Source organism: Streptomyces sp. NPDC001902 (assembly GCF_042891295.1).
In the GTDB taxonomy this organism is placed as follows: Bacteria; Actinomycetota; Actinomycetes; order Streptomycetales; family Streptomycetaceae; genus Actinacidiphila.
Window position 1 is genome coordinate 316098 of sequence record NZ_JBIATA010000005.1, and the last position, 54775, is coordinate 370872.

55 protein-coding genes, 2 pseudogenes and 1 riboswitch (1 of these 58 running past the window's edge) are annotated in these 54775 nt (G+C 73.6%); of the genes and pseudogenes, 27 read left to right on the forward strand and 30 right to left on the reverse strand.

Translation table 11 applies throughout. The annotated features are described in order from the left end of the window. From ACFYYN_RS12325 to ACFYYN_RS12370, 10 genes and pseudogenes are all read right to left on the reverse strand, one after another. Window positions 1-384 (reverse strand): CbiX/SirB N-terminal domain-containing protein (locus tag ACFYYN_RS12325; protein ID WP_500545682.1); only part of this gene is annotated, 384 nt, incomplete at its 3' end. A gap of 68 nt (window positions 385-452) precedes the next feature. Then, a pseudogene (locus ACFYYN_RS12330) lies at window positions 453-860 on the reverse strand (cobalamin biosynthesis protein); the annotation flags it as partial. Then, on the reverse strand, window positions 830-2191 hold the full coding sequence (locus ACFYYN_RS12335) for a cobyrinic acid a,c-diamide synthase CobB (protein WP_500545683.1): 1362 nt from the start codon (window positions 2189-2191) through the stop codon (window positions 830-832). The gene ACFYYN_RS12335 and the pseudogene ACFYYN_RS12330, both read right to left, overlap by 31 nt. Continuing rightward, window positions 2185-2781 carry a cob(I)yrinic acid a,c-diamide adenosyltransferase gene (gene cobO / locus ACFYYN_RS12340; RefSeq protein WP_499511157.1) on the reverse strand — a complete coding sequence of 199 codons (597 nt, stop codon included), beginning with the start codon at window positions 2779-2781 and terminating at the stop codon, window positions 2185-2187. Before cobO ends, ACFYYN_RS12335 begins: the two co-directional genes overlap by 7 nt. Next, entirely contained in the window at window positions 2781-4808 is a 2028-nt protein-coding gene (locus tag ACFYYN_RS12345; protein ID WP_500327326.1) for a putative cobaltochelatase, read from the reverse strand. Before ACFYYN_RS12345 ends, cobO begins: the two co-directional genes overlap by 1 nt. A gap of 73 nt (window positions 4809-4881) precedes the next feature. Then, on the reverse strand, window positions 4882-6393 hold the full coding sequence (locus ACFYYN_RS12350) for a cobyric acid synthase (protein WP_500545684.1): 1512 nt from the start codon (window positions 6391-6393) through the stop codon (window positions 4882-4884). Then, window positions 6390-7376, reverse strand: a complete 987-nt coding sequence (locus ACFYYN_RS12355) for a cobalamin biosynthesis protein (protein ID WP_500545685.1) — start codon at window positions 7374-7376, stop codon at window positions 6390-6392. The genes ACFYYN_RS12350 and ACFYYN_RS12355 overlap by 4 nt, the downstream gene beginning before the upstream one ends. A gap of 54 nt (window positions 7377-7430) precedes the next feature. Beyond that, a riboswitch (cobalamin riboswitch) is annotated at window positions 7431-7556 on the reverse strand. Between the two features lie 166 nt (window positions 7557-7722). After that, complete coding sequence (locus ACFYYN_RS12360) at window positions 7723-7962, reverse strand: hypothetical protein (protein WP_500327331.1); 240 nt, start codon at window positions 7960-7962, stop codon at window positions 7723-7725. 37 nt (window positions 7963-7999) lie between these two features. Then, the gene (locus ACFYYN_RS12365) at window positions 8000-9217 is read right to left on the reverse strand and encodes an inorganic phosphate transporter (protein ID WP_499511152.1); all 1218 of its coding nucleotides are present in this window, start codon (window positions 9215-9217) and stop codon (window positions 8000-8002) included. A gap of 231 nt (window positions 9218-9448) precedes the next feature. Further along, window positions 9449-10840: an NAD(P)/FAD-dependent oxidoreductase gene (locus ACFYYN_RS12370; RefSeq protein ID WP_500545686.1), complete on the reverse strand. Its 1392-nt coding sequence runs from the start codon at window positions 10838-10840 to the stop codon at window positions 9449-9451. Window positions 10841-10957: 117 nt separating this feature from the next. Here ACFYYN_RS12370 and ACFYYN_RS12375 point away from each other — a divergent pair. From ACFYYN_RS12375 to ACFYYN_RS12385, 3 genes and pseudogenes are all read left to right on the forward strand, one after another. Beyond that, a pseudogene (locus ACFYYN_RS12375) lies at window positions 10958-11611 on the forward strand (class II aldolase/adducin family protein); the annotation flags it as partial. Between the two features lie 200 nt (window positions 11612-11811). Further along, window positions 11812-12924: an alpha/beta hydrolase family protein gene (locus ACFYYN_RS12380; protein ID WP_500545687.1), complete on the forward strand. Its 1113-nt coding sequence runs from the start codon at window positions 11812-11814 to the stop codon at window positions 12922-12924. A 125-nt stretch (window positions 12925-13049) separates the two neighbouring features. After that, complete coding sequence (locus ACFYYN_RS12385; RefSeq protein ID WP_499511149.1) at window positions 13050-14432, forward strand: hypothetical protein; 1383 nt, start codon at window positions 13050-13052, stop codon at window positions 14430-14432. A gap of 37 nt (window positions 14433-14469) precedes the next feature. On the opposite strand, the gene ACFYYN_RS12390 is transcribed toward ACFYYN_RS12385, so the two are convergent. After that, a complete protein-coding gene (locus tag ACFYYN_RS12390; protein ID WP_500545688.1) occupies window positions 14470-14883 on the reverse strand; it encodes a VOC family protein in 414 nt (137 codons plus the stop codon). A 102-nt stretch (window positions 14884-14985) separates the two neighbouring features. Next, window positions 14986-15888, reverse strand: coding sequence for a KPN_02809 family neutral zinc metallopeptidase (ypfJ, locus tag ACFYYN_RS12395; RefSeq protein WP_500545689.1), 903 nt, complete (start codon window positions 15886-15888; stop codon window positions 14986-14988). 242 nt (window positions 15889-16130) lie between these two features. On the opposite strand from ypfJ, the gene ACFYYN_RS12400 reads away from it, so the two are divergent. The 3 genes from ACFYYN_RS12400 (at window position 16131) to ACFYYN_RS12410 (ending at window position 19239) form a co-directional block, all read left to right on the forward strand. Beyond that, complete coding sequence (locus tag ACFYYN_RS12400; RefSeq protein ID WP_499511146.1) at window positions 16131-17729, forward strand: ABC-F family ATP-binding cassette domain-containing protein; 1599 nt, start codon at window positions 16131-16133, stop codon at window positions 17727-17729. 377 nt (window positions 17730-18106) lie between these two features. Continuing rightward, complete coding sequence (locus tag ACFYYN_RS12405) at window positions 18107-18328, forward strand: helix-turn-helix domain-containing protein (RefSeq protein ID WP_018560612.1); 222 nt, start codon at window positions 18107-18109, stop codon at window positions 18326-18328. A gap of 119 nt (window positions 18329-18447) precedes the next feature. Next, window positions 18448-19239 carry an enoyl-CoA hydratase/isomerase family protein gene (locus ACFYYN_RS12410; RefSeq protein ID WP_500545690.1) on the forward strand — a complete coding sequence of 264 codons (792 nt, stop codon included), beginning with the start codon at window positions 18448-18450 and terminating at the stop codon, window positions 19237-19239. Between the two features lie 95 nt (window positions 19240-19334). Here ACFYYN_RS12410 and ACFYYN_RS12415 read toward each other — a convergent pair whose 3' ends face one another. After that, window positions 19335-20048, reverse strand: a complete 714-nt coding sequence (locus ACFYYN_RS12415; RefSeq protein ID WP_500545691.1) for a hypothetical protein — start codon at window positions 20046-20048, stop codon at window positions 19335-19337. A 157-nt stretch (window positions 20049-20205) separates the two neighbouring features. Here ACFYYN_RS12415 and ACFYYN_RS12420 point away from each other — a divergent pair, with 157 nt between their 5' ends. Genes ACFYYN_RS12420 through ACFYYN_RS12440 form a run of 5 tightly spaced genes read left to right on the forward strand, consistent with a single transcriptional unit; the run spans window position 20206 to window position 22484 of the window. Next, on the forward strand, window positions 20206-20700 hold the full coding sequence (locus ACFYYN_RS12420) for an Asp23/Gls24 family envelope stress response protein (RefSeq protein WP_500327347.1): 495 nt from the start codon (window positions 20206-20208) through the stop codon (window positions 20698-20700). 31 nt (window positions 20701-20731) lie between these two features. Further along, window positions 20732-20914, forward strand: a complete 183-nt coding sequence (locus ACFYYN_RS12425; RefSeq protein ID WP_018560608.1) for a hypothetical protein — start codon at window positions 20732-20734, stop codon at window positions 20912-20914. An 8-nt stretch (window positions 20915-20922) separates the two neighbouring features. Then, window positions 20923-21315, forward strand: a complete 393-nt coding sequence (locus ACFYYN_RS12430; RefSeq protein ID WP_500545692.1) for an Asp23/Gls24 family envelope stress response protein — start codon at window positions 20923-20925, stop codon at window positions 21313-21315. Then, window positions 21312-21908 carry a DUF6286 domain-containing protein gene (locus ACFYYN_RS12435; protein ID WP_500545693.1) on the forward strand — a complete coding sequence of 199 codons (597 nt, stop codon included), beginning with the start codon at window positions 21312-21314 and terminating at the stop codon, window positions 21906-21908. The genes ACFYYN_RS12430 and ACFYYN_RS12435 overlap by 4 nt, the downstream gene beginning before the upstream one ends. 6 nt (window positions 21909-21914) lie before the next feature. Next, a complete protein-coding gene (locus ACFYYN_RS12440) occupies window positions 21915-22484 on the forward strand; it encodes an alkaline shock response membrane anchor protein AmaP (RefSeq protein WP_500545694.1) in 570 nt (189 codons plus the stop codon). A gap of 39 nt (window positions 22485-22523) precedes the next feature. Here the strand turns inward: ACFYYN_RS12440 and ACFYYN_RS12445 are convergent, their stop codons facing one another. From ACFYYN_RS12445 to ACFYYN_RS12465, 5 genes are all read right to left on the reverse strand, one after another. After that, window positions 22524-23285 (reverse strand): SDR family oxidoreductase, encoded by a 762-nt coding sequence (locus tag ACFYYN_RS12445; protein WP_500327353.1) that lies wholly within the window; start codon window positions 23283-23285, stop codon window positions 22524-22526. Between the two features lie 4 nt (window positions 23286-23289). Beyond that, window positions 23290-25083, reverse strand: a complete 1794-nt coding sequence (locus ACFYYN_RS12450) for a glycoside hydrolase family 15 protein (RefSeq protein WP_500545695.1) — start codon at window positions 25081-25083, stop codon at window positions 23290-23292. Between the two features lie 58 nt (window positions 25084-25141). Further along, window positions 25142-25969 carry an SURF1 family cytochrome oxidase biogenesis protein gene (locus ACFYYN_RS12455; protein WP_500545697.1) on the reverse strand — a complete coding sequence of 276 codons (828 nt, stop codon included), beginning with the start codon at window positions 25967-25969 and terminating at the stop codon, window positions 25142-25144. 86 nt (window positions 25970-26055) lie between these two features. Continuing rightward, on the reverse strand, window positions 26056-26310 hold the full coding sequence (locus tag ACFYYN_RS12460) for a metallothionein (RefSeq protein WP_431963558.1): 255 nt from the start codon (window positions 26308-26310) through the stop codon (window positions 26056-26058). Between the two features lie 80 nt (window positions 26311-26390). After that, window positions 26391-27377, reverse strand: a complete 987-nt coding sequence (locus ACFYYN_RS12465) for a DEDDh family exonuclease (protein ID WP_500545698.1) — start codon at window positions 27375-27377, stop codon at window positions 26391-26393. Between the two features lie 269 nt (window positions 27378-27646). On the opposite strand from ACFYYN_RS12465, the gene ACFYYN_RS12470 reads away from it, so the two are divergent. The 3 genes from ACFYYN_RS12470 to ACFYYN_RS12480 are packed head-to-tail and all read left to right on the forward strand — an operon-like array spanning window position 27647 to window position 30203. Next, complete coding sequence (locus tag ACFYYN_RS12470; RefSeq protein WP_500327362.1) at window positions 27647-28495, forward strand: sterol desaturase family protein; 849 nt, start codon at window positions 27647-27649, stop codon at window positions 28493-28495. Beyond that, on the forward strand, window positions 28492-29175 hold the full coding sequence (locus ACFYYN_RS12475) for a lysoplasmalogenase (RefSeq protein ID WP_500545699.1): 684 nt from the start codon (window positions 28492-28494) through the stop codon (window positions 29173-29175). The genes ACFYYN_RS12470 and ACFYYN_RS12475 overlap by 4 nt, the downstream gene beginning before the upstream one ends. Further along, window positions 29160-30203 (forward strand): zinc-dependent alcohol dehydrogenase family protein, encoded by a 1044-nt coding sequence (locus ACFYYN_RS12480; protein ID WP_500545700.1) that lies wholly within the window; start codon window positions 29160-29162, stop codon window positions 30201-30203. The genes ACFYYN_RS12475 and ACFYYN_RS12480 overlap by 16 nt, the downstream gene beginning before the upstream one ends. Before the next feature lie 85 nt (window positions 30204-30288). Here the strand turns inward: ACFYYN_RS12480 and ACFYYN_RS12485 are convergent, their stop codons facing one another. Continuing rightward, entirely contained in the window at window positions 30289-31821 is a 1533-nt protein-coding gene (locus ACFYYN_RS12485; protein ID WP_499511131.1) for a S8 family peptidase, read from the reverse strand. Between the two features lie 302 nt (window positions 31822-32123). On the opposite strand from ACFYYN_RS12485, the gene ACFYYN_RS12490 reads away from it, so the two are divergent. The 3 genes from ACFYYN_RS12490 to moaA all read left to right on the forward strand — a co-directional run bounded on the left by ACFYYN_RS12490 (window position 32124) and on the right by moaA (window position 35231). Then, entirely contained in the window at window positions 32124-32513 is a 390-nt protein-coding gene (locus tag ACFYYN_RS12490) for a DUF485 domain-containing protein (RefSeq protein ID WP_499511130.1), read from the forward strand. Beyond that, window positions 32510-34147, forward strand: coding sequence for a monocarboxylic acid transporter (locus ACFYYN_RS12495; RefSeq protein ID WP_499511129.1), 1638 nt, complete (start codon window positions 32510-32512; stop codon window positions 34145-34147). Before ACFYYN_RS12490 ends, ACFYYN_RS12495 begins: the two co-directional genes overlap by 4 nt. 94 nt (window positions 34148-34241) lie before the next feature. Beyond that, window positions 34242-35231 (forward strand): GTP 3',8-cyclase MoaA, encoded by a 990-nt coding sequence (gene moaA, locus ACFYYN_RS12500; RefSeq protein ID WP_500327366.1) that lies wholly within the window; start codon window positions 34242-34244, stop codon window positions 35229-35231. On the opposite strand, the gene ACFYYN_RS12505 is transcribed toward moaA, so the two are convergent. Beyond that, the gene (locus ACFYYN_RS12505) at window positions 35214-35438 is read right to left on the reverse strand and encodes a hypothetical protein (protein WP_499511127.1); all 225 of its coding nucleotides are present in this window, start codon (window positions 35436-35438) and stop codon (window positions 35214-35216) included. The genes moaA and ACFYYN_RS12505 overlap by 18 nt on opposite strands. Before the next feature lie 201 nt (window positions 35439-35639). Then, window positions 35640-36002, reverse strand: coding sequence for a DUF3099 domain-containing protein (locus tag ACFYYN_RS12510; protein ID WP_500327368.1), 363 nt, complete (start codon window positions 36000-36002; stop codon window positions 35640-35642). 178 nt (window positions 36003-36180) lie between these two features. On the opposite strand from ACFYYN_RS12510, the gene ACFYYN_RS12515 reads away from it, so the two are divergent. After that, a complete protein-coding gene (locus tag ACFYYN_RS12515; protein WP_499511125.1) occupies window positions 36181-36462 on the forward strand; it encodes a GlsB/YeaQ/YmgE family stress response membrane protein in 282 nt (93 codons plus the stop codon). Between the two features lie 21 nt (window positions 36463-36483). Here ACFYYN_RS12515 and ACFYYN_RS12520 read toward each other — a convergent pair whose 3' ends face one another. From ACFYYN_RS12520 to ACFYYN_RS12530, 3 genes are read right to left on the reverse strand one after another with little or no spacing between them, the layout of a single operon-like run. Next, complete coding sequence (locus tag ACFYYN_RS12520; RefSeq protein ID WP_500545701.1) at window positions 36484-37035, reverse strand: RNA 2'-phosphotransferase; 552 nt, start codon at window positions 37033-37035, stop codon at window positions 36484-36486. 20 nt (window positions 37036-37055) lie between these two features. After that, a complete protein-coding gene (locus ACFYYN_RS12525) occupies window positions 37056-38447 on the reverse strand; it encodes a metallopeptidase TldD-related protein (RefSeq protein ID WP_500327372.1) in 1392 nt (463 codons plus the stop codon). Next, window positions 38444-39967, reverse strand: a complete 1524-nt coding sequence (locus ACFYYN_RS12530; RefSeq protein WP_500327374.1) for a TldD/PmbA family protein — start codon at window positions 39965-39967, stop codon at window positions 38444-38446. Before ACFYYN_RS12530 ends, ACFYYN_RS12525 begins: the two co-directional genes overlap by 4 nt. 194 nt (window positions 39968-40161) lie before the next feature. On the opposite strand from ACFYYN_RS12530, the gene fabG reads away from it, so the two are divergent. The 3 genes from fabG (at window position 40162) to ACFYYN_RS12545 (ending at window position 42147) form a co-directional block, all read left to right on the forward strand. Continuing rightward, window positions 40162-40866 (forward strand): beta-ketoacyl-ACP reductase, encoded by a 705-nt coding sequence (gene fabG, locus ACFYYN_RS12535; RefSeq protein WP_499511121.1) that lies wholly within the window; start codon window positions 40162-40164, stop codon window positions 40864-40866. 5 nt (window positions 40867-40871) lie between these two features. Then, window positions 40872-41639 (forward strand): enoyl-ACP reductase FabI, encoded by a 768-nt coding sequence (fabI, locus tag ACFYYN_RS12540; protein ID WP_500327375.1) that lies wholly within the window; start codon window positions 40872-40874, stop codon window positions 41637-41639. Window positions 41640-41823: 184 nt separating this feature from the next. Further along, window positions 41824-42147 carry a hypothetical protein gene (locus ACFYYN_RS12545; protein WP_500545702.1) on the forward strand — a complete coding sequence of 108 codons (324 nt, stop codon included), beginning with the start codon at window positions 41824-41826 and terminating at the stop codon, window positions 42145-42147. Here ACFYYN_RS12545 and ACFYYN_RS12550 read toward each other — a convergent pair. Further along, the gene (locus ACFYYN_RS12550; protein WP_500327378.1) at window positions 42128-42808 is read right to left on the reverse strand and encodes a FadR/GntR family transcriptional regulator; all 681 of its coding nucleotides are present in this window, start codon (window positions 42806-42808) and stop codon (window positions 42128-42130) included. The two genes, ACFYYN_RS12545 and ACFYYN_RS12550, sit on opposite strands and share 20 nt — an antisense overlap. A gap of 43 nt (window positions 42809-42851) precedes the next feature. Between ACFYYN_RS12550 and ACFYYN_RS12555 the strand changes: the two genes are divergently transcribed. From ACFYYN_RS12555 to ACFYYN_RS12570, 4 genes are all read left to right on the forward strand, one after another. Next, window positions 42852-44132: a CynX/NimT family MFS transporter gene (locus tag ACFYYN_RS12555; RefSeq protein ID WP_500545703.1), complete on the forward strand. Its 1281-nt coding sequence runs from the start codon at window positions 42852-42854 to the stop codon at window positions 44130-44132. A gap of 46 nt (window positions 44133-44178) precedes the next feature. Next, window positions 44179-44301: an SGM_5486 family transporter-associated protein gene (locus tag ACFYYN_RS12560; protein ID WP_500327381.1), complete on the forward strand. Its 123-nt coding sequence runs from the start codon at window positions 44179-44181 to the stop codon at window positions 44299-44301. Between the two features lie 168 nt (window positions 44302-44469). Beyond that, window positions 44470-44712, forward strand: a complete 243-nt coding sequence (locus ACFYYN_RS12565; protein WP_500327383.1) for a hypothetical protein — start codon at window positions 44470-44472, stop codon at window positions 44710-44712. Window positions 44713-44784: 72 nt separating this feature from the next. Beyond that, window positions 44785-45306 (forward strand): SixA phosphatase family protein, encoded by a 522-nt coding sequence (locus ACFYYN_RS12570; protein WP_499511114.1) that lies wholly within the window; start codon window positions 44785-44787, stop codon window positions 45304-45306. A 107-nt stretch (window positions 45307-45413) separates the two neighbouring features. Here ACFYYN_RS12570 and serB read toward each other — a convergent pair whose 3' ends face one another. After that, entirely contained in the window at window positions 45414-46655 is a 1242-nt protein-coding gene (serB, locus tag ACFYYN_RS12575; protein WP_500545704.1) for a phosphoserine phosphatase SerB, read from the reverse strand. A 70-nt stretch (window positions 46656-46725) separates the two neighbouring features. Next, window positions 46726-48441 carry a streptophobe family protein gene (locus tag ACFYYN_RS12580; protein WP_500545732.1) on the reverse strand — a complete coding sequence of 572 codons (1716 nt, stop codon included), beginning with the start codon at window positions 48439-48441 and terminating at the stop codon, window positions 46726-46728. Window positions 48442-48702: 261 nt separating this feature from the next. Between ACFYYN_RS12580 and ACFYYN_RS12585 the strand changes: the two genes are divergently transcribed. Beyond that, the gene (locus ACFYYN_RS12585) at window positions 48703-51267 is read left to right on the forward strand and encodes an FHA domain-containing protein (RefSeq protein ID WP_500545705.1); all 2565 of its coding nucleotides are present in this window, start codon (window positions 48703-48705) and stop codon (window positions 51265-51267) included. 90 nt (window positions 51268-51357) lie between these two features. Here ACFYYN_RS12585 and ACFYYN_RS12590 read toward each other — a convergent pair whose 3' ends face one another. The 3 genes from ACFYYN_RS12590 to ACFYYN_RS12600 all read right to left on the reverse strand — a co-directional run bounded on the left by ACFYYN_RS12590 (window position 51358) and on the right by ACFYYN_RS12600 (window position 54168). After that, a complete protein-coding gene (locus ACFYYN_RS12590) occupies window positions 51358-52101 on the reverse strand; it encodes an aggregation-promoting factor C-terminal-like domain-containing protein (protein ID WP_500545706.1) in 744 nt (247 codons plus the stop codon). A gap of 313 nt (window positions 52102-52414) precedes the next feature. Beyond that, complete coding sequence (locus ACFYYN_RS12595; RefSeq protein WP_500545707.1) at window positions 52415-53473, reverse strand: S-adenosylmethionine:tRNA ribosyltransferase-isomerase; 1059 nt, start codon at window positions 53471-53473, stop codon at window positions 52415-52417. Further along, the gene (locus ACFYYN_RS12600) at window positions 53470-54168 is read right to left on the reverse strand and encodes an SDR family oxidoreductase (RefSeq protein WP_500545708.1); all 699 of its coding nucleotides are present in this window, start codon (window positions 54166-54168) and stop codon (window positions 53470-53472) included. The genes ACFYYN_RS12595 and ACFYYN_RS12600 overlap by 4 nt, the downstream gene beginning before the upstream one ends. 189 nt (window positions 54169-54357) lie before the next feature. On the opposite strand from ACFYYN_RS12600, the gene ACFYYN_RS12605 reads away from it, so the two are divergent. Beyond that, on the forward strand, window positions 54358-54775 hold the 5' end (the start) of the coding sequence (locus ACFYYN_RS12605; RefSeq protein ID WP_500545709.1) for a GAF domain-containing sensor histidine kinase. It continues 737 nt past the right edge of the window; only the first 418 of its 1155 coding nucleotides appear in the window; it begins with the start codon at window positions 54358-54360; its stop codon lies off the right edge, out of view.

Consider the following 54775-nt stretch of genomic DNA (forward strand, 5'->3'; position numbering starts at 1 on the left):
CGGCGCGTGCCGTACGTCGGCTTCGGGACGCGCCTCGGCCCAGCCCTCCGCCTGCTGCCGGACCCGCTCCTCCAGGGCCGCGTCCGCCGGGAAGCAGGTCAGCACGACGATCCGCCGGGCTCCGAGCCGTGCGCAGCGCTCCAGGCCCGCGGGCACGTCCGGCGCCGCCGTCGTCAGGAAGGCGGTCTCCACGCCCGCGTAGCCCCGGCCCTCCCACAGCAGCCGCGCGGTGCGGGCCACTTCGGCGTTGCCGGCGGCCTCGGGGGAGCCGGCGCCGACCAGCAGCACCATGGTCGCCGCCAGATCCAGCGGCGTACGGCGGCCGCCGCCCAGCGCGGCGTCCACGCGTCGCTCCAGCACGTCCTCGGGCGGGGGGTTGCTCACGGTGCCTTCTCCTCCGTCGTGCCGTGCGTGCCGTGCCTGCCGTCCGTGCCGGGATCGGGCGTACGGTGCCGCGCCACGGCCGCGGTCGCCCTCGCCGTACCGCTCCCGGGGGCGGACTTCCTCTTCGGCACCAGCAGTTCGCCGCCGGGCGCCGCGGCGAGCGCGGCCGCCTCCGCGACGGAGGGCGTGCCGACCGCGGCCAGCGGGGCGGCCGAGGGGCTCGGCACGTCGACCGCGGCCAGCGTACGCGCGTCGTACGTCACCAGGGGGACGCCCAGCCGCGCCGCCGCCGCGACGAGACCCGGCTCACCGGCCTTGCCGTCCACGGTCGCCAGCGCCGTGACGGACGGCTCCGGCACCCCGGCCTCGGCGAGCACGGACCGCACGAGCGCGAGCACTTCGGCCGCCGCCACCCCGCGGCCCGCCCCGACGCCGACGACGACGCTCACGCGGCCGCGCCCGCGCCGCCCGCGCAGGAGGCGACGAACCGCCGTGCCAGGGACGGCTCGGCGGCCCAGTGGACGTGCAGGTACGACGCGTGCACGCCGCCCCGCACGAAGCCCTCCACGCGCCGCTCCGGCCGGATCACTCCCCAGGCGGGGGTGGCCCCGGCGACGGGCTCCACGACGGTGCGGTGGAACTCGTGGCCGCGCACCCGCGTCCCGGCGGCCGCCAGCGCGTTGTCGGCGATCGCGACCGCCTCGCGGTAGCCCAGGGTGAGCCGGTCCGACATGCGGGCCGTGGTGTCCAGCACCCCGCACATGGGACGTCCGTCCAGTTCCCGCCCGAGGTAGAGCAGGCCCGCGCACTCCGCCGTCACGGGCCCGGCGAAGGCGCCGACGGCCTTGCGCAGCGGCTCGTTGGCGGACAGTTCGTGGGCGTACATCTCGGGGAAGCCGCCGCCTATGACCAGCCCCGCGGCGCCGGGCGGCAGGTGCTCGTCGCGCAGCGGGTCGAAGGTGACGACCTCCGCCCCCGCCGCGGCGAGCAGTTCGACGTGCTCGGCGTACGAGAAGGTGAACGCCGCCCCGCCCGCCACCGCGACCACCGGCCGTCCGCCCGGCGCCGCCGGACCGGCCGCCGCCTCCCGCGGGTCCCAGGGCTCGTCCGTGAGCGGGGGAGCACTGCGCGCCAGCGCCAGCAGCGCCTCCATGTCGCAGCCCTCCCGCACCCGGGCGGCCAGGGCCCGCACGGCGTCGACGGCGTCCGCGCGCCGCTCCGCGACCGGGACCAGGCCCAGGTGCCGGGAGGGCGTGCCGACCGCCGTGTCGCGCCGCAGCGCGCCCAGCACGGGCACGCCGGCGCCGTCGAGGGCGTCGCGCAGCAGCTCCTCGTGCCGGTCGGAGCCGACCTTGTTGAGGATGACGCCGGCGACCCGCACCTGCGGGTCCCACGAGGCGAAGCCGTGCACCAGCGCCGCCACCGAACGGGACTGCGACGAGGCGTCCACCACCAGCACCACCGGTGCCCGCAGCAGCTTCGCCACATGAGCGGTGGAGGCCAGCTCGCCCATCCCGGAGGCGCCGTCGAAGAGCCCCATCACGCCCTCCACGACGGCCAGGTCGGCCCCCCGCGCGCCGTGCAGGAACAGCGGCGCGATCCGCTCCGGGCCGCACATGTAGGCGTCCAGGTTGCGGCCCGGGCGGCCGGTGGCCAGCGCGTGGTAGCCGGGGTCGATGTAGTCGGGGCCCACCTTGTGCGGGGAGACCGCGAGCCCGGCCTCCGCGAAGGCGGCCATCAGACCCGTGGCGACGGTGGTCTTGCCGCTCCCCGAGGCTGGGGCCGCGACGACGATCCTGGCTACCACTCGATGCCCTTCTGGCCCTTCTGGCCGGCGTCCATCGGGTGCTTCACCTTGCCCATCTCGGTGACCAGGTCCGCGAAGTCCAGCAGCGGCTGCGGGGCGTTGCGCCCGGTGATGACGACGTGCTGGGTGCCGGGCCGGTCACGGAGCACGGAGACCACCTCGTCGGTGTCGATCCACCCCCAGTGCAGCGGGTAGGCGAACTCGTCCAGCACGTACAGCCGGTAGGTCTCGGCGGCCAGGTCGCGCTTGACCTGCTCCCAGCCCTCGCGCGCGGCGTCCTCGCTCTCCGAGATGTCCCGCTGGACCCAGGACCAGCCCTCGCCCATCTTGTGCCAGGCGACGGTGCCGCCCTCGCCGGAGGCGCCGAGCACGCGCAGCGCCCGTTCCTCGCCGACCTTCCACTTCGCGGACTTGACGAACTGGAACACCCCGACCGGCCAGCCCTGGTTCCAGGCCCGCAGCGCCAGGCCGAAGGCGGCGGTCGACTTCCCCTTGCCGGTGCCGGTGTGCACCATCACCAGCGGCCGGTTGCGGCGCTGGCGCGTGGTCAGACCGTCCTGCGGCACCACACTCGGCTGTCCCTGCGGCATTACGCGGCCCTCCGTACGTCCCGTACCAGTGCCGCGACGCTGTCCGCGCGCAGCTCGTCCAACGTCACGGCGGTGCCGTGCAGTTCGCGGGCCAGCTCGCCCGCGAGCCCCAGGCGCACCGGCCCGGACTCGCAGTCGACGACCACCGACGCGGTGCCCTCGGCCGCCAGCAGCCGTGCGGCCCGCGCGGCCGTGCGCACCGGCTCGGGCCCGCCGGTCGCCCGGCCGTCGGTGACCACGACCAGCAGCGGGCGGCGCGAGGGGTCCCGCAGCCGCTCCACGCGCAGCACGTCCTGCGCCTTCAGCAGCCCGGCGGCCAGCGGGGTGCGGCCGCCGGTGGGCAGCTTCTCCAGGCGTGCCGCGCCCGCGTCGACCGACGAGGTCGGCGGCAGCGCCAGCTCCGCCGTCGCGCCGCGGAAGGTGACCAGGCCGACCTTGTCGCGCCGCTGGTAGGCGTCGAGCAGCAGCGACAGCACCGCGCCCTTGACCGCGCTCATGCGCTGCCGGGCAGCCATCGAGCCCGAGGCGTCGACGACGAAGAGCACCAGGTTGCCCTCGCGACCCTCCCGCACCGCTTCGCGCAGGTCGTCCCGGCGGATCACCAGGCCCGGGCCGCCCCGCCCGCGCGCCCGCTGGTGCGGGGCGGCGGCGAGCACGGTGGCGGCCAGGTGCAGCTTGGACAGGGTGCCGTGGGGCCGCCGGGCGCCGGTCGTCCTGCCGTGCGCGGTACGGGCCCGTGAGCGGCGGCCGGCGGCGCCCTCGCCGAGGCCGGGAACGGTCAGGGTGCGGGCCTTGAAGGGCTCGGCCGCGGGCACCGCGGCCCGTTCCCCGACGCCGCCCTGCGGCGCCTGCGAGGGCTCGGGCTGGGGACCGGAGTCCGCCGGCTCCCGGGGCGGGGCGATGTCGGGGGTGGTGTCGGGGGCGCCGTCGTCACCCTGCGGCGGGCGGCCGCCGCCGTCGGGTCCGCCGCCGTCGGGGCCGGGTCCGGGGTCCGGGTCCGGGTCGTCGTCCTCGGCGCGGTTGCGCTCCAGGGTCTCGTCGAGCTTGTCCTCGTCCAGGCCCGGCGCGTCGAAGGGATTGCGGCGGCGCCGGTGCGGCAGCGCCAGCAGCGCGGCCTGCCGTACGTCGGCGTCGGTCACGTCGGTGCGTCCGGCCCAGGCGGCCAGGGCGGTCGCCGTGCGCGCCATGACGATGTCCGCGCGCATCCCGTCCACCTCGAAGGCCGCGCAGGTGGCCGCGATCTGGCGGAGCGCGCCGTCGCCGAGCGACACCGCGGGCAACAGCGCCCGCGCCGCCGCGATCCGCTCGCGCAGTTCCCGCTCCTCGGCCTGCCAGGCGGCGGCGAAGCCCGCCGGGTCCGCGTCGTAGGCGAGGCGCCGCCGGACGACCTGCACCCGCTCGTCGGTCTCCCGCGACGCCGCGACCTCCACCGTGAGACCGAAGCGGTCCAGCAACTGCGGCCGCAGCTCGCCCTCTTCGGGGTTCATCGTGCCGACGAGGAGGAAGCGCGCGGCGTGGCGCACGGAGACGCCCTCCCGCTCGACGTAGGAGGCGCCCATGGCGGCCGCGTCCAGCAGCAGGTCCACCAGGTGGTCGTGGAGGAGGTTGACCTCGTCCACGTACAGCACGCCGCGGTGCGCGTCGGCCAGCAGCCCGGGCTCGAAGGCCTTCACGCCCTCCGCCAGGGCCCGTTCGATGTCCAGGGCGCCGACGAGGCGGTCCTCGGACGCGCCGACCGGTAGCTCCACCATGCGCGCCGCCCGGCTCTCCGCGCCGGCGTCCGGGCCGTGCGGCCCGTCCGGGCAGGCCGGGTCGGGCGCCGCCGGGTCGCAGCCGAAGCGGCAGCCGGGCACGACGTCCACGGGCGGCAGCAGCGCCGACAGCGCCCGTACGGCGGTCGACTTGGCGGTGCCCTTCTCGCCGCGCACCAGTACACCGCCCACCGCCGGGCTGACCGCGTTCAGCAGCAACGCCAGGCGCAGGTCCGCCATCCCGACGATCGCGGTGAAGGGGTAAGGGGTGCTCACGCGGCCTCCTGGGTCGAACGGTCGTTGCGGCGGTGCTCACGGACGGCCCCGCTCCGGGGCCGCGACGGGGTGCTCACGGCGCCCCCGGGGGGACGAAGGGCAGCCCCGCAGGGGGGCCCTGCTCGATCAGGCGGAGCAGCGCGCCGGTGTCGGCGTGCTCCTCGATCAGGTCGCCCAGCCGGTCCAGCTGCTCCTCGCGGAGCGCGCCGAAGGCGGTGCCGGGGGCCGGGACGAAGCGCCGTCCCGCGGCCAGGGCGACGCGGCGCAGGAAGGCGCGGCGGAAGCCGTCGCTCTCCAGCGAGCCGTGCCAGTGGGTGCCCCAGACCGCGCCGCTGCGGCAGCCGTCCAGGAAGGGCTCGTCGCCGCCGCGGACGTCGGCGACGCCGTGGTGGATCTCGTACCCCTCGACCGTTTCGCCGTACGCCTTCCCGGAGGGCCTGGCCAGGGTCTTCGCCACGGCGAAGCGGATGCGCGCCGGCAGCAGGCCGAGACCGGCGACCGTACCGGCGCGGGACTCGACGTCGTCCTCGATCGTCTCGGCGAGCATCTGGAAGCCGCCGCAGATCCCCAGCACCGGGCGCCCCTGCGCGGCCCGGCGGGTGACGGCATCGGCCAGGCCCCGCTGCCGCAGCCACTCCAGGGCCTTGACCGTGCCGCGGGTGCCGGGCAGGACGACGAGGTCGGCGTCGGCCAGTTCCTCGGGCCGGTCGACGAAGCGGACGAGCACACCGGGCTCGGCGGCGAGCGCGTCCACGTCGGTGAAGTTCGACATCAGCGGGACCGCCGCGACGGCGACCCGCAGGACGTCCTCACCGTGCGGCGCCGCCGTGTCCGACTCCCTGACGGTGCCGCGCAGCGACATCCGCAGGCCGTCCTCCTCGTCGATGCCGAGGCCGTGCCGGTACGGCAGCACCCCGTAGAAGCGGCGCCCGGTCAGCCCGCGCAGCATCTCAAGACCCGGCTCCAGCAAGGACACGTCGCCGCGGAACTTGTTGACCAGGTAGCCGCAGACCAGCTCCTGGTCCTCGGGGGCCAGCAGCGCCGTCGTCCCGAAGAACGAGGCGAAGACCCCGCCCCGGTCGATGTCGCCGACCACGACCACCGGGAGCCTGGCGGCCCGCGCCAGGCCCATGTTGACGATGTCGCCCCGCCGCAGGTTGATCTCGGCGGGGCTGCCGGCGCCCTCGCAGATCACCGCGTCGTACCGGCCGCGCAGCTCCTCCAGGCAGCCGGTGACGGTCTCCAGCAGCTGCGCGCGGCTCCCGTTGTGGTAGCCGCGCGCGCTCATCTCGCCCACCGGGCGCCCCATCAGGACGACCTGGCTGGTGCGGTCCCCGCCGGGCTTGAGCAGCACCGGGTTCATCAGGGCCGAGGGCTCCACGCGCGCGGCCTGGGCCTGCATCGCCTGGGCGCGGCCGATCTCGGCGCCCTCGCGCGTCACGTACGAGTTCAGCGACATGTTCTGCGCCTTGAAGGGCGCCACGGACACACCCTGCCGCGCCAGCCACCGGCAGATCCCCGCCGTGACGACGCTCTTGCCGGCGTCCGACGTGGTCCCGGCGACCAGCAGGCCCCCGCCCCTCATGCGTTCCTCCTCCGGGCGACCGCGCCCCACGCCAGGCGCCCGCCCACCGCGACCGCCAGCGCCAGCGCGCCGACCCGTCGCGACAACCGTGCCGCCCGTTCGATATCCCGTACCTCCACCGGCCGGTTGCCCGCCCCCAGGACGGGCCGGTGCTCGACCCGCCCGCCATAGGCAAGCGTCCCCCCGAGGCGCACGCCCAACGCCCCTGCGAACGAGGCCTCCACCGGCCCCGCGTTCGGGCTGGGATGCCGGGAGCCGTCCCTGCGCCAGGCCCGCCAGGCCCCCCGGGGGTCGGGCCCGGCCAGCATCGCGAGCGCGGCGGTCAGCCGGGCGCCGGGGTAGCCGGCCACGTCGTCCAGCCGGGCCGCCGTCCAGCCGAACCGCCGGTGCCGCGGGGACTTGTGGCCCACCATCGCGTCGAGGGTGTTGACCGCCCGGAAGCCCACCAGCCCGGGCACGCCGCCCAGCGCGCCCCACACCAGGGCGCCCACGACGGCGTCCGAGGTGTTCTCGGCGACGGACTCCACGACCGCCCGGGCCAACTGGGCCTCGTCCAGCGCCTGCGGGTCGCGGCCGCACAGATGGGGCAGCCGCCCGCGCGCCGCCTCGGTGTCCCCGGCGGACAGGGCGGCGCCGATGGCGCGCGCCTCCCGTACCAGGGAGGTCCCGCCGAGCACGGCCCAGGTCGCCGCCGCCGTCAGGGCGACGGAGGCGGGGCCGGAACGGCGTGCCGCACGCTGGAGCCCGGCCGCGGCCGCCACCGCGCCGCCCGCGCACAGCACCGTGTGGAGGGCACCCCGGCCGCGGTGGTCGCGCCACAGGGCACGCTCCAGGCCGGCGGCGGCGCTGCCGAACACCGCCACGGGGTGACCGCGGCGCGGGTCGGCGAGGGCGAGGTCGGCGAGCCAGCCGAGGGCGGCACCGGTGGCGAACGCGCACGGCGCCGCGACGCCGGTGTCGGGTGAACGGCCGGGGCCGCGCATCACAGGAGTCCTCACTCAGGGTCCGCGCCCTGGTTCGACGTGACCGGCGACGAGAGTCTCCTGGCTCCCGGATCGGCGGCACCCCCGGCCTTCCAGCCCCTCACGGGACCGTGGCCATGGGCGGGGGTCCGCTCCCCGGTGACAGTGGCGGGACCGCGCCGGATTCGCACCGGACTTCCTCTCCTGCCGCCGTTTGGCGGTTCCGATACCACCACGCGCCGCTCCGGCCCGTCAACTCACCGCGACGGCCTGTGGAAAAGAAGAAACCCCAGCTCACGGCGGGATAGCCGGGAGCTGAGGTCAACTTCACACCGGGCCGCGCGCACGCGGCCCGGGGACCCGCGGGTCAGGCGACGATCAGGAAGATCCCGTACGCGACGGCTGCCGCGCACAGCGCGAAGCACAGGTACGCGCCGCTGCGGGCCAGCGCGGTCGAGCCGGCGGCGGAGCCGCTGCCCGCCTCGCCGGTGGCCGCGCCCTGCTTGGACAGGCCCACGATGCCGAGGGTGAACAGGCCGACGAGTCCGATGGTCACGGCGAGGCTGACGCCGAAGACGGAGCCGAGGGCAGCCCAGTCGATGTGCATGATGCTGGTTCCTTCCGGGGCCGGTGCGGCACCGCCGTCAGGCGGGGGCCTGGGCGGGGTCGGCGTCGACGGTGGCGGCCGTGAGGCCGGCGGGCGGCGGGATCACGGCGGCGATCGCCGTGGTGATGACGCCCGGCTCCTCGGCGTCGCCGTGGGCCTCGTTGACGTTGGTGTGGTCGACGGGCTTGCGGCGCGAGGCGATCCAGATCGCGACGCAAGCGGCGAGTGCCAGGACGGCGACCGCGGTGACGCCCAGGTCCCCCTGGTCGGCCAGGAGCGCGGCGCCCGCCGCGACCAGACCCGCGGCCGGAAGGGTGAGCCCCCACGCGGCGAACATGCGGCCCGCGGTGCTCCACCGGACGACGCCGCCCTTGCGACCGACACCGGCGCCCATGACGGAGCCGGAGCAGACCTGCGTGGTGGAGAGCGAGAAGCCGAGGTGGGAGGAGGCGAGGATGACGGTGGCGGCGCCGGTCTGGGCGGCGAAGCCCTGCGGCGGCTGGATGTCGGTGATGCCCTTGCCCATGGTGCGGATGATCCGCCAGCCACCGATGAAGGTGCCGAGCGCGATCGCCATGCCGGCCGACACGATGACCCACAGCGGCGGGTCGGAGTCGGGGGCGACGACGTTGCCCGCGATCAGGGCGAGGGTGATGACACCCATGGTCTTCTGTGCGTCGTTGGTGCCGTGCGCGAGGGAGACCAGACCGGCCGAGGCGATCTGCCCGGCCCGGTAGCCCTTGGCGGTCGCCTTCGGGTCGGCGTTGCGGCCGATGCGGTAGGTCAGGCGGGTCGCCAGCATCGCGGCGAGACCGGCGACCACGGGGGCGCAGACGGCCGGGATCAGGACCTTCATGACGACCGCGTCACCGTTGATCGAGCTGAAGCCCGCGGAGGCGACGGAGGCGCCGATGAGGCCGCCGAACAGGGCGTGGGAGGAGCTGGAGGGGAGGCCCGCCAGCCAGGTCAGCAGGTTCCAGACGATCGCGCCGACGAGCCCCGCGAAGATCACCTCGGGCTTGATGCCCGCGCTCTCGTCGAGGATTCCGCCGGAGATCGTCTTCGCCACCTCGACGGAGAGGAAGGCGCCGACGAGGTTGAGCACGGCGGACATGGCCACCGCCGTCTTGGGCTTGAGCGCGCCAGTGGAGATGGTGGTCGCCATCGCATTGGCGGTGTCGTGGAAACCGTTCGTGAAGTCGAACACGAGTGCGGTAATGATCACGATTCCGATCAGGAGCGTGATGTGTTCCATTGACCCAGGCATTCGTTCGATCGGACAGTGGCGTGGCGACCGTACGGAGTCTGGATGAACGGAAGGTGAACGAGGAGAGGCGCGGCGGTGCCGGTGCGTGCGGGGGGTGTGGGGCCGTGCGGACTTCGCCCCGGAATCCGGCCTTTGACGTGCTTCGATCGCCCTTCCCGGCACCTCCGGAAGAGATCCTGGTCACGGCCCGGGGCCGTCGTGCCCGGCAGGGGGGAGGGCCTAGTGGCGGCCCGAGATGCGGTCCGCGATGCGCGCCACCCGGTCGGTCTCCGCGCTGCGTCCGGTCTGCTCGCGCCGGTCGGCGGCGCGGTAGGCCGCGTACAGCCCGTGCACCCCGATCCACCGGAAGGGCTCCGGCTCCCAGCGGCGCACGCGGTGGTGCACCCACGGCAGGGACGTCAGCTCCGTGCCGTGCGCCTGGCCGGAGTCCAGCTGGACGAGGTCGCGCAGCGTCTGCGCCGCGAGGTTCGCCGTCGCGACCCCGCTGCCGACGTAGCCGCCCGCCCAGCCGAGGCCGGTGGAGCGGTCCAGTTCCACGCTCGCGCACCAGTCGCGCGGCACGCCGAGCACCCCGGACCACGCGTGGTCGACCGCCACCCGCCCCGCTGCCGGGAAGAAGCGCACCAGGATCTCGCGCAGCGCCTCGACCGTCGCCGCCTGCGTGCGGCCGTCGTTGTCCGTACGGGAGCCGAAGCGGTACGGCACCCCGCGGCCGCCGATGGCGATCCGGTCGTCTGCGGTGCGCTGCGCGTACATGTACGCGTGCGCCATGTCGCCGAGCGTCTCCCGGCCCTCCCAGCCGATGGTGTCCCAGACCTCCTTCGGCAGCGGCTCCGTCACGATCATCGAGGAGTTCATCGGCAGCCACGACCGCTTCTGGCCCTTGAGCGAGGCGGTGAAGCCCTCGGTGCAGCGCAGGACGTAGGGGGCGCGCACGCTCCCGAACGGGGTGAGCGCGTGCTTCGGCCGGATCTCGGTCACCGGGGTCGACTCGTGGACGACGACGCCGAGCGCCTCCACCGCCCGGGCCAGCCCCTGCACCAGCTTCGCCGGGTGGACGCGCGCCCCGTGCGGCGTCCAGGTGCCCCCGGCCGTCCCGGCGACCCGGATCCGCGCGGCGGACTCGGCGGCGCCCAGCAGCAGGCGGTCCTTCTCGCCGAAGGCGACCTCGGCCTCGTGGAACGCTCGCAGCCGCGCCAGCTGCGCGGGGGAGTGCGCGACCTCCAGCACCCCGCCCTTGTGGATGTCCGCGTCGATGCCCTCCTCGGCGGCGACCCGGATCACCTCGTCCACGGTCGCGTTCATCGCGCGCTGCAGCGCCACGGCGGCCTCACGGCCGTGCAGCGCGGCGTAGCGGTCGCGGCCGGCGATGCCGTTGTAGAGCCAGCCGCCGTTGCGGCCGGAGGCGCCGTAGCCGCAGAAGCGCTGCTCCAGGACGACGATCCGCAGGAAGGGCACGGCCTTCTTCAGGTAGTAGGCGGTCCACAGTCCGGTGTAGCCGCCCCCGACGATGCACACGTCGGCGGTGGTGTCCCCGGGCAGGGGCTCACGCGGCACCGGGAGCCCTGACTTCGCGTACCAGAAGGAGATGCCGCCGTTGACGGTGGTCATGGTGCCCCTGCAATTCGTATACGTGGTCGGTCCGGAAACTGTGCCGGGACGCTACTGTGCCCCGGGAACGTGCGGCAACGGTCAACCTGTCAGGATCAGCGCTCGGAGGTGACACGGATGTCGGTGCGGAACGCGGTGGCACGGGCCTGGTCGGAGCTGGTGGACACGGCCCGCCGCTCGGTCGACGACGGTCTCGTGGTCGGTACGTCCGGCAACGTGTCGGTGCGGGTGGGCGACGACCTCGTGCTCGTCACCCCCAGCGGGGTGCCCTACCACCGCCTGGGCCCGGACGACACGGTCGGCGTCGGCCTGGACGGCAAGCAGGTGCTCGGAGAGCTGCGCCCGACGAGCGAGCTGGCGATGCACCTCGCGATCTACCGGCACACCGACGCGGGCGCCGTCGTGCACACCCACGCCGTGCACGCCACGGCCGTCTCCACGCTCCTGTACGAGCTGCCCGCCATCCACTACATGGCCGCGGCCCTGGGCGGCCGGATACGCGTCGCCGACTACGCGACGTACGGCAGCGAGGAACTGGCCGCCAACGTCCTGCGCGCGCTCCGCGACCGCACGGGCTGCCTGCTGCGCAACCACGGCACCATCGTCTACGGCGACGACCTCGAGCAGGCCTACGACCGCACCGCCCAGCTGGAGTGGATGTGCCAGGTCTGGCTCGCCGCCCGCTCCGTCGCCGGGTTCTCGCCCTCCCTGCTCTCCAAGCGCGAACTCGCCCGTGTCGCGGAGAGGCTGCGCCAGTACGGCCAGCCCGGGGACGAGACGGAGGAGGAGCACGAAGGGTACGGGGCGCACGGCGATCACGAGGCCCACGGGGAGCACGGCGAGCAGGGGGAGCACCGGGCCGCACGTGCCGACGTCCCCCGGCCCCGCGCGGCCCACGACGCCGAGAACGACTGAGCCCGGACGGCCCCGCCCACTGGCCGCGCGGGGTGAGCGCGCGGAGACTGGAAGCGATGCGCCTCACCACGGCGGCGGCCCTCGCCGCCACGACAGCGTTCGGTGCCGGTGCGGCCGCGGTGGCGGCCGGGCGGCACGTCTCCGAGCTTGCCCTGAGGCCGACCGCGAACGGCGTCGACCCGGACCCGCTCACCGTCCACGCCGTGACCGGGCAGGACGTCACCCTCAGCCGGACCCTGGGCACCGCCCGGCGCGGAGTGCACGGCCTGATCGCCGCCGGGGTGCACGTCACCGTCGGCGAGGTGCTCTCGACGGCCCCGGACTCGGTCACCCGCCGTCTGGTGCGGATCAACCGCGGCGGCGTCTCGCCGGGCGACCAGGTGCGGCTCACCCCGCAGACGCACGTCGGCACCCCGGGATCGGCCCTCGGCCTGGAGTACCGGGACGCCGAGATACCCGCCGAACTCGGCCTGCTGCCCGCCTGGTTCGTGCCCGGTGCCCGTGACACCTGGGTCGTCCTCGCGCACGGCCTCGGCACCTCCCGCGAGCTCGGCATGAACGTCATGGCGTTCCTGGCCAAACTGCGGCTGCCCGTGCTCGCCTTCTCCTACCGCAACGACGCCGGTGCGCCGCCCTCGTGGGACGGCATCGGCCACCTCGGCGACTCCGAGTGGCGCGACCTCGACGCGGCGATGCGCTACGCGGTGCGGCACGGCGCGCGCCGGCTGGTGCTGCACGGCTGGTCCACCGGCGCGACGATGGCGCTCCGGGCCGCCTGCCACTCCCCGCTGCGCTCCCTGGTGTCCGGGATGGTCCTGGACTCCCCGGTGCTCGACTGGCAGAGCACGGTCCGTGCCGCCGCCGCCTCCCGGGGTGCGCCCCGCGTGCTGCTGCCGCTCGGCGTGCGCGCCACCGAGGGCCGCACCGGACTGCACGCGGAGCGGATCGCCGAGGCCGCCCACCCCGAGCGGCTGGACGTCCCGGCACTCGTCTTCCACGGTCCCGACGACACGCTCGCCCCATGGGGGCCGTCCCGCCAACTCGCCCGGCAGCGCCCGGACCTGGTCACGCTGCACGCCATCAGCGGCGCCTCGCACGCGGCCATGTGGAACGCCAACCCCTCAACATACGAGGAGGCCCTCCGGCGCTTCCTCACCCCCCTCCTCTGACGCTCACCATACGTGGTCTTTATGTCCGTACAAATACGTATCTCTCCCTTCAATTCGGGCGGGGTCAATCCCGGTACGGGGACGCTCGTTTGGGTTTCCGGGTGCTCACCCGCAAGACTGCTCCCGTGACGTCCCGTATCCCGCGAGACACTCCGCTGCGTCTTGTCCCGCGCAGGCCACTCGCCACCGCGCGCCGTGCCGCCACAGTGCGGCGAAGCCGTCCGCCGCGGCCTCCGGAGGGAATCCCGGCGCTGCCCGAGCTCGCCCGCAGGGCGCGCACCGAACTCGCGGACGCCGTACGGCTGGCCCGCTGGGCCGACGCGGAGACCGGCGCCGCCGCCCCCGGGACCGCCGGGATACTACGGGACCCCGACGTGCTGCGGGCGGCCGCCGCCCTGGGCCTGACGGAGCGGCAGGTGCGCACCGCCTGGGACCGGGCGCGGCTGACCGGCCTGATCGAGCTGCACAAAGGAGGGGCCGCCCGGCCCGGCTGGCGACTGCGCGCCTGGGACCGCGACGACACCGCCGTGCTGCGCGGCTGGGTCGCGCTCTTCGACGCGTGGTCGCTCGCGCACCCCGCGGCGCTCGAGCCGGAGTGCGCCGACGCCGACCCCTCGCTCGTCGCCGAGGTCGTCGAGGCCGCACCGCAACTGCTCTCCCTGCTCCACCTCTCCTCCGGTCCGGTCGCCGTGGCCGTACTGCTGGACCTGTTGCGGCAGCGTGTGGCCGAGCTACGCGCGGAGCGCCACGAGCCCCCGGCCGGTGCCGCCCGCGACGAACTGCCCGCGCTGCTGGACTGGACGCTGGACGCGCTCGCCCGGGTCGGCGCGCTCAGGCCCCGCGACCCCGCCCGCCCCGGCGAGGTCACCGTCACCGCGCTCGGCAGCTGGGCGGTGTGGGTGAAGCTGGAGCAGATCTGCGTGGCCGCGCAGGGCCCCGCCGGGCACTTCGAGCACTCCGCCGAGGAGATGCTCAAGGCCTGCATCGGGATGCCGCCCGGTGCCGCCCGCGACGAGTACAAGGCCTGGCTGGCGGCCCGCCCGGTGGCCCAGGCGGTGGGCGAGTTCCTGGACGTGGCACGCGGCGACGACGCCCTGCTGCGCGCCCTGGCCTTCGAGGCGCTGCGCGTCGTCGGCGGCCCGGCGGAGCCGGCCGTGCGCGTGGTGGTGGACGAAGCCGGCCTGCGGCCCTACGCGCTGCTGTGGCTCGCCGAGCACGAGGGCGGGGACCCGGAGGACGTCGCCGCGCTGCTCACCCGCGAGGAGTCCACCTGGCTGTGGGTGGACACCGCCGCGGCCGTCGCCGACCACGGCGAGAGCCACCTGCTGGTGAGCCATCTCGAGACGGCCGTCCAGGGCTCGGTCAGCCGCCTGCTGGAGGAGCTGCGCCACGCGGGCCACCCCCGCACCGTCCAGGTGCTGGTCGCCCTCGCCGCCGCCCACCCCGACCCGGCCCTGTCCAAGATGATCCGCCGGGCCGCCTTCCAGGTGCACACCGGGGGAGAGTGACGACAGGGCCGCGACGACGGGCCCGCGACGGCGGGGCCTACTCGTCCGGTATCCGCGGCACGTAGGTGCCGAAGGACCAGAGGTTGCCCTCGGGGTCGCGGGCCGTGTAGTCCCGCGACCCGTAGTCCTGGTCGGTGAGCGGCAGCACGACCTCGGCCCCGGCCGCGACGGCGCGCTCGTGGTGGGCGTCGGTGTCCTCCACGACCACGTACACCGACACGGCGCCCAGGTCCGCGGCGATCCGGCTGAAAGCCGTCCCCGAACGCTCGTTGCCGAGCATCACCACGCCGTTGCCGTAGGCGAGTTCCGCGTGCTCCACGACGCCGTCCTCGCCCTGGTGCACCGCGACCTCGGTGAAGCCGAAGGCCTCCTTGAGGAAGGCGATGGCGGCCTTCGCGTCCTTGTAGCGCAGCGTCGGGTAGACGGTGGGTGCGGTTCCCCTGCCGGCCATGACGATCACCCTCCCCTTCCGGGACCTGACGTCCTGTGTGACGTGGATCCCAGTCTGGCAGGGGGGTCCGACAATGGCCCCGCACACGGACATTCCGGCCGGTCAGCGCTGGAAGGTGTCGCAGTCGCCGGGGTCGCCGGTGTCCAGTCCGGTGGTGAACCACTGCTGCCGCTGCGCGGACGAGCCGTGCGTCCAGGATTCCGGGGTCACGCGGCCCTGGACCCGGGACTGGATCGCGTCGTCGCCTACCGCCGCGGCGGCGTCCAGCCCCCGCCGGATGTCCTCCTCGTCGAGCGCGCTGATCATCGGCCTGCCCGTGTCCTCGTCCGGGGTCCGCGTGGCGTTGTGCGCCCACACCCCCGCGTAGCAGTCGGCCTGCAGCTCCACGCGCACCGAGTTGCTGCTGGGACCGGTGAGCCGGTCCTGCGCCTTGCCCAGCGTCCCCACCAGGTCCTGCACGTGGTGCCCGTACTCGTGGGCGACGACGTAGCTCTCGGCGAACGGGCCGCCCTGCGCGCCGAAACGGCTGCTCAGGGTCGAGAAGAAGTCCAGGTCCAGGTAGACCTTGCGGTCCACGGGGCAGTAGAACGGGCCCGACGCGGGGTCCGCGACCCCGCACCCGGTGCGGATGGGCTGGTCGAAGAAGACGGTCGGCGCGGGTTCGTAGGTCATGCCGCGCTTGCGGAACTCCGACGCCCAGTACGCCTGCACGTTGTTGATCACCGCGACCATGCGGCACTCCTGGTGGGCGTTGGCGTCCGCGCCGGTGCGGCAGCCGGCGGCGAGGTCCGAGCCCGAGGTGGTGCCCGGGGCCTGGCCCGGCGGATCGGAGGAGAGCCCCAGCTGGTCGGGACTGATGCCGAAGATCAGCCCGATCACCAGGACGATCAGCCCGGCGAGACCGCCGCCCACCATCTTGCCCCGCGGCCTGCCGCCGAACCGTCCGCCGCTTCGCCGGTCCTCCACCTGGGACGTGTCGAGCGATGCGTCGTCGTCGAACTGCATACCTACGATTATCTGCCGCTTTGTCCCTCCCGGCCCGCCACGGCCCCCGTCACGGCCCCCTGGACGGTCCCCGGCCGGGCCCGCCCCGGGGCCCCGGCCGAAAACCGTTTGCCGGGGACCCGTGCCGCCCCCGGTAGACTGGAGACATGGCAGTGATCCTCACGCATTAGACGGCGTCCGACCGCGACCCACCGCGACCACATCGTCCGACTGCCGTCCGCCACGTTCTGGAGCTTCTTCCCGTGATTACTGCCACCGGCATCGAGCTGCGCGCCGGAGCCCGCGTCCTCATCGAGTCCGCCTCCTTCCGCATCGCCCGCGGCGACCGCGTCGGCCTGGTCGGCCGCAACGGCGCCGGCAAGACCACCCTCACCAAGGTGCTCGCGGGCGAGGGCCTGCCCGCCGGCGGCACCGTGACGCGTTCCGGTGAGGTCGGTTATCTGCCCCAGGATCCGCGTACCGGCGACCTCGACGTCCTGGCCCGCGACCGCATCCTGTCTGCCCGCGGGCTGGACACCGTCCTGCGCAAGATGCGCGAGAACGAGGACCGGATGGCCAACGGCAAGGGCGCCACCCGCGACAACGCGATGAAGAAGTACGCGCGCCTGGAGACCGAGTTCCTCACCAAGGGCGGCTACGCCGCCGAGGCCGAGGCCGCCACCATCGCCGCCGCCCTGGGCCTGCCCGACCGGGTCCTCGCCCAGCCGCTGCACACGCTCTCCGGTGGTCAGCGCCGCCGCGTGGAGCTGGCCCGCATCCTCTTCTCGGACGCCGACACCCTGCTGCTCGACGAGCCGACCAACCACCTCGACGCCGACTCGATCGTCTGGCTGCGGGACTTCCTCAAGACCTACCGCGGTGGGTTCATCGTCATCTCCCACGACATCAACCTGGTCGAGACGGTCGTCAACAAGGTGTTCTACCTGGACGCCAACCGGTCCCAGATCGACGTCTACAACATGGGCTGGAAGCAGTACCTGACCCAGCGCGAGGCCGACGAGAAGCGCCGCAAGCGCGAGCGCGCCAACGCCGAGAAGAAGGCCGCGACCCTCAACGCCCAGGCCGACAAGATGCGCGCCAAGGCCACCAAGACCGTCGCCGCCCAGAACATGGCCCGCCGCGCCGACAAGCTGCTGTCGGGGCTGGAGGCGGTGCGGCAGTCCGACAAGGTCGCCAAGCTGCGCTTCCCCGACCCCGCGCCGTGCGGCAAGACGCCCCTGACCGCCGAGGGCCTGTCCAAGTCGTACGGCTCGCTGGAGATCTTCACCGACGTCGACCTGGCCATCGACAAGGGCTCCCGGGTCGTCATCCTGGGCCTCAACGGCGCCGGCAAGACGACGCTGCTGCGGCTGCTGGCGGGCGTCGAGCAGCCTGACACCGGCGAGGTCGTGCCCGGGCACGGCCTCAAGCTCGGCTACTACGCCCAGGAGCACGAGACCCTCGACCCCGACCGGACCGTGCTGGAGAACATGCGCTCGTCGGCGCCCGACATGGACCTGGTCGCCGTCCGCAAGATCCTCGGCTCGTTCCTCTTCTCCGGCGACGACGTCGACAAGCCCGCCGGCGTGCTGTCCGGCGGCGAGAAGACCCGGCTGGCGCTCGCCACCCTCGTCGTCTCCAGCGCCAACGTGCTGCTGCTCGACGAGCCCACCAACAACCTCGACCCGGCCAGCCGCGAGGAGATCCTCGGCGCGCTGCGCACCTTCACGGGCGCGGTCGTCCTCGTCACCCACGACGAGGGCGCGGTGGAGGCGCTGCAGCCGGAGCGGATCATCCTCCTGCCCGACGGCGTCGAGGACCTGTGGGGCCAGGACTACGCCGACCTCGTCACGCTCGCCTGATCCTTCCGGTGCCCGCGGCCGATCATCCGTGTGGATCACTCCACTGGATCATTCGGCCGACGGGTGATCCTTCATCTGTGTGAGACCGGCTCGTACACCGGCGCGGGAACGTGCGAAATACCGGACGTAGGAATGGATCAGCCGCGTCACATGGGGAAACTCCTTACCGGCCCGGGTGACCTGCCTTTTCTCCGCCGCGCTCCGGAGTGAGTCCGGGACGGCCCGGCGGAATGCCGGATTCCACTTGCCCGGCGCCGGGTGTCCGCGTCAACGGCGCGCCAAATGTTGTCGCACGGACCTTGCCGAATGGGTGGCCAGGAAGTCTCCTAGGGGTGATCATGAGAGTCACAGAGCGCACTTCCCTAGAGGAGGCACGGGTGGCCGAGACTCTGAAGAAGGGCAGCCGGGTGACCGGCGCCGCGCGCGAGAAGCTCGCGGCAGACCTCAAGAAGAAGTACGACGGTGGAGCAAGCATCCGGGCGCTGGCCGAGGAGACCGGCCGCTCGTATGGCTTCGTCCACCGGATGCTCAGTGAGTCCGGCGTGACCCTGCGCGGTCGCGGCGGGGCGACACGGGGCAAGAAGGTTTCCACGGCCTGACACAGCCGGGCGCCCCGTGCGGCGGCTCGGAGTCGTGGCAGCACCACCCGGTCGCGGAAACGGCCGACCGGGTGGTTACTCTTCGGTAATCCAGACTGCGGATCGCCAGGAGGTGCCCGATGTCCGACCCCATTGTGTTGCTGGAACGTGACGGCGTACGACTCGTGACGGAGGATTCCGTCGCCACCGTCACGCTGTGCAACGCGGCCAAGCGCAACGCCCAGTCGCCCGCCATGTGGCGGGCGCTGGTCGAGGTCGGTCGTCTCCTCCCGGGCGGCGTACGGGTCGTCGTGCTCCGCGCGGAGGGCGTGTCCTTCTCCGCCGGGCTGGACCGTCAGGCCTTCACGCCTGAAGGGTTCGACGGCGAGCCGTCGTTCATCGACCTGGCACGCGCTCCCGAGGGCGAACTCGACGCCACGATCGCCGAGTACCAGTCGGCGTTCACCTGGTGGCGGCGGAACGACGTCGTCACCGTCGCCGCCGTGCAGGGGCACGCCATCGGAGCGGGTTTCCAGTTGGCCCTCGCCTGCGACCTGCGCGTCGTCGCCGACGACGTGCAGTTCGCCATGCGCGAGACCAGCCTGGGCCTGGTCCCCGACCTCGCCGGCACCAAGCCGCTGACCGAACTGGTCGGCTACGCCCGGGCGCTGGAGATCTGCGCCACGGGCCGCTTCGTCGGCGCCGAGGAGGCCTGTGCCAGCGGCCTGGCCAACGTCGCCGTCCCGGCCGCGGAACTGGACGCCACGGTCAAGGACCTGGTGGGCGCCCTGCTGGCCGCGCCGCGGGACGCGGTGATCGAGACCAAGGCCCTGCTCCGCGAGGCCGCCGGCCGTTCGTACGACGAGCAGCGGGTGGCCGAACGCGCCGCGCAGGGCCGCCGGCTGCGGGACCTGGCGGGCGTGGGGGAGTAACGCCCCGACCGGGCGCGCGCGGACCAGGCGCCCGGGGTCGACGGCGTCCGCGCGCCGCTCCGCGGCCGCGGTGCCGCGGGCCGGGTCCCGGTGGCTCAGCGCTCGGCGATGTCGGTGACCACGACGGTCGTGATCTCCTGCGTCACAGCCGTCACCGCCGTGGCCACCGCCCGCCCGACGTCCAGGGCACGGTGACCCGCGTCCACCGCGATCTGCACCTGTGACGGATGCCGCCGGCCGCCCAGTCGCGAGGTCAGCCCGGCCACCCCGGGCACCGCCGCCGCGACGCGGCCCGCGGTGGTGGCGGTCCGCCCGCCCTCCGGCGGGTCGTCGGCGTCCGCGGGGTGCGCCGCCGGCGGTCCGCCCTCCTCCAGCAGTCCGGTGACGGTCAGGTCGACCGCCTCCGGCTCCAGACCGACGCCCTCGGTCGCCGCCTCCCACAGCGCGTCGCGCAGCCGTCCGGCCGACTCGGGCAGCGGAAGCTCCGGGGTGGCCTCGAAGCCGGCCTCCACCCGCAGCGGCCGCCTCGGCAGCGCCCCGGACGGCGCCGACTCCGGCAGCACCGCCGCCGCGTTCCCGGGCTCCCCGTCCTGTGGTCCGTCCGGCGCGTCCCGTCCGTCAGGTCCGTCCGCCGTGCCGATGCGCAGGGTGCCCAGGCGGATCCCGGGCACCGCGTCGGCGGCCGCGCGCAGCACCCCGGCCGCCGCCCGCTCGGTGACCCACACCGTGTCCCCGGGCCCGCCGAGGGGGAGCACCCGGCCGTGCCCGAGCTGCCGGCGTACCGCACGAGCCAGCCGGTCCGCGGTCATCGGCCGTCGCCTCCCTCCACCGCGCGCGTCCGCGCGGGCCGCCATCCTGGCCCTGATCGCTGCATCCTCACGGCGCGACGGGGCATGCCCACATAGTGTGGTGCACGGAGCAGCCCGTACCGCTCCCGCCATCGGAATCCCGAAGGGAAGAGGTGCGATGACCGACACCGCGCAGCAGCCGGAGGGGCGGGGCCGGACCCTGGAGAAGGGGACCAGCCCGGCCGGCAACGCCACGTCAGGGCAGCGGCGGGCGCCCCTGGGCGATCCCGCGACGCGCGGGCGGACCACCATCGCGGACGGCGTGGTCGAGAAGATCGCCGGGCTTGCGGCGCGTGACGTGGAGGGCGTGCACGCCCTCGGTTCCGGGGTCTCCCGCGGTTTCGGTGCGGTCCGCGACCGGGTGCCCGGCGGCAAGTCCGTTACCCGGGGCGTCCGGGCCGAGGTGGGCGAGGTGCAGGCCGCCCTCGACCTCGACGTCGTCGTGGACTACGGGGTCTCGATCGTGGCGGTCGCGCACGGGGTGCGCGAGAACGTCATCGCGGCCGTTGAGCGGATGACCGGCCTCGAGGTCATCGAGGTCAACATCGCGGTGGGCGACGTCAAGCTGCCCGAGGACACGGACGACGACGACCAGGAGCAGCGGGTCCAGTGACGGGCCCCGGGCGGGAAACAGGGAGCGGACGATGAGCATGGCCGTGCTCGGCTTGATCGTCGGGATGGCGCTCGGATTCGCCGGGTACTTCGGTGGGTTCGCGGCCTTCCTGCTCGTGGCGGCGCTCGGCGCCGTCGGGTTCGTCGTCGGCCGGTTCCTCGACGGCGACCTGGAACCAGGGGAGTTCTTCCGCAGCCGTGACCGGAGGCGGTGAGCCCCCGGATGACGGCCGCGGTGCCGACGCCGGCGTCCTCCGTTCCGCCGCCCCTCGTCCCCGGCGAGCGCGGTTCGCTCCGCCTCGCCGACCGCGTGCTGGCGAAGATCGCCTCCCAGGCGGCCCGCGAGGCGCTCGCCGACGCCCCCGGCAGGGAGTACGTGCCGCGCGGGGCGCGCCCCCAGGCCGGCGTCTCCGTCCACCGCGAGCAGGTGTACGTACGGCTCTCCGTCGAACTCGGCTACCCGGTGGACATCGCCGCGGTGTGCCGCGCGGTGCGCCGTCATGTCGCGGCCCGGGTCGAGGAGTTGACCGGCGTCGGGGTCCTCGGGGTGACCGTGGAGGTCGAGCGGCTGCACTCACGGGCCAGCCACATCCTGGAGGAGGCGAGGGTCCGGTGAGCGACCTCGGCCCGGCACCCCTGCCGCCGACCGGACGGCCGCCGTACGGCTCCCGCCCGCGGCGCTTCTGGTCCCCGCGCCGCCTCCCGGCCGCGATCACCGCCGCCCTCCTGGCCGCCGCGGCCGGGCTGCTGCTGTACGACGTCGCCGCGGTGCGCGCCGGACGGCCCGGGATGGCCTGGCGCCGGATCCTCGCGGACGAACTGGCCACCCGCCCGCTGGACGACCCGTGGATCCTGGCCGGGGCCTGTGTGGCGGTCCTGCTCGGCCTGTGGCTGCTCGTCCTCGCCGTCACCCCGGGGCTGCGCGACGTGCTCGCCATGCGCGCCGGAACGGCGCCCGTACGGGCCGGACTCGACCGCCACGCCGCCGAACTCACCCTGCGCGACCGCGCGGTGGAGGTCTCCGGGGTGCGCTCTGCGCGCGTCACGGTGACCCGCCGTACCGCCACCGTGCGCGCCGTGATCGCCTTCCGGGAGACGGAGGCGGTCCGCGCCGATCTGGCGTCCTCCCTGGCCGACGCCATGGAACAGCTGGGCCTGGCCCGGCCGCTGGGCCTCGCGCTGCACGTCCGCCGCATGGAAGAGGGGTGAGGCGCGGTGCGCGCCACCGTCAATCGTGTCGTCCTCGCCCTCGTCGGGCTGGCCCTGGTGCTCGCCGGCGCCGTCGTGCTGTGCTCCGCGACGGGCCTGCTGCGCCGCCCGTACAACGGGCGGGACGACGTGCTGCTCAGCGGGGGCGACCGGAGCCGCTACGAGGACTCCTCGTGGTGGTGGCCCGTCGTGATCGGCGTGCTGGCGCTGCTCGTGCTGGGCGCCCTGTGGTGGCTGCTCGCCCAGGTGCGCGACCGCAGGCTGCGCCGGCTGGCGGTGGACGCCGACGACGAGGGTGTGGCCCTGCTGCGCGGCCGCGCATTGGAGGAGATCATCGCCGCCGACGCCGAGCAGCTCCACGGCGTCGACCATGCCACCACCGCGCTCATGGGCACGCCCACCGCGCCCCGCGCCCGGCTGCAGCTCGCGCTGTCCCCGCACGCCGTCCCCGGCGACGTCCTCGCCGGGCTCGACTCCGCCGTCCTGGACCGCGCCCGCGTCAGCGCCGGCCTCCCCCGGCTCCCCGCCGAGGCGCGCCTGCGCGCCGTCAGCCACCGGGCCGCCCGCGTCAGCTGACCGCGCCGGTGCGCGACGGACGGGGCGGCGGACGCGCCGCTAGAAGCCGCCGCGCGCCCCGCCGTCCACCGGGAGCATGACCCCCGTCAGGTAGGACGCCGCGGGCGACAGCAGGAAGGCGGCGGTTCGTCCGAACTCCTGCGGGGTGCCGTAGCGGCGCAGCGGGATGCGCTCGCTGAGCCGGGCGCGGGCGGCGTCCGCGTCCCCGGTGAGGGCGTCGAGCTCGCGGACGCGGTCGGTGTCGATCCGGGCGGGCAGCAGCCCCACCACGCGGATGCCGCGCGGTCCCAGTTCGTTGGCCAGGCTCTTGGCGTAGCCGGCCAGGCCCGGCCGCAGGCCGTTGGAGACCACGAGCCCGGGGATCGGCTCGTGCACCGAGCCCGAGAGCACGAAGCCGATGACGCCGCCCTCGCCGAGCTCGTCGGCGGCCGCCCGGGACAGCCGTACGGCACCGAGGAAGACGGACTCGAACGCGTCCCGCCACTGGTCGTCGCCGATGACGTCGGCGCCGCCCGCCGGCGGCCCGCCGACGCTGATGAGGAAGCCGTCGAGCCTGCCGAACGCCCGGCGGGCGGCGGCGACCAGCCGCTCCGGCGCCTGGGGCCCGGCGTTGTCCGCGACGACGCCGGTCGCCCGCTCCGCGCCGCCGAGCGCCGCCACGGCGGCGGCCACCGACTCCTCGTGCCGGCCGCTGACGACCACCCGCGCGCCGTCGGCCACCAGTTCCCGCGCGGCGGCGAAGCCCAGCCCGCGGGTCCCGCCCGTGACGACGTACACCCTGTCCTTCAGCCCGAGGTCCATGGCGTCATCGTGCCCCATCGCGGCCGGAGAGGGTGAGCGCGGTGTTGACCAGGCCGATGTGGCTGAACGCCTGCGGGAAGTTGCCCAGCTGGCGCCGGTCGACCGGGTCCCATTCCTCCGCCAGCAGGCCGACGTCGTTGCGCAGGCCCAGCAGCCGCTCGAACAGCTCGCGCGCCTCGTCGGTGCGGCCGATCCGGTGCAGCGCGTCGGCGAGCCAGAACGAGCAGGCCAGGAAGGCACCTTCGCCGCCGGGCAGCCCGTCCACGCTGCTGTCCTCCAGGGTGTAGCGGCGTACGAAGCCGCCGTGGTCCAGCTCGCGGCGTACCGCCTCCACCGTGCCGACCACCCGGCTGTCGCTGACGGGGAGGAAGCCCACCTGCGGGATCAGCAGGGTCGCCGCGTCCAGTTCCTTGGAGCCGTAGTACTGCGTGAAGGTGTTGCGCTCGCGGTCGAAGCCCTTGCGGCACACCTCCCGGTGCACCTCGCTGCGCATCGCCCGCCAGGAGTTCGCGTCGCCGGAAAGGTGCGGCTGCCCCTCCAGGGTGCGCACCGCCCGGTCGGCGGCCGCCCAGGCCATCACCTTGGAGTGCACGAAGTGCCGCCGGTCGCCGCGCACCTCCCACAGGCCCTCGTCGGGTTCGTGCCACTTGGACTCCAGGAAGTCCATCAGCGTGCGCTGCACCGCCCAGGCGTGGGGCTCGTCGCGCAGCCCGAAGCTGCGGGCGAGGAAGAGCGAGTCCAGGACCTCGCCGTAGACGTCGAGCTGGAGCTGCTTGGCGGCGGCGTTCCCGGTCCGCACCGGCAGGGACGCCTCGTACCCGGCGAGCCAGTCCAGCTCCTCCTCCGGCAGCCGGCGCTCACCGGCCAGCCCGTACATGATCTGCAGGTCGGCGGGGTCGCCGGCGACGGCGCGCAGCAGCCAGTCGCGCCAGTGGTAGGCCTCCTTGAGGTAGCCGGTCTCCACCAGCACGTTCAAGGTGAGCGTCGCGTCGCGCAGCCAGCAGAAGCGGTAGTCCCAGTTCCGCACCCCGCGGATCTCCTCGGGCAGCGAGGAGGTCGCCGCCGCGACGATGCCGCCGCTGGGCGCGTACGTGAGCGCCTTGAGGGTGATCAGCGAGCGCAGCACCGCGTCCCGCCAGGGACCGTCGTAGCGGCACTTGGCCGACCAGGACTCCCAGTCCGCGCAACTCTGCTCCAGTGCCCGGATGGGGTCGATCAGGCGCGGCCGGCTCTCGTGGGAGGGGTGCCAGGTCAGGACGAAGGCGATCCGCTCGCCCTCGGCGACGGTGAAGTCGGCGTGGGTGGCGAAGCCCCGGCCGTACATGGGCACCTGCGGCTCGGCGCGCAGCCACACCGAGTCCGGCCCGGCGATCGCGACGCGGTGGCCGTCGGTGCGGCGCATCCAGGGGACGACCCGCCCGTAGTCGAAGCGCAGCCGCAGCTCGCTGCTCATGGCGACGTGTCCGCGCACGCCCTCGACGATGCGCATGACGTCCGGTGCGCGATCGCGCTGCGGCATGAAGTCGATCACCTTGGCGGTGCCGTCGCGGGTCTCCCACACGCTTTCCAGCACCAGGGTGCCCGCGCGGTACGAGCGGCGGGTGCACGGCTCCTCGTCCCAGGCGGAGGACGGGGCGATCCGCCAGGTGCCGTTGTCCTCGTCGCCCAGCAGCGCGGCGAAGCAGGCGCCGGAGTCGAAGCGGGGCAGGCACAGCCAGTCGATGGAGCCGCTCCTGGAGACCAGCGCGACGGTCTGCAGGTCACCGATGACCGCGTAGTCCTCGATCAGTGCCGCCACGGTCGGCCTCCGTCTCTCCCTCTACGAGGGTCCCCGCTCTACGAGGGTGCCCCCGGCACTAGGGCGACGCGACCGCAGCGGCGGCCGGCTCGGCCGTGGTGCTCTCCTGCGCCGTCGCGTCGCGGGCGGCGAGCCGCTCCCGCCGCTCGCGGCGGACGAGGATGACCCAGCCGACCGGCACCATGGCGGTGAACAGCCACCACTGGATCGCATACCCCATGTGCATGCCGATGCTGCCGTGGTCGGGATCCGGGATCAGCTCGGGCTGCCGCCCGGAGGGCTTGGGGGAGGTCGCCACCAGCTCGATGTAGCCGCCGACCGGCCGCTCCGCCGCGGGCAGGTCCTTGGCCACCATCCCGCTGTTGATCAGCATGATCATGCGGTCGGGCAGCCCGCCCTTGTTCCTGATGCCGGTCGCCGCGGTGGTCTCGTCCGGGCGCAGCCGGCCGGTGACGGTGATCTCGCCGGACGGTGCCGCGGGGACCTTGGGGAACGTGGTCAGGTCGGTGCCGGCGGGGATCCAGCCCCGGTTGACCAGCACCGACCGGCCGTCGGCCAGGACCAGCGGGGTGATCACGTGGTAGCCGATGCTGTCCCCGTCGGCGGCGGTGCGCTGGCGGGCGACGACCTCGTGGGCGGTGTCGTAGTGCCCGGTCGCGGTGACCGTGCGGTAGATCTGCCGCCTCGGCACGGCTGTGCCGGGGGCGGTCAGGGACTCCACCGGGACGGGCTCCGCCTCGAGGTTGTCCGCGATCAGGTGGTTGCTGGCCACCCGGCGCTCGTGCCGGTGCAACTGCCAGAAGCCCAGCTCGACCATGGCGGGCATCAGGAGCAGTGCGATGAGGGTGAGGATCACCCACTGCCGGGACAACAGGAAGCGGTACACCCCATGACCGTACAACTCGGTCGCGGGGCGCCTTCCGGAGGGGTCGGACGGTGCCCGGGCGCGGCCACCGGGATCAGCCGCCGGGATCAGCCGCCGCCGGGCAGCGAGCCGACCCGGTCGACGATGCCGCTGCGGCCCTCCGCCTTGGAGCAGTGGCCGCCGCAGTACCAGTGGCCGTCGACCTCGACCCCGTGGCCGACGATCCGTACCCGGCAGTGCTCGCAGATGGGCGCCATCCGGTGGATCGCGCACTCGAAGCTGTCGAAGACGTGCACGGCCCCCTGGGCGTGCACTTCGAAGCTCATCACGTAGTCGTTTCCGCATACTTCGCATCGGGCCATGAGGCCCAGGGTGCGGGCCGGGCCCTGGCGCGGCAATCGGTGACCGGGTGCGTCGCGGGCGCACCACTCGAACGGAGGCGTCAGCCGTGCACGTCCGGCGCGGGGGCGACGTCCCGCAGCAACTCGGCGAAGCGGCGCTCGTCGACGACCGGGGTGCCGAGCTGCCGGGCCCGTACGGCCTTCGTGGTGAGCGAGTCGGGGTCGTTGGTCACCAGGAGGCTGGTCAGCCGGCTCACGGAGGACGACACGTGCAGACCCGCCTCGGTGGCGCGGTCCTCCAGCAGTTCGCGGTCGATGCCCGTGTCGCCCGAAAAGGCGACCCGCATCCCCTGGACCAGCGGTCCGCCGGACTCCAGCCGCCCCGGGTTGGGATAGGGGCAGGCCGGCCGCTTCCGCGAGGTCCGCCAGTTCATCGGCCGGTACGTGCTGCGGTAGCCCGCGGAGACCGACTGCCGGGGGACGGCCGTGTCGATCCACTCCGTCAGGGGGCGGCAGGCGTGCAGCGGCAACTGCAGTCCGCCCGCCGCGGCCTGCCGCAGGCTGGGGCGGAACACCTCCGCCAGCACGCGCGCGTCGTCCAGGGCGTGGTGGGCGCGCTGCTGGACGACGCCGAAGTGCGCGGCCAGGGACTCCAGCTTGTGGTTGGTCAGCGGCAGCCCCAGCGCCTTGGAGAGCACGATGGTGCACAGCCGGTGCTCCACCGGCGCCACGGTGCCCGCCCGCGCGAACTCCCGGGCGAGCATGGACCAGTCGAAGACCGCGTTGTGCGCGACGAACACCCGGCCCGACAGCCGGTCCGCCAGCTCGGCGGCGACCTCGCCGAAGAGCGGGGCGTCGGCCAGCATGGCCGAGGTGAGGCCGTGGATCCACACCGGGCCCGGGTCACGCTGCGGGTTGACGGGGGTGTACCAGTGGTCCTCCACCTCGCCGCGCGCGTCCAGCCGGTAGACGGCCGCGGACACTATCCGGTCGTCGCGGCCGAGGCCGGTGGTCTCGACGTCCACGACGGCGTATCCGTCGGGGTAGGCCTCTGGCCACGACGGGTGCGGAAGCTGGGGCGCGTGCATGGAGGAACACAATACGGGCGGCCACCGACAGTGCCCGCCGCCACCCGTCCCTGGCGCACCGTCGGATCCCGCCGGGGACGGGTCGGCCGCGGCGGCGCGCGGGGCCCGCCGCGCGCGGCCTCCGTGGGTCAACCATCAATCGCGCGGACCCGGTTGGGCCGTCGCCCCTCCGAGGCGGCCGACCCGGCGTGATCCCGCGGGTACCCCCGGGTAGAACCGATCGGTAACGACCTCTAGCCCGGGCCGCCGCACGCCCTTAAGGTGCGCGCATGCCGCAACTGCCCGATGCCGTGATGTGGTCCATACCCGCGTTCGTGCTGCTCACCGTCCTGGAGCTGATCAGCTACCGGATCCATCCGGACGAGGACGCCGCCGGCTACGCCGCCAAGGACACCGCGACGAGCCTGTCGATGGGACTCGGCAGCCTGTTCTTCGACTTCCTCTGGAAGATCCCGATCGTCGCGGTCTACACCGCTGTGTACGCGTTCACCCCGTTGCGGGTGCCCGTGGTGTGGTGGACGATCCCGCTGATGCTGCTCGCGCAGGACTTCCTCTACTACTGGCAGCACCGCGGCCACCACGTGGTCCGCATCCTGTGGGCGTCCCACGTGGTGCACCACTCCAGCCGGAAGTTCAACCTCTCCACCGCGCTGCGCCAGCCCTGGACCGGCATGACGTCGTGGGTGTTCTACCTGCCGATGATCGTCTGCGGGGTGCACCCGGCGGCACTGGCCTTCTGCTCCTCGCTCAACCTCGTCTACCAGTTCTGGATCCACACCGAGCGCGTCGACAAGCTCCCCCGCCCGGTGGAGTTCGTCCTCAACACGCCCTCGCACCACCGCGTGCACCACGCCTCGCAGGGCGGCTACCTGGACCGCAACTTCGGCGGCATCCTGATCGTCTGGGACCGGCTGTTCGGTTCCTTCGCGGCGGAGGTGCAGCGCCCGGTCTTCGGACTCACCAAGAACATCACCACGTTCAACCCGTTGCGCGTGGCCACCCACGAGTACGCCGCGATCGCCCGGGACGTGGCCGCCGCCCGCACCTGGCGGGACCGAGCGGGCCACGTCCTGCGCGGTCCCGGCTGGCGGCCGCGAGGCGAGGAGCCGGCGGCGTGACCCGGGAGCGCGCCGCCCGCGCGGCACTGGCCGTCTTCGCGGTGGTGGCCGCGGTCCACCTGGCCGCCCAGCTCGCGGGGTCGGTGACGGCCGACCACCTCACCAAGCCCGTCCTGGTGCCGCTGCTCGCGGTCTGCGCGGCACTGCGGGGCGGCCCCCGGCTGCTGGTCGCCGCGCTGCTGTGCGGCTGGGCCGGGGACGTGCTGCTGCAGCTCGACGGGGACACGTCCTTCCTCGCCGGGATGGGCGCCTTCGCGGCCGGGCACGTCTGTTACCTCACACTTTTCGCCGCCCGCGGAGCGTTCTCCGACCGGCGGCGCGCCGCCGCGACGGCGGCCGGCTACACGGTCGTGTGGGTCGCCGCGCTCGTCGTGGTGTGGCCGGGCCTGCCCTCCGGGCTGCGGATCCCGGTCGCCGCGTACAGCCTGCTGCTGACGGCGATGGCGGCCGGTGCGGCCGCGCTCGGCCCGCGGGCGACGGCGGTGGGCGGGGCGCTGTTCCTGGTCTCCGACACCCTGCTCGCGACCCGGCTCGCCGACCTCCCGCAGCTCCCGGCGGCCGACTTCTGGATCATGCTCACCTATCTCGGGGCGCAGTCCCTGCTCGCCACCGGCCGGTACGGTGGTACGACCCCATTCGTACGACCAGCGAGGACGACCTCCGTATGCGCGCCACCGTGATCCACGCCCCCCAGGACATACGCGTGGAGGAGGTGCCGGACCCGGCGGTCCGGCAGCCCACCGACGCGGTGGTGCGCGTGGTGCTGGCCTGCATCTGCGGCAGCGACCTGTGGGCGTACCGCGGCGAGTCGGCCCGGCAGCCGGGACAGCGCATCGGGCACGAGTTCCTCGGCGTCGTGGAGGAGACCGGCTCCGAGGTGTCCGGGCTCACGCCGGGCGACCTGGTCGTCTCGCCCTTCGTGTGGTCCGACGGCACGTGCGCCTACTGCGCGGAGGGCCTGACGACCTCCTGCCCGGCCGGCGGCTTCTGGGGCCAGGTCGGCTCCGACGGCGGCCAGGGCGAGGCCGTGCGCGTGCCGTTCGCGGACGCCACCCTCGTACGGCTGCCCGCCGAGGCGCTCTCCGACGACCGCCTGCTGGCCGCTCTGCTCACCCTCTCCGACGTGCTGGGCACCGGCCACCACGCCGCCGTCGGCGCCGGTGTGCGGCCCGGCGCCACGGTCGCGGTCGTCGGGGACGGCGCGGTCGGCCTGTGCGGTGTGCTGGCCGCCCGGCGGCTTGGCGCGGAGCGGATCATCGCGCTCGGCCGGCACGAGGCCCGTACCGAGATCGCCCGCACCTTTGGCGCCACCGACGTCGTCGCCGAGCGCGGCGAGGCCGCCGTCGCGGCGGTCCGCGAACTGACCGGCGGCCACGGCGCCCACGCGGTCATCGAGGCCGTCGGCACCGAGCAGTCGATGCGCACCGCCGTCGCCATCACCCGCGACGGCGGCGCCGTCGGCTACGTCGGCGTCCCGCACGGCAGCGGCACCGGCCTCGACCTGAGCGACATGTTCGACCGCAACGTCTCCCTGCGCGGCGGCGTCGCCCCGGTCCGCACCTACATCCCCGAACTGCTCCCGGACGTCCTCGACGGCACCATCGACCCGTCCCCGGTCTTCGACCTCACCGTCGGCCTGGACGGCGTCCCCGACGGCTACAAGGCGATGGACGGGCGCACCGCGCTGAAGGTCCTCGTCAAGGCCTGACCCCGGGTCCGGGCGGCGGAACGCCCGGACAGCGGAACGCCCGGCGGGGATCCCGCCGGGCGTTCCTCGTCTCACGCGGGGCGCGTCACTTCGTGACGGCGTCCAGGGCGTCGACGACGCCGTGGCCGTAGAAGCTGGTCACGTGCCGGCCGGCGGTGCAGGTGGCGTCCTGCACGCCGTTGCCGTCCGGGTCGTACAGACCCGTCGGGCAACCCGGGTCGTCGGCCTGGGCCTTGAGCATCCACTGCAGCTGCTCCGGGGAGGCGTGCGGGTGGCGGCTCTTGATGAGCGCGGCGACGGCGGCCACGTGCGGGCTGGCCATCGAAGTGCCCTGCAGGTAGCCGTAGGTGTTGCCGGGCAGGGTGGACAGGATCCGCCCGTTGGCCGAGGGGGTGGCGGGGATCTGGTAGCGGTCGCCGCCGGGGCCCGCGACGTCGACGACGCCGAGACCGTAGCTGGAGTAGTACGACTTCAGCTTCTGCACGCCGGTCGCGGAGACGGTGACGACGCCCGGCAGCTGGGTCGGGATGTCCCAGCAGACGTGCGGGTCGATGGTCCGGGTGACCGGGGTCGTGTCGTCGGGGCTCGTCGCGTCGACGATCGCGTCCGAGTCGAGGTCGTGGTTGGAGTTGCCCGCGGAGGCGACGTTCAGCACGCCCTTCTTGTGGGAGTACTGCGCGGCCCGGTTGACGGCGTCGACGATGGCCCGCTGGTCGGGGTCGCCGAAGCAGTTGTAGAGCCACGGGTCGATGTAGTAGCTGTTGTTGGTGATCTCGACGCCGTGGTCGGCGGCGAAGACGAAGGCGCAGACCACGCTCTCCGGGAAGAACAGCTGCGTGACGGGGTCGGCCACCTTGATGGAGGCGACCTTCACGCCCGGGGCCACACCGGCCACGCCGATCCCGTTGCGCGCCGCGGCGATCTCACCCGCGACGTGCGTGCCGTGGTAGGCGTCCGGGGTGTACGGGCGCCAGGCGCCGGGGCTGGTGTCGGCCTTGCCGCCCACGCAGTTGGCGGACTGCGAGGCGGAGAAGTTGGCGGTGAGGTCCGGGTGCGTGTCGTCGACGCCGGTGTCGATGACGGCGACGGTGACCTTGCGGCTGCCCGGGTTGATCCGGGCGGCCTTGTCGGCCCTGATGGCCGGCAGGTCCCACTGGTCCGGCTCCATCGGCTCCTGCGCGGCGGTGGCCGCGGACTTCGCCCGGGCGGCGTCGGCGGCCGTGATCTCCTGCACCGCGCCCAGCTCCGTCGTCGACGCCGTGGACAGCGCGGCCGTCCGGGTCGCCCCGGCGGTCTGCACACCGCGGACCTTGCGCATCTCGGAGGCGAACGCGGGGTTCGCCGAGTGGACGACGATCACGCCGATCCGGTCGTAGGTGGTGACGACGTCACCACCGCTGCGGGACACGGCCCGCTCCACGGACTTGATGGTTCCCCGGTCGGTCTTGGTGTTGACCACGTACGACAGCGTCGGGCCGTCGTACGCGGCACTGCCGCCGCCCGAGGCGGATCCGGCGGTGGCGGCCGAGGCGGCGTTCGGCAGGAAGGCGAGAGCACTCGCCACCGCGACACCGATCGGTATCGCGAAGGCGCGGCGCCGTCTTGGCAGTGGAGCCATGGGATCTCCAATCGTCCAAACGCCCGTCCTGGCGGCCGTGTTGCCCTTGGACGGGTACATGACGCTGGAAGCTATCGCCGCCGTCGGCGCGCTATCAATGGATTGGTAAAGAAAGCTCAAGTTCCGGTTGCCGAGGAACAACCAGTTTTCAACTACCGCCCCCTGTCGGCGGCCGTGGTCGCGCATCTACCATGCGCGGGTCCGATCTTTACGTGACGTAACTCACGTCGGCGCCCCCGTGCGCCCACGCGGGTCGCGTCGCCTGTTCGTGCCCTCTCAAGCTCCGCCCCACAGGAGGCATCGTGGACCCCGCACGACCGTCGGCAAGCTCCGGTCCGCCGTCTGCCGACTCGTACGCCGAGGTGCAGGCGAGCGCGGAGTTCGCCCAACTGCGCCGCTCATACCGCTCGTTCGCGTTCCCGCTCACGGTCGCGTTCATCACCTGGTACCTGCTCTACGTCCTGCTGTCGAACTACGCCGGCGGCTTCATGGACACCAAGGTCGTGGGCCACATCAACGTGGCCCTCGTCTTCGGGCTCGCGCAGTTCGCCACCACCTTCGGGATCGCCGTGTGGTACTCCCGGCACGCGAACGCCAAGCTCGACGCCCGCGCGGACGCCATCAAGGCGAGCCTGGAAGGCCCTGGCCCCCAGGGCACCGACGACACCGAGAGCACGGAGGCCACCGCATGACCGCGCTGCACACCACGGGAGTCCAGGTGGTCGCGGTCGGCGCGAGCGAACACCGACCGCTCATCATCACCCTGTTCTCGGTCTTCGTCGTCGCGACGCTCGGCATCACCGTCTGGGCCGGCCGCCAGACCAAGGACGCCACCGACTTCTACGCCGGCGGCCGTTCCTTCAGCGGCTTCCAGAACGGCCTGGCGATCTCCGGCGACTACATGTCGGCCGCGTCCTTCCTGGGCATCGCGGGTTCGATCGCCCTCGTCGGCTACGACGGCTTCCTCTACTCGATCGGCTTCCTCGTCGCCTGGCTGGTGGCGCTGCTGCTGGTCGCCGAACCCCTGCGCAACTCCGGCCGGTTCACCATGGCCGACGCCCTCGCCTTCCGGCTGCGGCAGCGCCCGGTGCGCACGGCCGCGGGCATCTCGACCATCGTTGTCAGCATCTTCTACCTGCTGGCCCAGATGGTCGGCGCGGGCGCCCTGGTGGCCCTGCTGCTCGGCATCACCGGTGAGGGACCGCGCCGCCTGATCGTCATCCTCGTCGGCGTCGTCATGGTGCTGTACGTGACCATCGGCGGCATGAAGGGCACCACCTGGGTGCAGATGGTCAAGGCGGTGCTGCTGATCGGCGGGACCCTGCTGATCACGTTCCTGGTCTTCGCCAAGTTCCACTGGAACCTGTCGTCGCTGCTCGGCGCCGCCGCGGAGAAGAGCGGCAAGGGCGCGGCCTTCCTGGAGCCGGGCCTGAAGTACGGCGTCACGGCCACCTCGAAGATCGACTTCATCTCGCTGGGCCTGGCCCTCGTGCTCGGCACCGCGGGCCTGCCGCACATCCTGATCCGCTTCTACACCGTGCCCACCGCCCGGGCCGCCCGTACCTCGGTGAACTGGGCGATCGGCATCATCGGCTGCTTCTACCTGATGACGATCGCGCTGGGCTTCGGGGCCGCCGCCCTGCTCACCCCGGAGACGATCACCACCTCCAACGCGGCCGGCAACACCGCGGCCCCGCTGCTCGCCCAGGAGATCGGCGGCGGCGCGGACTCCACGGGCGGCGCGATCCTGCTCGCCGTGATCTCCGCGGTCGCCTTCGCCACGATCCTGGCCGTGGTCGCGGGCCTCACCCTCGCCTCCTCGTCGTCCTTCGCGCACGACCTGTACGCCAACGTCATCCGCAAGGGCACGGCGAGCGAGAAGGAGGAGGTCGCGGCGGCGAAGATCGCGGCGGTCGCCATCGGGGCCGTGGCGATCCTGCTCGGCATCTTCGCGGGCAAGCTCAACATCGCCTTCCTGGTCGCCCTGGCCTTCGCCGTCGCGGCGTCCGCGAACCTGCCGACGCTCCTGTACAGCCTGTTCTGGAAGCGCTTCAACACCACCGGGGCGCTGTGGAGCATCTACGGCGGTCTGATCACCTCCGTGGTCCTGGTGGTCTTCTCGCCCGTGGTCTCGGGCAAGGAGACCGCGATGTTCCCCGGCGTGGACTTCCACTGGTTCCCGCTGGAGAACCCCGGGATCGTCTCCATCCCCGTCGGTTTCCTGCTCGGTGTGGTGGGCACGCTCCTGTCCAAGCCGGAAGAGGACGCCGACCGCAAGTACGCGGAGCTGGAGGTCCGCTCCCTCACCGGAGCCGGAGCGCATTAAACAGACTGTTGAACGTCGGTGCCGTCCCGTAGGCTGCGAAGTAACGGGACGGCACTGCCGTCCCATCGACCGGACCCTCAAAGGGAGGCGCGCCGTGCTGATCGACACCTACGGCCGGATCGCGACCGACCTGAGGGTCTCGCTGACCGACCGGTGCAATCTGCGGTGCACCTACTGCATGCCCGAGGAGGGCCTGCAGTGGCTCGGCAAGCCCGAACTGCTCACCGACGACGAGATCGTCCGGCTGGTGCGGATCGCCGTCACCACGCTCGGCGTCAAGGACGTCCGCTTCACCGGCGGCGAGCCCCTGCTCCGCCCCGGTCTGGTCGGGATCGTCGAGCGCTGCGCGGAGCTGGAGCCCCGCCCCAAGCTCTCCCTGACCACCAACGGCATAGGCCTCGCCCGTACCGCGCAGGCGCTGAGGGGGGCCGGTCTGGACCGGGTGAACGTCTCCCTGGACACCCTCCGTCCCGACGTCTTCCAGACCCTCACCCGCCGCAAGCGGCACGACGACGTCGTCCGCGGCCTGGAGGCCGCCCACGCCGCGGGACTGACCCCGGTCAAGGTCAACACCGTGCTGATGCGCGGCATCAACGACGACGAGGCCCCCGAGCTGCTGGCCTGGGCCCTGGAGCGCGACTACGAGCTGCGCTTCATCGAGCAGATGCCGCTCGACGCCCAGCACGGCTGGCAGCGCAGCGACATGGTCACCGCCCAGGAGATCCTGGAGAGCCTGCGGACCCGCTTCACGCTGACCGCCGAGCCCGACGCGGCCCGCGGCCACGCCCCCGCCGAGCGCTGGCTGGTGGACGGCGGGCCCGCCCGGGTCGGTGTGATCGCCTCCGTCACCCGGCCCTTCTGCAGGGCCTGCGACCGCACCCGGCTCACGGCCGACGGTCAGGTGCGCAACTGCCTTTTCGCGCGCGAGGAGACCGACCTGCGCGCGGCGCTCCGCTCCGGTGGCTCCGACGAGGAGGTCGCCGAGCTCTGGCGGACCGCGATGTGGGGCAAGAAGGCCGGCTCCGGCCTGGACGACCCCACGTTCCTGCAGCCCGAGCGGCCCATGTCAGCCATCGGCGGCTGAGCTCGACTCCCACTCCTCGAAGGGCACGACGTCCTTCAGGAAGCCGCGGACGCCCAGGAACGACGAGAGGTGCTCGCGGTGCTCCTCGCACGCCAGCCAGGTCTTGCGGCGCTCGGGCGTGTGGATCTTCGGGTTGTTCCAGGCGAGCACCCACACGGCGGGGGCGCGGCAACCCTTGGCGGAGCAGATCGGGGATTCGTCGTTCACGAACCCCATCCAAACATGGCGACGCCGGGCAGCCACGGGGGGAGCCGCCCGGCGTCGGTCCGTCGCTCCGACGGGGGATGCGGAGCGCGTACGCAGTATGTCACGCGGAAAGGCCCGCAGTGCAGTGGATCCCCATGATTGATCTGAGGTTTTCTTGAGCTTCGGAGCGGCCCCTGAGCAGCCCCGGAGCGGTGGAATGGTTCAGACCTGACCGGAGGGGGAGCGTCCGTCCTCTTCCGGGGTCCGCTCCGCCGGCAGCAGCGGTTCGCCGGGGCCGAGCGCCGGCCGTACGGGCGGCGCGATCCGGGCCGACGGCAGTCCGGGGGCGTTCTCCCGGCCCGCGTTGGCGATGACGACCGCGATGTACGGCAGCACCAGGCCGAGGACCAGCGCGATCCAGGCCAGCGGCGTCGAGACGTGCCACAGGACGACCGCCAGGATGAAGGACAGGGTGCGGACCGACATCGAGATGATGTAGCGCCGCTGCCTTCCGCGGACGTCGTCGGTGAGCCCTGCCGCGGTCCCGGTGATCCGGAAGACCTCGGTACCGCTCCGCTTCCGCATCACGTTCCACCACCTGCTCGAAACGCCGGAAGCCACCCGGTTCCGGCACTGTCCACGGTACGCCGTGGGTTTGCCGCAGAGGAGACCGGGGAGGCCGTCTGCGTGTGACAGCGCCCGCCGTACGGCGTATGGCCGCCTTCGGCATGCGGCGTACCCGGGCCACGCCGAGACTGGCCGCATGAACTGGTTCTGGGCGATCATCGTCGGCATCGTGCTCGGGTTCCTGGCGAAGCTGCTCCTGCCGGGGAGGCAGGACATCCCCTGGTGGCTCACCATCATCTGCGGCATCCTCGGCGCCTTCCTGGGCAACGCGGTCGCCGGATGGATCGGCGTCCGGCACACCGGTGGCATCGACTGGATCCGTCACGTGCTCCAGATCCTCGGCGCGATCCTCGTCGTCGCCGTGATCACCCCGCTGTGGGCCTCGATCCGCGGCAGGCGGCGGCGGACGGCCACCTGACCGGGGCGCCCGGCTCAGGGCTCACGGGACGTGCGGCCGCAGATGCGTCGGGGGCACCAGGTCGGTGAGCCACACGCCGTTGGCGCTCACCCGGAACTCGTGGCCCGCGGCCGCCAGTCCGGCCGCGTCCACCGCCAGCACCACCGGACGGCCGTGCCGCGCACCGACGCGCACGGCCGTCTCCACGTCCGCGGACAGGTGGACGTCCTGCCGGGACATCGGCTTGAGCCCCTCGCGCAGCACGGTCGGCAGGGTGGTGCTGGCCGTGCCGTGGAAGAGGACGGCCGGCGGCTCCGCCGGCGACAGCCCGAGGTCGACCTCCACCGAGTGCCCCTGACTGGCCCGGATCCGCCGCCCGTCCTCCGAGAACGCGTACCGCTTCTTGTTGTTGGTGGCCACGACGTGGTCGAGGTCGGTGCGCGAGAAACGCCGGCCCGCCCGGCCGGACGCGGCGATCAGCTCGTCCACGTCCACCCAGCCGGCCTCGTCCAGGGTGATCCCGATCGAGGCCGGGTCGTGCCGCAGCACCCGCGCCAGGAACTTCGAGACCTTGACCGTCCGCTTCTCGTCCATCGCCCCACCCATCGTCCTGGTCAGACCCCCTGGCTGACCGAGCTCATGTTGAAGTCCGGGACCCGCATCGCCGGGAACGCGGCCCGGGTGAACCAGTCGCTCCACTCGCGCGGCAGCGTCCGCTCGGTCCGGCCCACCTCGGTGGCCCGGCCCAGCAGGTCCACCGGCGACTCGTTGAACCGGAAGTTGTTGACCACACCGGTCACCTCGCCGCCCTCCACCAGGTAGACCCCGTCCCGGGTCAGCCCGGTCAGCAGCAAGGTGGCCGGATCCACCTCGCGGATGTACCACAGGCAGGTCAGCAGCAGGCCGCGCTCGGTGTCCGCCACCATCTCCTCCAGCGACCGCTTGCCGCCGCCGTCCAGGATCAGGTTGCCCCCGGACGGCGTGAACGGCAGCCCGGTCAGACCGGCGCTGTGCCGCGTGGTGGACAGGCGGTTGAGCACGCCCTCGCGCACCCAGTCGGTCGCCTCGACGGGCAGCCCGTTGTCGAAGACCGACGCGGCGTCACCCGAGGCGTGCGCGATGACGAACGGCGCCGACTCCAGGCCCGGTTCGGCCGGGTCGCTGCGCAGCGTCAGCGGCAGTTCCGAGAGCTTCTCGCCGACCCGGGTGCCCCCGCCCGGCCGGCTGAAGACCGTACGGCCCTCCGCGGCGTCCCGGGCCGCCGCGCTCCACTGCTGGTAGATCACCAGGTCCGCCACGGCGGAGGGCGGCAGCAGCGTCTCGTACCGCCCGGCGGGCAGGTCGATCCGGCGCTCGGCCCAGGCCAGGCGCTGCGCCAGGTCGGCGTCGAGGGCCGCCGGGTCGACGTCGGTGAAGTCGCGGGTGCCGGCCCCGGCCCACGCCGAGCGCGACATGTCCTGCGACTTGGCGTTGAGCTCCAGGGTCCCGCTGGGCTGGTCGTGCCGGAGCCGCAGCCCCGAGGACGTGCCCAGGTAGGTGGAGGTGACGTAGTGGTAGGCGAACCCGTACAGCCGCCGGCCGCCGGCCCGGGCCGCGGCGAAGGACTCGCCGAGGGCGGGCGCGAAGGCGGCGAACACCTCGGAGGAGGTCTCGGCCGGCGGCTCGGTGAAGGAGGCGCTCGCCGGCACCCCCTCGACCAGCGGCTGGGCGTCCTCGGCGGGGCCGGCGGCGCGCGCGGCCGCCTCGGCCGCCCGCACCAGCGGCTCCAGTTCATCCGCGGTGACCGCGGCGCGGGACACCACGCCCGAGGCGGTGCCCTGGGAGCCGTTCACCGTCGCGATCACCGTGAGGGTGCGGCCCCGCGTCACGCCGTTGGTGGTCAGCGCGTTGCCCGCCCAGCGCAGGTTGGCCGAGGACTCCTCGTCGGCGATGACGACGCAGCCGTCCGCCCGGGACAGTTCCAGGGCGCGCTCGACGATCTCGTGGGGCTTCGAAACGGAGCTCATCGACCGGCCTCCTGCGTGGTGTTGAGGATGTTGACGCCGCGGAAGAGCGCGGAGGGGCAGCCGTGCGAGACGGCGGCGACCTGACCCGGCTGGGCCTTGCCGCAGTTGAAGGCACCGCCCAGGACGTAGGTCTGCGGCCCGCCGACGGCCTCCATGGAGCCCCAGAAGTCCGTGGTGGTGGCCTGGTAGGCGACGTCGCGCAGCTGCCCGGCCAGCCGGCCGTTCTCGATCCTGAAGAAGCGCTGGCCCGTGAACTGGAAGTTGTAGCGCTGCATGTCGATCGACCAGGAGCGGTCGCCCACGACGTAGATGCCGCGCTCGACGCCGCCGATCAGTTCCTGCGTCGACGGCCCGTCCGGCGCGGGCTGCAGCGACACGTTCGCCATCCGCTGCACCGGGACGTGGCCGGGGGAGTCCGCGTAGGCGCAGCCGTTGGAGCGCTCGAACCCGGTGAGCCGGGCGATCCTGCGGTCGAGCTGGTAGCCGACCAGGACGCCGTCCTTGACCAGGTCCCAGGACTGCCCGGCCACGCCCTCGTCGTCGTAGCCGATGGTCGCCAGGCCGTGCTCGGCGGTGCGGTCACCGGTGACGTTCATGTGCGGGGAACCGTACTGCAGCGTGCCCAGCTGGTCGAAGGTCGCGAAGGAGGTGCCCGCGTAGGCGGCCTCGTAGCCCAGCGCACGGTCCAGCTCGGTGGCGTGGCCGATCGACTCGTGGATGGTCAGCCACAGGTTCGAGGGGTCGACCACGAGGTCGTACGAGCCCGCCTCCACCGAGGGCGCCGCCATCTTCTCGGCGAGCAGCCCGGGGATCTGCGCGAGCTCCGCGTCCCAGTCCCAGCCGGTGCCGGTCAGGTACTCCCAGCCGCGGCCGGCCGGCGGCGCCAGGGTGCGCATCGAGTCGAACTCGCCGGAACCCGGGTCCACCGCGACGGCGGTCAGCTCCGGGTGCACCCGCACCCGCTGCTGGGTCGTGGTCGTCCCCGCGGTGTCCGCGTAGAACTTGTTCTCGTGGACGGTCATCAGGGAGGCGTCGACGTGCGACACGCCGTCGGCGGCCAGCAGCCGCCCGCTCCACTCGGACAGCAGACCCGTCTTGTCGGCATCGGGCACCTCGAAGGGGTCGACCTCGTACGAGGAGACCCACACCCTGTCGGAGTGGACCGGCTCGGCCGCCAGCTCCACCCGCTCGTCGGAGCCCGCCGCGGCGATCACCTTGGCCGACAGCTTCGCCATCGCGACCGCCTGCCCGGCCACGCGCGCCGCGGCGTCCATCGTCAGGTCGACCCCGGAGGCGAAGCCCCACGCCCCGCCGTGCACCACGCGCACCGCGTAGCCGACGTCCGTGGTGTCCGACGACCCGGACGCCCTGCCGTCGCGCAACCGCCACGAGGCGCTGCGCACCCGCTCGAGGCGGAAGTCCGCGTGCTCGGCACCCAGGGCGCGGGCGCGTGCCAGCGCCGCGTCCGCGAGCGCCCGCAGCGGCAGCGCCAGGAATGACTGATCGACCTCGTGGGGCACGACGGCCTCCCGTTCTGTCCAATCGTCAAGGTCTCCGCAGTGAATCATGCCGCTCCGACAATCCGCCCGCCTGCGGTTTTCTGTAGAGACTCGACAGCGACTCGCACACGCCCCTGTCGGGGGTCGATTCCCCGTACCGCGAGGTAGGCAGATAGTTTTCTGGAGTACCAGACCTCTAGGGAAAGGGTGATCCGTTGAGCCGCTCGGTTCTCGTCACCGGAGGAAACCGGGGCATCGGCCTCGCCATCGCCAGGGCGTTCGCCGACGCGGGCGACAAGGTCGCCGTCACCTACCGCTCGGGCGAGCCCCCGGAGGGGCTCTTCGCCGTCAAGTGCGACATCACCGACGGTGAGCAGGTCGAGCAGGCGTTCAAGGAGATCGAGGCCCAGCAGGGCGCGGTGGAGGTGCTGGTGGCGAACGCCGGCGTCACCCGCGACCAGCTGCTGCTGCGGATGTCCGACGACGACTTCACGTCCGTCGTGGACACCAACCTCACCGGCACCTTCCGCGTGGTCAAGGCCGCGTCGAGGAAGATGCTGCGCGCCCGCAAGGGCCGCATCGTGCTGATCTCCTCCGTGGTGGGGCTGCTCGGCTCGGCGGGCCAGGCGAACTACGCCGCGTCCAAGGCCGGCCTGGTCGGCTTCGCGCGCTCCCTCGCCCGTGAGCTGGGCTCGCGCAACATCACCGTCAACGTCGTCGCCCCCGGCTTCGTCGACACCGACATGACCCGTGTGCTCACCGACGAGCAGCGGAAGAACATCGTCAGCCAGGTCCCGCTGGCCCGCTACGCGCAGCCCGAGGAGATCGCCTCCTCGGTCCGCTTCCTCGCCTCCGACGAGGCGGCATACATCACCGGAGCCGTCATTCCCGTCGACGGCGGATTGGGTATGGGTCACTGAGCACCATGAGCGGAATCCTCGCTGGAAAGCGCATCCTCATCACCGGCGTGCTGATGGAGTCCTCCATCGCGTTCCACACCGCGAAGCTCGCCCAGGAGCAGGGTGCCGAGATCATCCTCACGGCGTTCCCGCGGCCCACGCTGACCGAGCGCATCGCCAAGAAGCTGCCCAAGCCGGTCAAGGTCATCGAGCTCGACGTCACCAACGACGAGCAGCTGGCCTCCCTCGCCGACGTGGTCGGCGCGGAGCTGGGCGGCCTCGACGGCGTCGTGCACTCCATCGGCTTCGCGCCGCAGGACGCGCTCGGCGGCAACTTCCTCAACACGCCGTTCGAGTCCGTCGCCACCGCGATGCACGTCTCCGCGTACTCGCTGAAGTCGCTCACCATGGCCTGCCTGCCGCTGATGCAGGAGGGCGGTTCGGTCGTCGGCCTCACCTTCGACGCGCAGTTCGCCTGGCCCCAGTACGACTGGATGGGCCCGGCCAAGGCGGCGCTGGAGGCCACCTCCCGCTACATCGCCCGGGACCTGGGCAAGCAGAACATCCGCTGCAACCTGATCTCGGCCGGCCCGATCGGCTCCATGGCCGCCAAGTCCATCCCGGGCTTCGGTGAGCTGGCCGACGTCTGGAACCACCGGGCCCCGCTCGAGTGGGACCTCGCCGACCCCGAGCCGGCCGGCCGCGGTGTCGTCGCGCTGCTGAGCGACTGGTTCCCCAAGACCACGGGGGAGATCGTCCACGTCGACGGCGGTCTGCACGCGGTCGGCGCCTGATCGTACGGGCCCGTTCCGGCCCCTTCGCCTACGGCCTTGGTGCCGCCCTCGGGCGGCACCAAGGCCGTACGCGCGTTCGGGGCGCCGTCCCCCGTTCGGCCCAGCAGACCGGGTGGCCGGACCCCCCGGGCCGGGAGGATGGCTGTGCGGGGGCCCGGGGGTGAGCGGAGGGAGGGCGTCGATCGTGCGTCCCTACGTATGCGCCGCGGCGGTGGTCGCGGCGCTCGCCGCGGGTGTGGGCCCGGCGGCCGCGGCGGCGGGGGCCGCGGCCCGGCTGCCGGACGTTGCGCAGTGCCGGACCTCGGTGCAGGGCAGCGAGGGCGTCGCCGTGTGCTTCAACCCCGACCCCGACCTGGACCGCGTGCAGCTGCACATCGAGTGCCTCCAGTGGTGGGACCCGGACGTCGACGGAGCCTCCGTCCCGGTCGGACCCGCGCAGACCGTCACGCTCAGCGACCGCTGCTGGAAGGAGATCCAGGAGGTCTGGGTCACCGGGACGCTGGACTGAAGCGGCAGCTGAAGGCGTGCGCGGAGGCCTCGGCGGAGGCCGCCTCCTGATCGCCGGCCCGGATCGCCTCGACCAGGCGGGCGTGGTCCACGTACTGCTCGGCGCGCAGCTCCTCGCCGACGTCCGCGCGCAGGAAGGCGCGCAGCACCTCGCCGAGGTCGGCGTAGAGCTCGGCGACGACGTCGTTGTGCGAGGCCGCCACGACGGACAGGTGCAGTGCCGCGTCGGCGTCGACGAAGGCCTCGGTACGGCCCGACTCCCAGGCCCGTTCGCGCCGGGCCAGGGCCGCGTCCAGCTGCTTCAGGTCGCGGTCCGTCCGCCGCCGCGCGGCGAGCGCGGCCGCGGACGCCTCCAGGGCGCTGCGCAGCTCGGCCACGTGCCGTGGGTCGGCGTCGGCGAAGCGGCGGTGCATCACCCCGGCGAGCTCGCTGGTGGCCAGCACATAGGTGCCGGAGCCCTGCCGGATGTCGAGCAGTCCGTTGTGCGCGAGCGCCCGCACCGCCTCGCGGACGGTGTTGCGGGCCACCCCGAGCTGCTCGACCAGCTGGGTCTCGGTGGGGATCCGCGACCCCACCGGCCACTCACCGGAGGTGATCTGGGCGCGCAGCTGCGCGATCACCTGGTCGGCCAGGGCGGAGCGCCGGGGTGAGGTCAGGGGCATGGGGTCTCCTCAACATTCATCCCATCATTCTATGATGGTCGGCATGCGTGACGACGAAGCGACGCTCGACCCTGCCACGGAACGGGCCACCATGCCCGCACACCTTCCCCCTGCCGCGCAAGGCGTACGGCGCACCCGGATCCTGGTGGCGGTCGCGCTGGTGCTCGCCGCCCTCAATCTGCGGCCCGCCATCACCAGCCTCGGCGCCCTCCTGGAGGAGGTCCGCGACGGCCTGGGCATGAGCGGCACCGTCGCGGGCCTGCTCACCTCCGTCCCCGCGCTGTGCTTCGCCGTGTTCGGGGTGACCGCGCCCCGGCTGGCCCGCCGCCGCGGCCCCGGCGCCGTGGTCTGCGCGGGGCTGGTCGCGATCACCCTCGGGCTCTTCCTGCGTCCGTTCGCCGGCGGCACGGCGCTCTTCCTCGCCGCCAGCGCCCTCGCGCTCGGCGGCGTAGCCGTCGGCAACGTCCTGATGCCCGTCGTCGTCAAGCGCTGGTTCCCGGACCGGGTGGGCACCATGACGGGGCTCTACTCGATGGCCCTGTCCCTGGGCACCGCCCTCGCCGCCGCGGCGACCGTCCCGGCGACCCGCGCCTTCGGTGGCGACTGGCGGCTCGGCCTCGCCGCCTGGGGCGTGATCGCCGCCGTCGCCGTACTGCCCTGGCTCGCCCTCGTCCGGGACCGGGACCACGCCCCCACGGCCCCCGCCGCCACCCCCGCAGCCCCGCCCGCGGAAGGGGCGCCCGCCGGCAGCATCGCCCGCAGCCGTACCGCCTGGGCACTCGCCGTCTACTTCGGGCTCCAGGCCACGGGCGCGTACATCACCATGGGGTGGCTGCCGCAGATCTTCCGTGACGCCGGGGTCTCCGCCTCCACCGCGGGCGTGCTGCTCGCCGTCACCATGGTGATGGGCGTACCGCTCTCCTTCGTGCTGCCCGCGCTCGCCGGCCGGATGCGGCACCAGGGCGGACTCGCCGTCGGCCTCGGCCTGTTCGGGATCGTCGGCTACGGCGGCCTGTGGGCGGCCCCGGCCGCCGCGCCCTGGGTGTGGGCCCTGCTGCTGGGCATCTCCAACTGCTCGTTCCCGCTCGCCCTCACCATGATCGGGATGCGCTCGCGCACCGGCGGCGGGGTGGTGCGGCTGTCGGCCTTCGCGCAGTGCACGGGCTACCTGCTCTCCATCCCCGGTCCGATCCTCGTCGGGGCCCTCTACCAGCACACCGGCGGCTGGGACCTGCCGGTGGCCTTCATGCTGGCCCTGCTGGTGCCGCAGATCGCCGCGGGCGTGGTCGCCGGCCGCGACCGCTCCGTGGAGGACGAGCTCTGACCACCCGCGTGCGCGGCCGCCACGGCCGGGTGCGAGACTGGGCCGCATGCCCGTGCTTGAGCCCGACCCCCCGCAGCCGCAGAAGAAGCTCCTGATCATCTTCGGCCTCATGATGGCCGTGCCCGCCCTCGTCGCGGTGATCGCGATCATCGGCGCCAAGTTCGGCTGACCTGCGACCCCGAGACCCGGGGTAGGGACAACCCCACCTCCCCTAGGGGGCCAGGGTCAGGGTCGAGTGGGTGGGCCACCCGATGGGCCCGGCGCCCGTCCTTCCGTAGCGTCGTGGTGCAAGGTCGGACACCGCTCCGGCACCCCGGCTGACCCACGGAGGCGTCCCGTGTCCCTGCAGGCTGTTCCCTCGCGTACCCCGCGAACCCGCGCCGCCCGCCCGGCGGTCGGGGGCGGCACGCAGACGCGCCTGCCGTGGTGGGCGCTCGCCCTGCCCGCCCTTGCCTTCGTGGCGCTGCTCGCCCTGGTCGCCGGCCCCGGTGCCGCGGACGCCTCGGCCGCGGAGCCCGTCGGACAGCTCCTGCACGCGGTCGGCGAAGGGCTCCCTGGGCTCCTGCAGCACCTGCTGTGACGCTCCCGCGGCGATCCGTGATCCGTCCCGCAGCCCGCGCCTGGCGGCCGGATTTCTGGAAAGCTGAGGGTCATGAGCGCAGCTGCATCGCCCCGCCGGATCGTCCTGCTCCGGCATGCCAAAGCCGACTGGCCCGACGTCCCCGACCACGAGCGACCGCTGGCGGAACGGGGACGCAAGGAGGCCCCCGTCGCCGGCCGCAGGCTCGCCGAACTGGGGATCCCGTTCGAACTGACCCTCTGCTCCTCGGCCGCGCGCACCCGCGAGACGTGGAAGCTGGCCGCCCACGAACTCCCGCACCGCCCGCGGACCGTCTACGAGGAGCGCCTCTACGACGCCACCCTCGGTGACCTGATCGCCCTGCTCAACGAGACCCCGGAGGACGTCGACGACCTGCTGCTGGTGGGCCACAACCCGACCATCCACGCACTGGCCGACGCCCTCGCGGGGGAGAGCGACGGGGACGCCCGTGCGCGGATGAACCGCACCGGATTCCCGACGGCGGCCATCGCGGTGATCACCTTCTCCGGTCCGTGGAAGACGGTCGAGCACGGCGTCGGCCGCCTCGTCGACTTCTGGTCGCCGCACGACTGAGCCCGCAGCCGGCCGAGCCGCCGACACGCAGCGCCGCAGGGACCGTACGGAAAGGGCTCCGGAGCACCTGCTCCGGAGCCCTTTCCCTGCCCGTGGGTCCGCGCCGGTCAGGCCCCGGCGGGCGCGCCGTCCCCGGCGTCGGCCGCCTCGACCTCCTCGCGCGTGATGCCCAGCAGGTAGAGCACGGTGTCCAGGAACGGCACGTTGACCGCGGCGTCCGCGGCCCGCCGCACCACCGGCTTGGCGTTGAAGGCGACCCCCAGGCCCGCCGCGTTGAGCATGTCCAGGTCGTTGGCGCCGTCGCCGATGGCGACGGTCTGGCTGAGCGGCACCCCGGCCTCCGCCGCGAAGCGCCGCAGCAACCGGGCCTTGCCCGCCCGGTCGACGATCTCGCCGGTCACCCGGCCGGTGAGCTTGCCGTCCACGATCTCCAGGGTGTTGGCGGCGGCGAAGTCCAGTCCCAGCCGCTCCTTGAGGTCGTCGGTGACCTGCGTGAAGCCCCCGGAGACCACGCCCACCTGGTAGCCCATCCGCTTGAGCGTGCGGATCAGCGTGCGGGCCCCGGCCGTCAGCCGCACCTCCTGGCGGACCTTGTCCACCACGGACTCGTCCAGCCCCTTGAGCAGGGCGACCCGCGCGTGAAGGGACTGCTCGAAGTCCAGTTCGCCGCGCATCGCCGCGGCCGTCACCTCGGCGACCTGGTCCTCGCAGCCCGCGTGCGCCGCGAAGAGCTCGATCACCTCGTCCTGGATGACGGTGGAGTCCACGTCCATGACCACCAGGCGCTGCGCCCGGCGCTGCAGGCCGGCCGAGACCACGGCCACGTCCACCCCGCGCTCGTGGGCCTCCAGGGCCAGCGCGGGACGCAGTGTGGCGGTGGCGACACCGGACACGGCGAACTCCACGGCCGTCACCGGGTACTTCGCGAGCCGGAAGATGCGGTCGATGTTGCCGCCGGTGCCGGTGATCCTGGCCGCTATGGCCGCAGTGGACTCCGCGGTCAGCGGGTGCCCCAGCACCGTCACGTGGGAGCGGCCCTCGCCGCGCGGCCGGTTGTCACCGATGCCGGAGATGATCTCGGCCTGCAGGCGCATCGACTCCGCCCACGCGTGCACCGTCGCGCGCAGCTCGCCCTCCACCGAACGGCCCGCGGGGGCGGGCACCAGGGCGCAGAGCACGATGCGCCCACGGGTGACGACCTGCTCGATGTCGATGACGTTCACCTGGAAGCGGGCCAGCGTCTCGAAGAGCCCGGCGGTGATCCCCGGCCGGTCCTTCCCGAAGATCTTGACCAGCAGCGTCGGCACATTGGCGGCGGTGGCAGCGGTCGCCTGCGATGCGTCGTTCATGGTGCCTCCACCGTATCGGGCACCGCGCCCCGGACGGACATGTGTTCCGCCTGGCGGACACCGTCCGTGGTCAGCGGCGGCCTCCGGGCGCGCCGGGCGGCGGCGGGCCCTCGCGCGGCGGGCCCTCGCGCGGCGGGCCCTCACGCGACGGGCCGGGCGGCGGCCCCGGGGGAGGCCCGGGCGGCGGGGGCAGCGGCGTCCCGGTGACGGTCCGCGCGGAATGCGGCGCCTGGCCCTGCGGCGGGCGTCCCTGCGGCGGCGCCTGGCCCTGCGGGGGCTGCCGATAGGGGTTGGGCCCGGCGTCCGGCCGGCCGTGACCGGCGCTCGGGATGTAGGGACCGGGCTGGTAGGCGATGCCCGGGTACGTGCGGGAGCGGCTCTCCCCGGCCGCCGCCTCGGCGGCCCGGCGCAGCGCGTACGGCGACACCCGGCGCCCTGCGGTGCCCGTCAGCAGGGCCAGCAGCGCCCCCGCGCCGCCCGCCACCGCCCCCCAGGCGGCGCCCAGCAGGAACGCCAGGGGAAGGCTGCCGTGCAGGTCGACGCCGGCGCCCACGGCGTCGAACCCGAAGACCGAGACGCCCGCGTTCACCGAGACCCCCGTCACCCACACCAGCAAGGGGAAGGCGACCGCCGTGACCAGGCCGAGCCGCACCGCGCAACGCCCCGCGTACCCGGCCCGCGTCGCCCCCCACAGCGGGGTGCGGGCGGCCGCCAGCGCCCCCGCCGCCAGCATCATCAGCGCCGCGGCGACGGTCAGCAGCCACACCCGCTGGTCGTACTCGGCCAGCCGGGCGGGCGTCACCGGCTCCGCCACGCTGGTCGACAGCAGCCGGTCCAGCGGATCCGGGAGCACCTTCGCCAGCTCCCCGGTGGCCGTGCCCCGCCAGGACACGAACAGCCCGAGCGGCACCGCAAGCCACACCCCGTTGGGCGCCCCCAGGAGGGCGGCCCCGGCGATCCGGCCGGGCTCGTCACCCGTCACCGCCGCGTACCCCGCGGCGGCGCAGCCCGCGACGACGGCCAGCAGCAGCACCCAGCGCAGCGCCGACGCGGCGGGCCGCACGGCCCGGTGCAGCCCTTCGAGGGCGGGCGGCAGCGGCGTACGGCGCGAGGTGAGAAGGGCCAGCAACAGCACGACCAGCACCCACAGCAGGCCGCCCAGCAGGGTGCGGCCGGTGGCGACGTGGAAGCTCACCGAGGCCTTGGCGTCGATCAGGTCCTGCAGCCCGTCCCCGAGCCCCCCGCCGATGTCACCGATGCCCGGGATCCCGTCCGTCAGGCCGCCGCCCTTCCCCCCGCCCAGTGCGGCGCCGTCGAGGGCGATGGTGTCCTCCCCGGCCCAGGCGAGTGCGCCGAGCAGCGTCACGAAGAGCACCACCACCGCCCCGGCCCGCGCGGCGAGTTCACCCCCGGGGACGGTCAGCCCCGCACCGCGCAGCGACCGCAGGAACACCCAGGCCAGCAGCAGGGCCCCCACCAGGCCGACGCCCAGCGGCATGAGGTCGAGCCGGCCCTCGCCGCCCGCACCACCCAGCCCGAACACCGCGACGTCACCGGAGGGGACGACCTTGCCGCCCACCGCCATCGCGACCACGGCCGCCGTCATCGGCCCCAGCGAGCCCGCGGTGTCGGCACCGAGCAGGTGCAGCCCCAGCGCGGCGGCCCCCACCATCCCCAGGTACGCCCAGCTGACCGCGGCGACCGCGGAGAGCAGCACACCGCCCCAGGGGACCGGGCGCCCCGGGCGCGCGGGCGCGTTGGAAGGTGTGGAGGTGTACGCGGTCATGCCCGCCCCCGAGGTCTCGCGTCCGAACCGCCTGCGCTGCATGGTGCCCTGATCCGTCATGATCCGCACGGTTCATGGGCGGTTACCACTCTCCGGTGGTGTTTCGGCGCCGTCAACGGCTTCTCGGAAGAGGCTCCACATCACTCCCCTCGCGCGGCTTCCCGACGGGTGGGCGTGCCTGGAATGGTTCCTCCCGATGTTCGCAATCCCTAGACTCCCCCCATGGGGGATAACCCGGGGGACAACTTTGTGGGGCTTGGGGTGCCTGAACTCGTACTCGAACTGAACGGACAGACCTGGGCGCTCGATCCGGCCAGGTCCTACAGCCTCGGCCGGGATCCGCAGTCGGACGTCGTCCTCGACGACGCGCGGGTCTCCTGGCGGCACGCCACCATCCGCCGGGGCGAACGCGGTTGGGTCATCGAGGACCTCGGCAGCACCAACGGCACCTACGTCCAGGGCCAGCGCGTCCACGCCTACGACGTCGCCGCCGGGGCCGCCGTCAACCTCGGCAACGCCACCGACGGCCCGCGCCTGAGCTTCAGCGGCGGCGCCGCGGCCGGCGGTGACATCTACAGCGCCGACACCGCACTGGCCAAGCCGCAGCAGCAGGCCCGGCAGTCCGGCCCCGCCGCGCAGGGGACGCCCCACTCCGTCGCCCCGCCGCGGCAGGGCGGCTGGGGGAACGGGTCGTCCGCCGCGCACGTGCCGCAGCCCTCGCAGGCCCCGCGGCCGGACCAGCGCGCACCGCAGGCGCACATCCCGTCCCCGCACGGGCCGTCGGGCGCCTCCGGCGCGCCGCCCGTCTACGGCGACCGCAGCCCGACCACCTTCCACCACCTGGTGCTCGGCCGCGTCATGAAGATCGGCCGTGCCCTGGAGAACGACCTGGTCGTCTCCGACCTGCAGGTCTCGCGCTTCCACGCGGAGTTCCGCGCGCACCCCGACGGCCGCTACGAGATCGTCGACCTCGGCAGCCACAACGGCACGTACGTCAACGGCCAGCCGATACAGCGTCATCTGCTGGGCCCCAACGACATCGTGGGCGTCGGCCACTCCACCTTCCGGCTCGTCGGCGACCAGCTCGAGGAGTTCGTCGACACCGGCGAGATCTCCTTCTCCGCCCGCCGGCTCACCGTCCGCGTGCCGCAGGGCAGCACGACCAAGACCATCCTCAACGACGTCTCCTTCGGCGTCCCCGAGAAGTCGCTGGTCGCCGTCATCGGCCCGTCCGGCTCCGGCAAGTCGACGCTGCTGCGCGCCCTGACCGGCTACCGTCCGGCCGAAGAGGGCGAGGTGCTGTACGACAGCCGCAACCTCTACAAGCAGTTCGCCGAGCTGCGGCAGCGCATCGGCCTCGTCCCGCAGGACGACATCCTGCACAAGGAGCTGACGATCCGCAGGGCCCTGCGCTACGCGGCCAAGCTCCGCTTCCCCGGCGACACCAAGGCCGCCGAGCGCGAGTCCCGCATCGACGAGGTGCTGCGCGAGCTGAAGCTCGACGTGCACGCCGACAAGCGCGTCACCTCGCTCTCCGGCGGCCAGCGCAAGCGCGTCTCCGTCGCCCTGGAACTGCTCACCAAGCCCTCGCTGATCTTCCTGGACGAGCCCACCTCCGGCCTCGACCCGGGCATGGACCGCGACGTCATGAAGCTGCTGCGCGGCCTCGCCGACGACGGCCGCACCGTGCTCGTCGTGACCCACTCGGTGGCCGAACTCGCCCTGTGCGACAAGCTGCTGGTGATGGCGCCGGGCGGCGCGGTGGCCTACTTCGGGCCGCCCGAGGAGGCGCTGAACTTCTTCGGCTACGAAACCTGGGCCGACGTCTTCTCCGCCTTCGAGAACTACCGCGACTACGACTGGTCCGGTCGCTGGCGCGGCTCCCAGCACTACCAGATCTACGCCGCGGACCTGGACGCGGTCGCCCCGCAGTCCGTAGGCGCCGCCCCGCAGCGGGCCAAGCCGCCCAAGCCGCAGAGCTGGCCGGCGCAGTTCGTCACCCTCGTCCGCCGCTACCTGTCGGTGATCGCCTCCGACCGGGGCTTCATGGCGCTGATGGTGATCCTCCCGGCCGTCCTCGGCCTGGTGAGCGTGGTCATCCCGGCGAAGTCCGGCCTGGCCCCGCCCGACGAGGCGGGGAAGTTCAACGCCGACGCGGGCACCATCATGCTGATCATCGCCGTCGGCGCCTGCTTCTCGGGCGCGGCGAACTCGGTGCGCGAGCTGATCAAGGAACGGGTGATCTACGAACGGGAACGCGCCACGGGCCTGTCCCGCTCCGCGTACCTGGTCTCCAAGGTCTTCGTGCTGGGCCTGATCAGCGCCCTGCAGGGCGTCATCATCTGCGCCATCGGGCTGTCGGTGCGCAAGCTCCCCGAGGAGGGCCTGATCGTCAAGGGCTTCCCGGCCGCGGAGATCACCCTGGTGGTCATCGCCCTGGGCTTCACCTCGATGATGTTCGGCCTGGTCATCTCCTCGCTGGTGAAGACCGCCGAGAAGACCATGCCCCTGCTGGTGATGTTCGCGATCGTCCAGGTCGTCTTCACCGGCGTCCTGTTCCAGATCTTCGGCACCGTCGGCCTGGAGCAGGTCGCCTGGCTGATGCCCTCCCGCTGGGCCGTCGGCGCCGCCGGTGCCACCCTCGACCTCGGCCGGCTCATGCCGCCGTGGGACCAGGCCAAGCCCGACAACGTGGACCCTCTGTGGGAGCACTCGGCGAGCCAGTGGGGCTTCGACATGGCGATCCTGCTCGGCATCGCCCTCGTCTGCGGCATCCTCGTCCTGAGGCTGCTGCGCCGCCACGAGCCGGAGGTCATGCGCAAGTAGCGGCCCCCGCGTACGGATGCGGAAGGCGGCGGCTCCCCGGGGAGGGGAACCGCCGCCTTCCGCATGTCCGTACGGTCCGCGCCCGCCGGCTCAGTACCAGTGGTTGGCCTGCCAGAACGACCAGGCGCCGCAGGGGCTGCCGTAACGCCCGTTCATGTAGTCCAGGCCCCACTTGATCTGCGTGGCCGGGTTGGTGCGCCAGTCCGCGCCCGCGGAGGCCATCTTGGAGCCCGGCAGCGCCTGGACCAGGCCGTACGCCCCGGAGGAGGGGTTGACCGCGTACGGGTTCCAGGTGCTCTCGTGCATCACGATGTTGGCGAAGCACTGGAACTGGGCCGCGTCGCCGATGATCTGCTGCGCCATCTGCTGCGGGCTGCCGGACGGGGCCGCCGGGGCGGCCGCGCGCGGTGCCGGACGCGAGGTCTCGTGCCGCTGCTGCGGGACGAGGGCCTTGCGCTCGTGGCTGCGGTTGGCGGCCTGCTGCTCCTGCAGGCGCGCGTGGGCCCGGTGCGCCTCGTGCGCGGCCTGGCGGGCGCGCTCCTCGGCGTGGCGCTTGCGCACCGCGGCCTGGTGCGCGACGTGGGCGGCGTGCTGCCTGGCGAGCGCCCTGCGGTGCGCCACGTGCGCGACGTGCGACGCGTGCTGCTTGGCGGCGGCGGACCGTGCCTGTCCGGCGACCGCCTCCGGTGCCTTGCCGGAGGCCTGCGCCGTCCCGCTGGTCCCGGTCACACCGGTGATGGCCAGGACACCCACACCGGCCGCGGCGAGACCGGCGGCGGAGAACTTGTGGGTCTTGGTCAGGCGGTCGAACTTCGGGATCGTCGGGAGCTGCATGGGGGAGTGACCTCTTCCATTCGGCTGCGCCCCACTCCGCCCTCGGGCAAGGAGAGGCGCCGCGTGTCGAACGCGGCGCGGAGCGACCCGAGCATTCTTAGCCCTGGGAAATTCCCCGACCAAACCCATCCATTACTACCCGAAGTCGTAGTGGCCGGAGCGACCGGGTACGGCACATCCCGCACTTCCGGCCGATCCGGCCACCGCGCCTCCTACTAGGCGTCCTCGTACGTGACGTACGCCCTATGTGCCGCCTCACAGGCGCGTCGCGCACCGCGACCGCGGGGCGACTGCGGGTGCACCGGGCGGGCCGTCAGGGCAGCAGCAGGTTCACGTCCCCGAACTCGTGCCAGAGGTAACCGGCCCCCACCGCAGCGGCGTAGACCCGTTCCAGCAGCTCGCGCCCGGCCACCGCCTCCAGCATCAGCACATGCGACGCCGCGGGGTCGTGCAGCCCGGTGAGGAGGCCGTCCACCGCCCGTACGCCCCGCTCCGGGGTGACCACCAGGTCCGTCCAGCCGCCCGCCGCCGCGACCCGCCCCCGCCCGTTGGCCGCCGTCTCCAGGGCGCGCACCGCGGTGGTGCCCACCGCCACCACCCGGCCGCCGCCCGCCCGGGCGGCGTTCACCAGCCAGGCGGTGCTCTCCGGCACCGAGAAGCGCTCCGGGTAGGGCGGCTCGTGCGCCTCGCCCGAGGACACCCCGGTGTGCAGCACCACCGGAGCGATCTGCACGCCCCGGCTCACCAGCGCCGTGACCAGCCCGGCCGTGAAGGGGCGCGCCGCGCTCGGCATCTCCGCCGAGCCGAGGCCGTCGGCCGACGGGACCGAGAACACCGTCTGGTACGCCGCCAGCGGCTGGTCCCGCCGGGTGTACGCGTACCGGATCGGCCGCCCCTGCCGGTGCAGGAACGCCATCGCGTCCGCCACCGACGCCCGCGCCACCCACAGCCGCTCCCTGCAGGGGCTCAGCGGCTCCTGCAGCATCAGCCGCTCACCCTCGGGCAGCGCCACCGCCACCCCCGCCGGGCCGCCCGTCCGCGGCCGGGTCGTCCCCCGTCCGTCGGGCGTGCGCAACTCCACCACCCAGCGCCCGTCGTCCAGCAGCCCCGAGAAGTGCACCACCACCGGGGACTCACCGAGCGTCGCGTCCACCGCCGCCGGCAGCGTCCGCGAGGTGTTCACCACCAGTACGTCCCCGGCCCGCAACAGCCCCGGCAGGTCACCGAAGGCGTGGTGCGCGACCTCGCCCCGGGCCCGCCCGCCCACCAGCATCCGCACCCCGTCGCGGCCCGACGCCCCGTCGGCACGCTGCTCCACCGGGACCCGCGCCGCCAGCTCCTCCGGCACCCTCAGCGCGCCCAGCGCGGTCACCGCCCGGCCTCCAGCAGCGCCGGGGCCACGTAGCGGCCACCGGCCGCGCCCGTGTCGAGCAGCCCGAGCACGGCCGGCACCACCGACTCGGGGGCCGGGCGCCCGTCCGCGTCCGGATCGTCGGGCACCGCCGCCGCGTAGAGCTCGGTCCTCATGTCGCCCGGGTCCAGCCACCACACCCGCAGCTCCGGCTCCTCCACCGCCAGCACCGCCGACAGCTGCTCAAGCGCCGCCTTGCTTGCGCCGTACCCTCCCCACGTGGGGTACGCCTCGACGGCGGCGTCCGAGCTGATGTTGAGCACCGTCCCTCGCCGCCGGCGCAGCAGCGGCAGTCCCTCCTGCACGAGGCCCAGCGCGGCCACCACGTTGGTCTCCAGCGCCGCCCGCAACCCCTCTAGCGGCTGCTCGGACAACGGCCGCAGCGGCTCGGCGCCCAGTGCGCTCGCGTTGTTCACCAGCAGGTCGAGCCCGCCGAAATCCCAGGCCGCCGAGACCAGTTCCACCCGGTGCCGCGGGTCGGTGACGTCGCCCGGCAGCGCGGCCACCCGCGTCCGGCCCGCCAGCTCCCCCTCCGCCCGCTTCAGCGCCTCGTCGGACCGCGCGTCGATCACCAGGTCCCAGCCCCGCTCCGCGAGCGCCCCGGCGAGGGCCCGTCCCAGTCCCCGCGACGCCCCCGTGATGATTGCCACCGGCATGACGTGTCCTCCCACCGGCCGCCCGGTCCGTCGCCCGGCGGCTGCCCCCCACCGTAGGAACGGCCCCGTCCCGGCCACCTCGGCCGCCCGCAGCACCGGGGCAGGGAACTTCGCCCTAGGTCCACGGACCGGTGGCGCTCGGTCACCAGGCCGATCCCACCGGCCGCGACCCGCCGGTACGGTGAGGTCATGTCCAGCCGATCGTCCCGACGCGGCATCGAGGCGGTGAGCGCGGCCGTCCTCGCGATGAGCCGGCACCTGGAAGTGCGCGAGGTCCTGCAGACCATCGTCTCGTCCGCCCGCGAACTGCTCGACGCCGAGTACGCGGCGCTGGGCGTGCCGGACGACCACGGCGGCTTCGCCCAGTTCGTCGTGGACGGCGTCAGCGACGAGCAGTGGAAGGCGATCGGCCCGCTGCCCCGGCAGCACGGCATCCTCGCCGCGATGCTCCACGAGGCCACCCCGCAGCGCCTGCGGGACGTGAAGGGCGACCCCCGCTTCGGCGGCTGGCCGTCCGCCCACCCCGACATGTCCGACTTCCTCGGCATGCCGGTGGTCGACGGCGACGAGATCCTGGGCGCCCTCTTCCTCGCCAACAAGCGCTGCC

Bases quoted from the DNA above. Each gene is read 5' to 3' on its own strand.
- cobO (WP_499511157.1), bottom strand. From the start codon at position 2,781: ATGCCGCAGGGACAGCCGAGTGTGGTGCCGCAGGACGGTCTGACCACG.
- ACFYYN_RS12350 (WP_500545684.1), bottom strand. From the start codon at position 6,393: ATGAGGGGCGGGGGCCTGCTGGTCGCCGGGACCACGTCGGACGCCGGC.
- ACFYYN_RS12355 (WP_500545685.1), bottom strand. From the start codon at position 7,376: ATGCGCGGCCCCGGCCGTTCACCCGACACCGGCGTCGCGGCGCCGTGC.
- ACFYYN_RS12360 (WP_500327331.1), bottom strand. From the start codon at position 7,962: ATGCACATCGACTGGGCTGCCCTCGGCTCCGTCTTCGGCGTCAGCCTC.
- ACFYYN_RS12365 (WP_499511152.1), bottom strand. From the start codon at position 9,217: ATGGAACACATCACGCTCCTGATCGGAATCGTGATCATTACCGCACTC.
- ACFYYN_RS12370 (WP_500545686.1), bottom strand. From the start codon at position 10,840: ATGACCACCGTCAACGGCGGCATCTCCTTCTGGTACGCGAAGTCAGGG.
- ACFYYN_RS12380 (WP_500545687.1), top strand. From the start codon at position 11,812: ATGCGCCTCACCACGGCGGCGGCCCTCGCCGCCACGACAGCGTTCGGT.
- ACFYYN_RS12390 (WP_500545688.1), bottom strand. From the start codon at position 14,883: ATGGCCGGCAGGGGAACCGCACCCACCGTCTACCCGACGCTGCGCTAC.
- ypfJ (WP_500545689.1), bottom strand. From the start codon at position 15,888: ATGCAGTTCGACGACGACGCATCGCTCGACACGTCCCAGGTGGAGGAC.
- ACFYYN_RS12410 (WP_500545690.1), top strand. From the start codon at position 18,448: ATGTCCGACCCCATTGTGTTGCTGGAACGTGACGGCGTACGACTCGTG.
- ACFYYN_RS12415 (WP_500545691.1), bottom strand. From the start codon at position 20,048: ATGACCGCGGACCGGCTGGCTCGTGCGGTACGCCGGCAGCTCGGGCAC.
- ACFYYN_RS12420 (WP_500327347.1), top strand. From the start codon at position 20,206: ATGACCGACACCGCGCAGCAGCCGGAGGGGCGGGGCCGGACCCTGGAG.
- ACFYYN_RS12425 (WP_018560608.1), top strand. From the start codon at position 20,732: ATGAGCATGGCCGTGCTCGGCTTGATCGTCGGGATGGCGCTCGGATTC.
- ACFYYN_RS12430 (WP_500545692.1), top strand. From the start codon at position 20,923: ATGACGGCCGCGGTGCCGACGCCGGCGTCCTCCGTTCCGCCGCCCCTC.
- ACFYYN_RS12445 (WP_500327353.1), bottom strand. From the start codon at position 23,285: ATGGACCTCGGGCTGAAGGACAGGGTGTACGTCGTCACGGGCGGGACC.
- ACFYYN_RS12460 (WP_431963558.1), bottom strand. From the start codon at position 26,310: ATGGCCCGATGCGAAGTATGCGGAAACGACTACGTGATGAGCTTCGAA.
- ACFYYN_RS12465 (WP_500545698.1), bottom strand. From the start codon at position 27,377: ATGCACGCGCCCCAGCTTCCGCACCCGTCGTGGCCAGAGGCCTACCCC.
- ACFYYN_RS12470 (WP_500327362.1), top strand. From the start codon at position 27,647: ATGCCGCAACTGCCCGATGCCGTGATGTGGTCCATACCCGCGTTCGTG.
- ACFYYN_RS12480 (WP_500545700.1), top strand. From the start codon at position 29,160: ATGCGCGCCACCGTGATCCACGCCCCCCAGGACATACGCGTGGAGGAG.
- ACFYYN_RS12485 (WP_499511131.1), bottom strand. From the start codon at position 31,821: ATGGCTCCACTGCCAAGACGGCGCCGCGCCTTCGCGATACCGATCGGT.
- ACFYYN_RS12495 (WP_499511129.1), top strand. From the start codon at position 32,510: ATGACCGCGCTGCACACCACGGGAGTCCAGGTGGTCGCGGTCGGCGCG.
- ACFYYN_RS12510 (WP_500327368.1), bottom strand. From the start codon at position 36,002: ATGCGGAAGCGGAGCGGTACCGAGGTCTTCCGGATCACCGGGACCGCG.
- ACFYYN_RS12515 (WP_499511125.1), top strand. From the start codon at position 36,181: ATGAACTGGTTCTGGGCGATCATCGTCGGCATCGTGCTCGGGTTCCTG.
- ACFYYN_RS12520 (WP_500545701.1), bottom strand. From the start codon at position 37,035: ATGGACGAGAAGCGGACGGTCAAGGTCTCGAAGTTCCTGGCGCGGGTG.
- ACFYYN_RS12525 (WP_500327372.1), bottom strand. From the start codon at position 38,447: ATGAGCTCCGTTTCGAAGCCCCACGAGATCGTCGAGCGCGCCCTGGAA.
- fabI (WP_500327375.1), top strand. From the start codon at position 40,872: ATGAGCGGAATCCTCGCTGGAAAGCGCATCCTCATCACCGGCGTGCTG.
- ACFYYN_RS12550 (WP_500327378.1), bottom strand. From the start codon at position 42,808: ATGCCCCTGACCTCACCCCGGCGCTCCGCCCTGGCCGACCAGGTGATC.
- ACFYYN_RS12555 (WP_500545703.1), top strand. From the start codon at position 42,852: ATGCGTGACGACGAAGCGACGCTCGACCCTGCCACGGAACGGGCCACC.
- ACFYYN_RS12560 (WP_500327381.1), top strand. From the start codon at position 44,179: ATGCCCGTGCTTGAGCCCGACCCCCCGCAGCCGCAGAAGAAGCTCCTG.
- ACFYYN_RS12570 (WP_499511114.1), top strand. From the start codon at position 44,785: ATGAGCGCAGCTGCATCGCCCCGCCGGATCGTCCTGCTCCGGCATGCC.
- serB (WP_500545704.1), bottom strand. From the start codon at position 46,655: ATGAACGACGCATCGCAGGCGACCGCTGCCACCGCCGCCAATGTGCCG.
- ACFYYN_RS12580 (WP_500545732.1), bottom strand. From the start codon at position 48,441: ATGACCGCGTACACCTCCACACCTTCCAACGCGCCCGCGCGCCCGGGG.
- ACFYYN_RS12590 (WP_500545706.1), bottom strand. From the start codon at position 52,101: ATGCAGCTCCCGACGATCCCGAAGTTCGACCGCCTGACCAAGACCCAC.
- ACFYYN_RS12600 (WP_500545708.1), bottom strand. From the start codon at position 54,168: ATGCCGGTGGCAATCATCACGGGGGCGTCGCGGGGACTGGGACGGGCC.